This window comes from Streptomyces sp. NPDC127114, assembly GCF_042677525.1.
GTDB lineage: Bacteria > Actinomycetota > Actinomycetes > Streptomycetales > Streptomycetaceae > Streptomyces.
This window is the reverse complement of record NZ_JBHXTJ010000003.1, coordinates 225,900-280,936: the sequence shown is the minus strand read 5'-3', so window position 1 is coordinate 280,936 and position 55,037 is coordinate 225,900. Positions and strand designations below refer to the sequence as shown.

General features: G+C 69.5%; 57 protein-coding genes, 1 tRNA gene and 1 pseudogene (1 of these 59 only partly in view). 37 read left to right on the top strand and 22 right to left on the bottom strand.

The genetic code is table 11. The annotated features are described in order from the left end of the window. From ACFVGS_RS05145 to ACFVGS_RS05130, 4 genes are all read right to left on the bottom strand, one after another. Positions 1-923, bottom strand: partial view of a DEAD/DEAH box helicase gene (locus ACFVGS_RS05145; RefSeq protein ID WP_385690497.1) — the 5' portion only. It extends 487 nt beyond the left edge of the window; only the first 923 of its 1,410 coding nucleotides appear in the window; its start codon is at positions 921-923; the stop codon falls past the left edge of the window. 289 nt (positions 924-1,212) lie between these two features. Next, entirely contained in the window at positions 1,213-1,416 is a 204-nt protein-coding gene (locus tag ACFVGS_RS05140) for a cold-shock protein (RefSeq protein WP_384411592.1), read from the bottom strand. A 337-nt stretch (positions 1,417-1,753) separates the two neighbouring features. Then, entirely contained in the window at positions 1,754-2,416 is a 663-nt protein-coding gene (locus ACFVGS_RS05135; protein WP_384411594.1) for a response regulator, read from the bottom strand. Beyond that, positions 2,413-3,540 (bottom strand): sensor histidine kinase, encoded by a 1,128-nt coding sequence (locus ACFVGS_RS05130; RefSeq protein ID WP_385690492.1) that lies wholly within the window; start codon positions 3,538-3,540, stop codon positions 2,413-2,415. The genes ACFVGS_RS05135 and ACFVGS_RS05130 overlap by 4 nt, the downstream gene beginning before the upstream one ends. Positions 3,541-3,767: 227 nt before the next feature. On the opposite strand from ACFVGS_RS05130, the gene ACFVGS_RS05125 reads away from it, so the two are divergent. From ACFVGS_RS05125 to ACFVGS_RS05100, 6 genes are all read left to right on the top strand, one after another. After that, positions 3,768-3,986, top strand: coding sequence for a hypothetical protein (locus ACFVGS_RS05125; RefSeq protein WP_384411598.1), 219 nt, complete (start codon positions 3,768-3,770; stop codon positions 3,984-3,986). 29 nt (positions 3,987-4,015) lie between these two features. Continuing rightward, a complete protein-coding gene (locus tag ACFVGS_RS05120; protein WP_385690489.1) occupies positions 4,016-6,193 on the top strand; it encodes an MMPL family transporter in 2,178 nt (725 codons plus the stop codon). Between the two features lie 231 nt (positions 6,194-6,424). After that, positions 6,425-6,802 carry an SseB family protein gene (locus ACFVGS_RS05115; RefSeq protein ID WP_385690486.1) on the top strand — a complete coding sequence of 126 codons (378 nt, stop codon included), beginning with the start codon at positions 6,425-6,427 and terminating at the stop codon, positions 6,800-6,802. Next, positions 6,762-7,310, top strand: a complete 549-nt coding sequence (locus ACFVGS_RS05110) for a hypothetical protein (RefSeq protein ID WP_385690483.1) — start codon at positions 6,762-6,764, stop codon at positions 7,308-7,310. The genes ACFVGS_RS05115 and ACFVGS_RS05110 overlap by 41 nt, the downstream gene beginning before the upstream one ends. Next, positions 7,307-11,839 (top strand): DUF6531 domain-containing protein, encoded by a 4,533-nt coding sequence (locus tag ACFVGS_RS05105; RefSeq protein WP_385690480.1) that lies wholly within the window; start codon positions 7,307-7,309, stop codon positions 11,837-11,839. The genes ACFVGS_RS05110 and ACFVGS_RS05105 overlap by 4 nt, the downstream gene beginning before the upstream one ends. Further along, positions 11,836-12,270: a hypothetical protein gene (locus tag ACFVGS_RS05100; RefSeq protein WP_384411608.1), complete on the top strand. Its 435-nt coding sequence runs from the start codon at positions 11,836-11,838 to the stop codon at positions 12,268-12,270. Before ACFVGS_RS05105 ends, ACFVGS_RS05100 begins: the two co-directional genes overlap by 4 nt. 119 nt (positions 12,271-12,389) lie before the next feature. Here ACFVGS_RS05100 and ACFVGS_RS05095 read toward each other — a convergent pair whose 3' ends face one another. Genes ACFVGS_RS05095 through ACFVGS_RS05080 form a run of 4 tightly spaced genes read right to left on the bottom strand, consistent with a single transcriptional unit; the run spans position 12,390 to position 17,209 of the window. Further along, on the bottom strand, positions 12,390-12,767 hold the full coding sequence (locus tag ACFVGS_RS05095; protein ID WP_384411610.1) for a nuclear transport factor 2 family protein: 378 nt from the start codon (positions 12,765-12,767) through the stop codon (positions 12,390-12,392). Further along, positions 12,758-14,824, bottom strand: coding sequence for an ATP-grasp domain-containing protein (locus tag ACFVGS_RS05090; protein WP_385690477.1), 2,067 nt, complete (start codon positions 14,822-14,824; stop codon positions 12,758-12,760). Before ACFVGS_RS05090 ends, ACFVGS_RS05095 begins: the two co-directional genes overlap by 10 nt. Then, a complete protein-coding gene (locus ACFVGS_RS05085; RefSeq protein WP_385690474.1) occupies positions 14,821-15,918 on the bottom strand; it encodes a homoserine O-acetyltransferase in 1,098 nt (365 codons plus the stop codon). The genes ACFVGS_RS05090 and ACFVGS_RS05085 overlap by 4 nt, the downstream gene beginning before the upstream one ends. A 28-nt stretch (positions 15,919-15,946) precedes the next feature. Beyond that, positions 15,947-17,209 (bottom strand): ATP-grasp domain-containing protein, encoded by a 1,263-nt coding sequence (locus ACFVGS_RS05080; RefSeq protein WP_385690471.1) that lies wholly within the window; start codon positions 17,207-17,209, stop codon positions 15,947-15,949. A gap of 373 nt (positions 17,210-17,582) precedes the next feature. On the opposite strand from ACFVGS_RS05080, the gene ACFVGS_RS05075 reads away from it, so the two are divergent. The 12 genes from ACFVGS_RS05075 to asnB all read left to right on the top strand — a co-directional run bounded on the left by ACFVGS_RS05075 (position 17,583) and on the right by asnB (position 28,390). Beyond that, entirely contained in the window at positions 17,583-17,711 is a 129-nt protein-coding gene (locus ACFVGS_RS05075; protein WP_384411617.1) for a hypothetical protein, read from the top strand. A gap of 97 nt (positions 17,712-17,808) precedes the next feature. Beyond that, positions 17,809-18,543, top strand: a complete 735-nt coding sequence (locus ACFVGS_RS05070; RefSeq protein WP_385690468.1) for a hypothetical protein — start codon at positions 17,809-17,811, stop codon at positions 18,541-18,543. Positions 18,544-18,590: 47 nt separating this feature from the next. Beyond that, positions 18,591-19,898 carry a serine hydrolase domain-containing protein gene (locus ACFVGS_RS05065; RefSeq protein ID WP_385690465.1) on the top strand — a complete coding sequence of 436 codons (1,308 nt, stop codon included), beginning with the start codon at positions 18,591-18,593 and terminating at the stop codon, positions 19,896-19,898. 9 nt (positions 19,899-19,907) lie between these two features. Continuing rightward, on the top strand, positions 19,908-20,888 hold the full coding sequence (locus tag ACFVGS_RS05060) for a hypothetical protein (RefSeq protein ID WP_384411622.1): 981 nt from the start codon (positions 19,908-19,910) through the stop codon (positions 20,886-20,888). After that, entirely contained in the window at positions 20,882-22,045 is a 1,164-nt protein-coding gene (locus ACFVGS_RS05055) for a cytochrome P450 (RefSeq protein ID WP_385690462.1), read from the top strand. The genes ACFVGS_RS05060 and ACFVGS_RS05055 overlap by 7 nt, the downstream gene beginning before the upstream one ends. Further along, a complete protein-coding gene (locus ACFVGS_RS05050) occupies positions 22,042-22,929 on the top strand; it encodes an aldo/keto reductase (RefSeq protein ID WP_385690460.1) in 888 nt (295 codons plus the stop codon). The genes ACFVGS_RS05055 and ACFVGS_RS05050 overlap by 4 nt, the downstream gene beginning before the upstream one ends. Beyond that, positions 22,929-23,384, top strand: a complete 456-nt coding sequence (locus ACFVGS_RS05045) for a phospholipase (RefSeq protein WP_384411628.1) — start codon at positions 22,929-22,931, stop codon at positions 23,382-23,384. The genes ACFVGS_RS05050 and ACFVGS_RS05045 overlap by 1 nt, the downstream gene beginning before the upstream one ends. Further along, positions 23,377-24,051, top strand: a complete 675-nt coding sequence (locus ACFVGS_RS05040; protein WP_385690457.1) for an NADPH-dependent F420 reductase — start codon at positions 23,377-23,379, stop codon at positions 24,049-24,051. Before ACFVGS_RS05045 ends, ACFVGS_RS05040 begins: the two co-directional genes overlap by 8 nt. Further along, a complete protein-coding gene (locus ACFVGS_RS05035) occupies positions 24,045-25,010 on the top strand; it encodes a Gfo/Idh/MocA family protein (RefSeq protein WP_385690454.1) in 966 nt (321 codons plus the stop codon). Before ACFVGS_RS05040 ends, ACFVGS_RS05035 begins: the two co-directional genes overlap by 7 nt. Before the next feature lie 2 nt (positions 25,011-25,012). After that, complete coding sequence (locus ACFVGS_RS05030; RefSeq protein WP_384411633.1) at positions 25,013-26,293, top strand: MFS transporter; 1,281 nt, start codon at positions 25,013-25,015, stop codon at positions 26,291-26,293. Further along, positions 26,271-26,534 (top strand): acyl carrier protein, encoded by a 264-nt coding sequence (locus tag ACFVGS_RS05025; protein ID WP_384411635.1) that lies wholly within the window; start codon positions 26,271-26,273, stop codon positions 26,532-26,534. The genes ACFVGS_RS05030 and ACFVGS_RS05025 overlap by 23 nt, the downstream gene beginning before the upstream one ends. 14 nt (positions 26,535-26,548) lie before the next feature. Beyond that, complete coding sequence (asnB, locus tag ACFVGS_RS05020) at positions 26,549-28,390, top strand: asparagine synthase (glutamine-hydrolyzing) (protein ID WP_384411636.1); 1,842 nt, start codon at positions 26,549-26,551, stop codon at positions 28,388-28,390. On the opposite strand, the gene ACFVGS_RS05015 is transcribed toward asnB, so the two are convergent. Continuing rightward, the gene (locus ACFVGS_RS05015; protein ID WP_384411638.1) at positions 28,374-29,372 is read right to left on the bottom strand and encodes a helix-turn-helix transcriptional regulator; all 999 of its coding nucleotides are present in this window, start codon (positions 29,370-29,372) and stop codon (positions 28,374-28,376) included. The genes asnB and ACFVGS_RS05015 overlap by 17 nt on opposite strands. Between ACFVGS_RS05015 and ACFVGS_RS05010 the strand changes: the two genes are divergently transcribed. The 3 genes from ACFVGS_RS05010 (at position 29,371) to ACFVGS_RS05000 (ending at position 31,885) form a co-directional block, all read left to right on the top strand. Beyond that, on the top strand, positions 29,371-29,643 hold the full coding sequence (locus tag ACFVGS_RS05010) for a hypothetical protein (protein WP_384411640.1): 273 nt from the start codon (positions 29,371-29,373) through the stop codon (positions 29,641-29,643). The genes ACFVGS_RS05015 and ACFVGS_RS05010 overlap by 2 nt on opposite strands. A gap of 206 nt (positions 29,644-29,849) precedes the next feature. Further along, entirely contained in the window at positions 29,850-30,938 is a 1,089-nt protein-coding gene (locus ACFVGS_RS05005) for a hypothetical protein (RefSeq protein ID WP_384411642.1), read from the top strand. Positions 30,939-31,027: 89 nt separating this feature from the next. After that, positions 31,028-31,885 carry a methyltransferase domain-containing protein gene (locus ACFVGS_RS05000; protein ID WP_385690448.1) on the top strand — a complete coding sequence of 286 codons (858 nt, stop codon included), beginning with the start codon at positions 31,028-31,030 and terminating at the stop codon, positions 31,883-31,885. A 293-nt stretch (positions 31,886-32,178) separates the two neighbouring features. Here the strand turns inward: ACFVGS_RS05000 and ACFVGS_RS04995 are convergent. The 5 genes and pseudogenes from ACFVGS_RS04995 to ACFVGS_RS04975 all read right to left on the bottom strand — a co-directional run. After that, a pseudogene (locus ACFVGS_RS04995) lies at positions 32,179-32,409 on the bottom strand (hypothetical protein); the annotation flags it as partial. A gap of 550 nt (positions 32,410-32,959) precedes the next feature. Next, entirely contained in the window at positions 32,960-33,181 is a 222-nt protein-coding gene (locus ACFVGS_RS04990; protein WP_385690445.1) for a hypothetical protein, read from the bottom strand. A 151-nt stretch (positions 33,182-33,332) separates the two neighbouring features. Continuing rightward, complete coding sequence (locus ACFVGS_RS04985; protein WP_385690443.1) at positions 33,333-33,896, bottom strand: DUF5994 family protein; 564 nt, start codon at positions 33,894-33,896, stop codon at positions 33,333-33,335. A 142-nt stretch (positions 33,897-34,038) separates the two neighbouring features. Continuing rightward, positions 34,039-35,250: a PP2C family protein-serine/threonine phosphatase gene (locus ACFVGS_RS04980; protein WP_385690440.1), complete on the bottom strand. Its 1,212-nt coding sequence runs from the start codon at positions 35,248-35,250 to the stop codon at positions 34,039-34,041. Positions 35,251-35,390: 140 nt separating this feature from the next. Continuing rightward, positions 35,391-35,663, bottom strand: a complete 273-nt coding sequence (locus tag ACFVGS_RS04975; protein ID WP_385690437.1) for a hypothetical protein — start codon at positions 35,661-35,663, stop codon at positions 35,391-35,393. A 226-nt stretch (positions 35,664-35,889) separates the two neighbouring features. Between ACFVGS_RS04975 and ACFVGS_RS04970 the strand changes: the two genes are divergently transcribed. Further along, positions 35,890-36,426: a DUF5994 family protein gene (locus ACFVGS_RS04970; protein WP_385690434.1), complete on the top strand. Its 537-nt coding sequence runs from the start codon at positions 35,890-35,892 to the stop codon at positions 36,424-36,426. Positions 36,427-36,655: 229 nt separating this feature from the next. Here the strand turns inward: ACFVGS_RS04970 and ACFVGS_RS04965 are convergent, their stop codons facing one another. The 4 genes from ACFVGS_RS04965 to ACFVGS_RS04950 all read right to left on the bottom strand — a co-directional run bounded on the left by ACFVGS_RS04965 (position 36,656) and on the right by ACFVGS_RS04950 (position 40,776). Further along, complete coding sequence (locus tag ACFVGS_RS04965; protein WP_385690431.1) at positions 36,656-37,273, bottom strand: HEPN domain-containing protein; 618 nt, start codon at positions 37,271-37,273, stop codon at positions 36,656-36,658. A 10-nt stretch (positions 37,274-37,283) separates the two neighbouring features. Further along, the gene (locus ACFVGS_RS04960; RefSeq protein ID WP_385690428.1) at positions 37,284-38,495 is read right to left on the bottom strand and encodes a DUF262 domain-containing protein; all 1,212 of its coding nucleotides are present in this window, start codon (positions 38,493-38,495) and stop codon (positions 37,284-37,286) included. Between the two features lie 630 nt (positions 38,496-39,125). Further along, positions 39,126-39,938, bottom strand: coding sequence for a protein phosphatase 2C domain-containing protein (locus ACFVGS_RS04955; RefSeq protein WP_385690425.1), 813 nt, complete (start codon positions 39,936-39,938; stop codon positions 39,126-39,128). A 1-nt stretch (position 39,939) separates the two neighbouring features. Beyond that, positions 39,940-40,776, bottom strand: coding sequence for a sigma-70 family RNA polymerase sigma factor (locus ACFVGS_RS04950; RefSeq protein WP_385690422.1), 837 nt, complete (start codon positions 40,774-40,776; stop codon positions 39,940-39,942). Positions 40,777-40,942: 166 nt separating this feature from the next. Between ACFVGS_RS04950 and ACFVGS_RS04945 the strand changes: the two genes are divergently transcribed. The 12 genes from ACFVGS_RS04945 to ACFVGS_RS04890 all read left to right on the top strand — a co-directional run bounded on the left by ACFVGS_RS04945 (position 40,943) and on the right by ACFVGS_RS04890 (position 47,901). Beyond that, a complete protein-coding gene (locus ACFVGS_RS04945; RefSeq protein WP_385690420.1) occupies positions 40,943-41,275 on the top strand; it encodes a hypothetical protein in 333 nt (110 codons plus the stop codon). A gap of 2 nt (positions 41,276-41,277) precedes the next feature. Then, the gene (locus ACFVGS_RS04940; RefSeq protein WP_385690417.1) at positions 41,278-42,624 is read left to right on the top strand and encodes an FtsK/SpoIIIE domain-containing protein; all 1,347 of its coding nucleotides are present in this window, start codon (positions 41,278-41,280) and stop codon (positions 42,622-42,624) included. Positions 42,625-42,707: 83 nt separating this feature from the next. Continuing rightward, positions 42,708-42,899, top strand: coding sequence for a hypothetical protein (locus ACFVGS_RS04935; RefSeq protein ID WP_385690414.1), 192 nt, complete (start codon positions 42,708-42,710; stop codon positions 42,897-42,899). A gap of 18 nt (positions 42,900-42,917) precedes the next feature. After that, positions 42,918-43,595 carry a DUF2637 domain-containing protein gene (locus tag ACFVGS_RS04930; protein ID WP_385690411.1) on the top strand — a complete coding sequence of 226 codons (678 nt, stop codon included), beginning with the start codon at positions 42,918-42,920 and terminating at the stop codon, positions 43,593-43,595. Positions 43,596-43,613: 18 nt separating this feature from the next. Beyond that, positions 43,614-43,799, top strand: a complete 186-nt coding sequence (locus tag ACFVGS_RS04925) for a mobile element transfer protein (RefSeq protein WP_385690408.1) — start codon at positions 43,614-43,616, stop codon at positions 43,797-43,799. 14 nt (positions 43,800-43,813) lie between these two features. Then, on the top strand, positions 43,814-44,134 hold the full coding sequence (locus ACFVGS_RS04920) for a SpdD protein (protein ID WP_385690405.1): 321 nt from the start codon (positions 43,814-43,816) through the stop codon (positions 44,132-44,134). Positions 44,135-44,139: 5 nt separating this feature from the next. Continuing rightward, a complete protein-coding gene (locus ACFVGS_RS04915; protein WP_385690630.1) occupies positions 44,140-44,688 on the top strand; it encodes a GGDEF domain-containing protein in 549 nt (182 codons plus the stop codon). Positions 44,689-44,783: 95 nt separating this feature from the next. Then, on the top strand, positions 44,784-44,963 hold the full coding sequence (locus tag ACFVGS_RS04910; protein WP_385690402.1) for a hypothetical protein: 180 nt from the start codon (positions 44,784-44,786) through the stop codon (positions 44,961-44,963). Positions 44,964-44,968: 5 nt separating this feature from the next. Then, positions 44,969-45,139: a hypothetical protein gene (locus tag ACFVGS_RS04905; RefSeq protein ID WP_385690400.1), complete on the top strand. Its 171-nt coding sequence runs from the start codon at positions 44,969-44,971 to the stop codon at positions 45,137-45,139. After that, a complete protein-coding gene (repSA, locus tag ACFVGS_RS04900; protein ID WP_385690397.1) occupies positions 45,136-46,527 on the top strand; it encodes a replication initiator protein RepSA in 1,392 nt (463 codons plus the stop codon). Before ACFVGS_RS04905 ends, repSA begins: the two co-directional genes overlap by 4 nt. Next, positions 46,520-46,738 (top strand): excisionase family DNA-binding protein, encoded by a 219-nt coding sequence (locus ACFVGS_RS04895; protein ID WP_385690394.1) that lies wholly within the window; start codon positions 46,520-46,522, stop codon positions 46,736-46,738. Before repSA ends, ACFVGS_RS04895 begins: the two co-directional genes overlap by 8 nt. Beyond that, entirely contained in the window at positions 46,738-47,901 is a 1,164-nt protein-coding gene (locus ACFVGS_RS04890) for a tyrosine-type recombinase/integrase (RefSeq protein ID WP_385690391.1), read from the top strand. Before ACFVGS_RS04895 ends, ACFVGS_RS04890 begins: the two co-directional genes overlap by 1 nt. 51 nt (positions 47,902-47,952) lie before the next feature. On the opposite strand, the gene ACFVGS_RS04885 is transcribed toward ACFVGS_RS04890, so the two are convergent. After that, positions 47,953-48,026: transfer RNA gene (locus ACFVGS_RS04885), tRNA-Gly, on the bottom strand. A gap of 415 nt (positions 48,027-48,441) precedes the next feature. Here ACFVGS_RS04885 and dcd point away from each other — a divergent pair. Further along, the gene (dcd, locus tag ACFVGS_RS04880; RefSeq protein WP_384411648.1) at positions 48,442-49,017 is read left to right on the top strand and encodes a dCTP deaminase; all 576 of its coding nucleotides are present in this window, start codon (positions 48,442-48,444) and stop codon (positions 49,015-49,017) included. Positions 49,018-49,029: 12 nt separating this feature from the next. Next, positions 49,030-49,527 carry a phosphoribosyltransferase gene (locus tag ACFVGS_RS04875; protein ID WP_352187362.1) on the top strand — a complete coding sequence of 166 codons (498 nt, stop codon included), beginning with the start codon at positions 49,030-49,032 and terminating at the stop codon, positions 49,525-49,527. A gap of 129 nt (positions 49,528-49,656) precedes the next feature. Here ACFVGS_RS04875 and ACFVGS_RS04870 read toward each other — a convergent pair whose 3' ends face one another. Continuing rightward, positions 49,657-50,526, bottom strand: coding sequence for a Yip1 family protein (locus tag ACFVGS_RS04870; RefSeq protein ID WP_385690387.1), 870 nt, complete (start codon positions 50,524-50,526; stop codon positions 49,657-49,659). 267 nt (positions 50,527-50,793) lie between these two features. Between ACFVGS_RS04870 and ACFVGS_RS04865 the strand changes: the two genes are divergently transcribed. Further along, a complete protein-coding gene (locus ACFVGS_RS04865; protein ID WP_385690384.1) occupies positions 50,794-51,792 on the top strand; it encodes a hypothetical protein in 999 nt (332 codons plus the stop codon). 99 nt (positions 51,793-51,891) lie between these two features. On the opposite strand, the gene ACFVGS_RS04860 is transcribed toward ACFVGS_RS04865, so the two are convergent. Next, positions 51,892-54,156, bottom strand: coding sequence for a (Fe-S)-binding protein (locus ACFVGS_RS04860; protein ID WP_385690381.1), 2,265 nt, complete (start codon positions 54,154-54,156; stop codon positions 51,892-51,894). Positions 54,157-54,297: 141 nt separating this feature from the next. Then, positions 54,298-54,903: a sugar transferase gene (locus ACFVGS_RS04855; protein WP_384422466.1), complete on the bottom strand. Its 606-nt coding sequence runs from the start codon at positions 54,901-54,903 to the stop codon at positions 54,298-54,300. Positions 54,904-55,037: the final 134 nt, after the last annotated feature.

The following is a 55,037-nucleotide window of genomic DNA, read 5'->3' as shown; positions in this document are numbered from 1 at the left end:
AGCGCGGCGGCTCGCACCCCGCGGGCCAGCAGGTCCCCGGTCAGCCGGTCGACGGCGTGCTTGGTGTCGAGGAACATGATCACGCGGCCCGTGCGGGCGGCGATCTCGGCGGTCGTGGCCTGTTTGTCGTCGGCGCGGACGTGCAGGACGTGGTGCTCCATCGTGGTGCCGGCCCCGGCGGCGGGGTCGACGGAGTGCACGACGGGATGCGACAGGTAGCGGGCGACGAGCCGGTCGACGCTGCGGTCCAGAGTGGCGGAGAAGAGCAGCCGCTGGCCGTCGGCGGGCACCTGGTCGAGGAGTTCGGTGATCTGGGGAGCGAAGCCCATGTCGGCCATCTGGTCCGCCTCGTCCAGGACGGTGACGGAGATGCGGTCCAGCAGGCAGTCGCCCCGTACGACGAGGTCCGTGAGCCGGCCCGGGGTGGCGACGACGATCTCGGAGCCCTTCCGCAGGGCGTAGGCCTGCCGACTGAGAGGCATTCCGCCGACGACCGTGGCCAGCCTCGACCCGACGGCACGGGCGTACGGCGTGAGCGCGTCGGTCACCTGCTGCGCCAGCTCGCGGGTGGGGACGAGGACGAGGCCGACGGGCCGCCTGGGCGCGGCCCGCGTTCCCGCCGTACGGGCCACCAGGGCGAGGCCGAAGGCCAGCGTCTTGCCGGAACCGGTGCGGCCGCGCCCCAGGACGTCCCGGCCCGCGAGCGCGCTCGGCAGGGTCGCGGCCTGGATGGGGAACGGGACGGTGACGCCTTCGGCGGCGAGCGTGGCGAGCAGCCGTTCCGGCAGGTCGAGGTCGGCGAACGCCCCGACCGACGCCGGTGCGGGGGTGTCCGTGGAGGGGACGGCCCTCTCATGCCGGCCGGAGGCGGAGTCCCCCTCGTCGGGGGCGGAACGACGGCCGGTCGGGTGTGCGCTGTTCATGCGGAACCTCCTCGGTGAGAGGCGCATCAAGGAATGTCCGCGGCGAAGGAACGGAACCAGATATTTCCCGACGGCTTCGAATGGGGCATGAAAGCAGAACCGCCGGAAAGGGCCTCGGAAGGCGTGCTCGGCGGAGGAGGCGGCGCGATGCGGAGATGAGGCGTCCGGGCCGCGGCCGCGGCGGGTCGGGGAGCGGTCGGATCCGCTCGGCGGGATTTCGGTGGCGCGAACGCGGCCGGGGCCCGCACCCCGAAGGATGCGGGCCCCAGCTGCGGTGTGTACGCCTGGATCAGGCGGCGACGATGTTCTCGGCCGTCGGGCCCTTCTGGCCCTGCGCGATGTCGAAGCTGACCTTCTGGCCTTCCTGCAGCTCGCGGAAGCCCTGGGCGGCGATGTTCGAGAAGTGCGCGAAGACGTCGGGGCCGCCGCCGTCCTGCTGGATGAAGCCGAAGCCCTTTTCCGCGTTGAACCACTTCACGGTACCGGTGCTCATGTCGTATCTCCTTCGAGGGATCATCGGCGTCCGCACTGCGCGGAAACCATGTCGCCGTGATGATTGCCCCGCCGGAGAATCCGGAGACGAAAAAAAGCACTCCCGCCGCCCTGAGGGCCGCCGGGGGCACTTGAAGTTTCGGGAACCACAACTGCAACTGAAATCGACAGTAGCACGACACCGTTCCGAAAGGCGGCGGAATATCTCCGCTCCTTTTGAGCGGCAGTAATTCTCGCCGCGTCGTCTGCCGAATTCTCATCCCGCGCGAGTAGATATCGGCTGCGCCCGCGGGCGTGGCGCCACGATCGGGGCCGAAGGGTGGCCGCGGCCCCGGGGGTCAGGAGGTGCGCGGGACGACCAGGCCGGATTCGTAGGCGAGGACCACGAGTTGGGCTCGGTCGCGGGCGTGGAGCTTGGTCATCGCCCGGTTGACGTGGGTCTTCACCGTCATCGGGCTGATCACCATGTGGTCGGCGATCTCGTCGTTGGACAGGCCCCGCGCCACGAGGGCGACGGCCTCGCGTTCGCGGCCGGTCAGCTCTTCGAGCCCCGCCTCGGTACCGGTGTCGAGCGGCCGGGACACGTACCTGTCGATCAGCTTGCGGGTGATCGAGGGCGCGAGCAGGGCGTCGCCGCGCGCGGCCACGCGGACGGCGTGCAGGAAGTCGTCCGGGACGATGTCCTTGACGAGGAATCCGGCGGCGCCGGCGCGCAGCGCGTCGAAGACGTACTCGTCCATGCCGTAGTTGGTCAGGATGACGACGTGCACCCCGGCCAGGGCCGGGTCGGCGGCGATGCGCCGGGTCGCCTCGATGCCGTCGACGACCGGCATCTGGATGTCGACGAGCGCGATGTCGGGCAGGTGCTTCCTGGCGAGCGCCAGGCCCTCCTCGCCGTCGGCGGCCTCGGCCACCACCTCGATGTCGTCCTCGAGGTCGAGAAGTGCGCGGAATCCGCTGCGGATGAGCGGCTGGTCGTCGACCAGCAGGACTCGGATCACGACGTTCGCTCCACGGGGAGTTCGGCCCGGACGGTGAAGCCGCCTTCGCCGCGCGGTGCGGCCAGCAGGACGCCGCCGAGGGCGGTGACGCGTTCGCGCATGCCGAGCAGCCCGACGCCGGGCACGGGAGTGGTTTCCGGCGTGGCCCGGCCGTCGTCGTCGATGCGCAGGGCGAGGGCGTCGGGCCGGTAGTCGATCCGGACCGACGCCGTGGTGGCGGCGGCGTGCCGGACGATGTTGGTCAGCGACTCCTGAACGATCCGGTACGCGGTCCGGCCCACCGCGGCCGGCACGTCGTGCTTCTCGCCCTCGATCGTCAGCGTCGCCTCCAGACCGGTCCTGCCGGCCCGTTCCACCAGTTCCGGTACGTCGGCGAGCCCGCGCGGCGGGGCCGTGTCGTCGTCGCGCAGGGCCTCCAGCGTGGCGCGCAGCTCCCGGCTCGCCTCCCGCCCGGCCTCCTGGATCGCCAGCAGCGCCTCCGGCACCCGCTCGCCGCGTCTGCGGGCCACGTGGACGGCGACCTCGGACTGCACCTTGATGACGGAGATCTGGTGGGTGAGCGAGTCGTGCAGTTCGCGGGCGATGTGCAGCCGTTCCTCGTCGGCGCGGCGCCGCGCGGTCTCCTCCCGGGTGCGCTCGGCCTCCTCCGCCCGCTGCTCCGCCTGCCGCACCGCCTCCCCCGCAGCGAACGCGGCGATGAGCCAGGCGATCTCCAGGGTGCCGCGGGCCTGCACCGACACCTCGCCCACGGGCCCGTCGCGCAGGGCCAGTGCCGTGAGCTGGAGGGCCGCCAGCAGGGTCACGGACGCCGTCACCGTCACCGCGCGGAACCCGGCCCGCACCGCCCCGTACACCGCGACCAGGTACGCGACGGTGAGCACGTCGAACCCGGCCGCCTGGTAGCCCACCGCGCACAGCCCGGTGACGGCCAGGACGGCGACCGGAGCCCTGCGGCGCGCGGCCAGCGCCAGGCCGCCGACCGCCAGCAGCGCGTAGCCGAGCGGGGCGGGCCCCGTGCCGAGGTGCTCCCCGGACCAGCCGTCGCCCAGCATCAGCGCCGCCACGCCCACGGCGATCACCACGTCCCCGACCCAGGCCGGTACAGCGAACCGTCGTATGCCCATGCCCGCACCCTAGCCAGACGGCGCCGCGGGCGAATCCGGCTCGTGGACGACCGACCTCCTACCGCGTCCGCGGTACCCGCGCGGCTCCTGCCGCGTCCGCGGTAGCGGCGTACGGCACCGGCGGCAGCGCGAAGTGCGTCCGTACGCGGGACGACCGGAGGCAGGTCCCGCGGACAGGATCGGGCCACATCCAGGAGCAGGAGCCGTACGAGGAGAAGGAGCACCTCATGTCCGTCCGTCACGTGCTTGCCGCACCCGCGGCCGCGCACGCCTCGGTCCAGTCGCTCGCCGTCGATGCCTACGGCCTGACCACCGGGCGGCTCGTGGGCACCACGGGCGCGGTGGTGGCGCCGGCCGGCGTGGTCCTCGGCGGGCCGGCCCCGGCCCGGTCCCGCCGCGCCGGCCGGCCGGCAGGCCGTTCCCTCGACGTGCGCGCGTCCGCGTGAAGGCGGGACAGGGAGGTGAGGAGCCGATGATGGCGACCGGAACCGCGTCCAACGGCGGGACTCTGGCGAGACTGGGCCGCTTCTGTTTCCGGCGCCGCCGCCTGGTCCTCCTGGGCTGGATCATCGGTGTGATCGCCGTGGCGTTCGCCGGATTCGGCTACGGCGCCGCCCCCGACAACGACTTCTCCGGAGGAGACTCGCAGTCGGCCAGGGCGCAGCAGCTGATGGAGAAGCACTTCCCCGAGGAGCAGGGGGACAGGCTGACCCTCGCGATCAGGGCCGACGAGGGGATCGACGATCCTGCGGCCAGGCGGAGGATCGAGAAGGTCCTCGCCGCTCTCGCCGACTCACCCGTGACCGGGCCGGTGACGTCGCCGTACCAGGACGAGAGCCTGGTGACGAAGGACCGTCGCATCGCCCGTGCGGCCATCCCGCTGAGCGACAAGGGGGTGGAGAAGAGCGAGGTGAAGCCGTTGGTGGACCTGGTCAAGGACGCCTCCGGCGACCACGTCACGCTCGCGCTGGGCGGGTACATGGCGGAGAAGGCCGAGACGCCCCCGCAGGGCCCGGCCGAGAGCGTGGGCCTCCTGGCGGCAGCCGTGATCCTGTTCATCGCGTTCGGATCACTGGTGGCGATGGGCCTGCCGATCGCGACCGCCCTCCTGGCCATCGTGGGCGGTCTCGCCCTGATGAAGGTGGTGGGGCACCTGGTCCCCGCGCCGAACTTCGCCCTGACGTTCGGAGCGATGATCGGGCTCGGCGTCGGCATCGACTACGCGCTGTTCATCGTGACCCGCTACAAGGACGGCCTCGGGGACGGTGACGACCCCGAGAGCGCCACGGTCAAGGCGATCGCCACCGCGGGTCACGCGGTGCTCTTCGCCGGCACGACCGTGGTGATCGCGCTGATGGGCCTGCTCGTCATGGGTCAACGGCTGATGACCGGACTGGCCGTCGCCACGTCGATCACGGTGCTCGTCACGATGATCGCCGCCCTGACGCTGCTGCCCGCGCTCCTGGGCTTCACCGGACACCGGATCGACTCGCTGCGCCTGCCTCGCCGCGCGTCCCGCCGGGACCGTTCCACCGGTGCGCCGTCACAGAAGCGCCGTACGCTCGCCGAACGCTGGGCCGGTGCGGTGCAGCGCAGGCCGCTGGCCGCCGCGCTCCTGGCCGGCGGGGCCCTGCTGCTGCTCGCCGTTCCCACGCTGTCGATGCGGCTGAGCCAGCCCGATGCCAGCGTCCAGCCCCGCGACCGGAGCAGCTACGTCTCGTACGAGATCCTCTCCGAGGGCTTCGGCCCGGGCTACGGCGCACCCCTGGTCTTCGCCGCCGGTATCGACTCCGAGGACGCCGATCTCGCTCCGGTCGTCGCAGCGGTCGGCAGGACCGAGGGCATCGCCCATGCGACGCCGCCCCGGGTCAGTGAGGACGGGAAGGCCGTCACCTTCCTCGCCTTCCCCACGACCGGCTACCAGGACGAGGCGACCACGGACCTGGTGCACAGGCTCCGCGACGACGTGCTGCCCGGGACACCCGGCGGCGAACGGGTCCTCGTCGGCGGACCGAACGCCGGCACCATCGACACCGCCGAGGAGTCCGGCTCCCGCCTGCCCCTGATGATCGTCGTCGTCGTCGCGATGTCCATGGTGCTGCTGATCGCGCTGGTCCGGTCGGTCACGATCGCCCTGCAGGCCGCCGTGATGAACCTGCTGTCGATCGGCGCGGCCTACGGTGTGCTGGTGGCGGTCGTGCAGTGGGGCTGGCTCGGCACGGCCCTCGGGTTCCCCGCCGCCATGCCCGTCACGACCTGGGTGCCGATGATGATGTTCCCGGTCCTGTTCGGCCTGTCGATGGACTACCAGGTCTTCCTGATCTCGCGGGTCCGCGAGGAGTACGAGCGGACCGGCGACACCCGCACGGCCGTCGCGACAGGACTCGCGCGGACCGCCAAGGTGATCACGGCCGCGGCGGCCATCATGATCGCCGTCTTCACCACCTCCCTGCTCGGCCCCGACGTCGCCGTCAAGCAGGGCGGTCTGGGCATGGCCGTCGCCGTGCTCATCGACGCGACCATCGTCCGGATGGTCTTCGTCCCGGCGGTGATGGAACTGTGCGGCAAGGCCAACTGGTGGCTCCCCGGCCGCCGAACCCCGAAGCCGCCCTCGCCCGCACCGACCGCGCCCAGGCAAGAGGCCAACGTCTGAGGGACGAGAACCCGAGAGGACTGGACGACGCCGAAGGCCCAGGTCGCTGACCTGGGCCTTCGTTCGGCGCTCGGGGTGGGCTCTTCGCATGCCGACCGGTTGTCGAACCGTGTGCCGGCATGCGGAGGTTTGCACTGCCAACGACGCCAACTACGAGCAAAACAAAGATAAGTAGCACGTCTGTGCGATAGGTTCTCCTGAGTGATAGCGCGAGCAAACTGAGGGGGAGACATGTCGCTGCGTGACCTGCTGCGTGACGAAACACTCGCGACGATGTCTCGCGCCGAGCGTCTGGAAGCGATGCTCTCTGCGCGTCTGTACTTCCAACGCCCCGACGAGCCCGGCTTCTTTGTCCGTGAAACGGAGGAGGGTCCGGTCGTGCCGGTCTTCACCTCTTGTGCAGCACTCGGGTTGTTCGCCGGGCCCTGCGGGTGGGCGTCCACGACAGTCGCGGATCTGGTCGAGCTGCTGCCTGAGGGGGTGCGCGCGTTGGTGGATCCACTGGGGCCACGGACGTACGTACTGGACGCGAAGGTGCTTGAGACCACGGTTGAACAGGGGGAACACGATGGCGGAGGACGCGGGACACCCGGGCTTGAGCCCCGGTGAGGGCTACAAGATCGAGATAGCCTCGGTGCGCAAGGTGCTGACCCCACTGGAGGAGTCAGTGGAGGCCGCGCACCAGATCAAACGCGAGTGGAACGCGCTGTCCGCGCAGATCGCGAACTCGGCCGACTTCGACATCTACTCACCGACCCAGAAGATGCTCTCGGCATGGGGATTCGGTATGGGGCGGGTGGCTGAGCACACGGACACGGTGGTGGAGACACTCCGACAGGTCCTCGCCGCCTACGTGCTGGCCGACTTGTTGCGTATCAAGGACTTCTCGCCGACCGCGGCCAACATCGCCAAGCTGCCGTTCGGCGAAGAAGGCATGAAGGCGTGGCAGGAGGGGTCCAGGCCGAAATTCGATCCGCCACCTCAGATCTATCAGGAGCCGTGGCTGGACGACGGTGACACCGGCAGTTATCAGGATGTGCCCCAGCGGCCCCGCCTGCGGGTCGACGGGGGCTGGGAGGTCGACGGTGGGTCGAAGGGGAAGGGTCCGGTCATATGACGAGCCGCGATGCGATGGAGGGCGGCGGGGCCGAGCGCATACCTCCCCACGCCAAGCCCAGCGACGTCATTTACGGCAATGCGGAAGACGTCGATGAGCTCGCCCTCAAGCTCCTCGCCTATGCGGGTGCGTTCAAGGACGGAATGGACAAGCTGGTCGACCTGTCCTTGATGGATTGGACCGGGGCCGGCGCGGAGGGCTTCAAGGACGCGACCAGCAAGCTACCCCAGGAACTGGAGTCCGCACAGAAGTACTTCGAGAGCTCCGGGAAGGCGCTGGATTCCTACGCCTACAAACTGCGCTCGGTCCACACGCGCGTCAGGCCGATCATCGACGACGCGGACGAGGCACGGGCAGCCTCCAAGAACTACTGGAAGCGGGTCACGGACTACAACGCCGCCCTGGATCGCAAAGACGATCCGCTGCCGGAGCGACCTCCGGACAACGACCCGGGCCTTGCCGCTCTTCAGGACTGCTACGACCGCTTGGACAAGCTGGAGAGCGAGTTGCAGGCCGTCATCGACGCGGCCAAGCGGCAACTCGAGACAGCGGCGGAGAAGGCTCCTGACAAGCCCCCGCCCCGCAAGGGATGGGACAAGTTCGAGAAGGGACTAGGCGACTTCTTCGGCGGTGCGGGCGACACCCTGCGCGGCTGGTACGACGGGATCGACGATCTCGTCAACGACGGACCCGACGGCGTCGGCCTGCACCTGGCCGGCATGGTGGACGGGGCCACCTACGCTGCCCAGCACCCGCAGGAGTTCGCCAAAGCCGTCGTCAACTGGGACGAATGGCAGCGAAACCCGGCCCGGGCGGCCGGTCAGCTCACTCCCGAGCTCCTCCTCGCCCTTGCCAGCGGCGGCACCGGTGCGGTGAGGCGCGGGGCTTCTGTGGCCAAGAACGCGGCGCAGCGACTGCGCGGGCGGGTGGACGGTCTGCGCCGGGACGGCAGTGCCCGCGCGCGGACGGACAGTGATCCGGGCAGGAACACCACGCCCAACGAGGAGCGTCCCGAGGCCGGCGATCCGATCGACGTTGCGACCGGCGAAATGGTGATGTCCGCCGTCGACGTCACCCTGCCTGCTGCCCTGCCGGTGGTCCTGAAGCGGCACTACGTTTCGGGGCACCCGTGCGGAGGGTGGTTCGGCCCCACCTGGGCGGGAACGCTTGACCAGCGTCTGGAGATCGACGGTGCGGGCGTCGTCTTCATCACGGACGACGGCATGCTGCTGACGTATCCGGTCCCGACGCCGGGTGCGGCGACGCTCCCCACTTCCGGTCCCCGTTGGCCACTGCACTGGGATGGCAACCCCGACAGCGCCATCCGCATCGTCATCCCGGACCGTAATCGCACGCTCCACTTCACCCCGCTCCCCGTGAGCGGCCGTGAGCTGGCCCTGACAGCGATCACCGACCGGACAGGCGACGGCGACCGTATCGACATCTCCTACGACGCCCAGGGCGCGCCGAGGGAGATCGCACACTCCGGCGGCTACCGCATCGCCGTCGACACAGACCCCCGACTGCTGCGGGTCACCGCGCTGCGCCTCCTGCACGGTGCGCAGCGCGAGCACAGCACCACTCTGGTCTCCTATGCCTACGATGCCGCCGGAAACCTGGCCGAGGTCTTCAACTCGACCGGAAAGCCGCTGCGCTATCGGTACGACGCGGAACACCGTATGACGTCCTGGACGGACCGCAACGGCACGTCGTACGGCTATGTCTACGACGCGCAGGGGCGTGTTCTGCGCGGCATCGGCCCGGACGGCATCCTGTCGGGCCGGATGCACTACGACACCGCCACACGCACCTCCCGCTACACCGACTCGCTGGGCCATACCAGCGTGTACGTCTGCAACGAGGCGTACAAGATCATCGCCTACACCGATCCGCTGGGAAACACCACCCGCACGGAATGGGACGAGAGCAACCGGCATCCCGTCGCGGTCACCGACCCACTGGGCCGTACCACGCGCTACCGCTACGACGACCACGGTCGGCTGATCGCGGTCGAGCGGCCCGACGGTACGTTGGCCGAGACCGTCTACGACGACCGCGGCCTGCCGTTGGAGACGCGCGAGCCGGGCGGCGCGGTGTGGCTCCACACCTATGACGACCGCGGCTCCCATACGTCCACCACCGACCCCAGCGGCGCCGTCACGCACTACGGCTACAACAGCTCGGGCCACCTCACCTCCGTCACGGACCCGCTGGGGCACACCACCCGCATCGTCACGGACGCGGCGGGCCTTCCGGCCGAGACGACGGACCCGATGGGCCGCACCGTCAGGATGCGCCGTGGCCCGCACGGCCAGGTCACCGCCGTCACCGATGCCCTGGGCCGGACCACGCGCCACGGCTGGACGATCGAGGGCATGCCGGCCTGGCGCGAGGGGCCGGACGGGGGCCGCGAGGAATGGCAGTGGGACACCGAGGGAAATCTCGTCCTCCACACCGACGAGGCCGGCCACACCACCACCTACACGTACACCTACTACGACCAGCCCGCCACGAGGACCGACCCCGACGGCGCGCACTACGCCTTCGCCTACGACACCGAGCTGCGCCTGACAAGGGTCACCAATCCCCAGGGCAAGCATTGGCAGTACGCCTACGATGCGGCAGGCCACCTGGTTGCGGAAACCGACTTCGACGGCGCTACGCGCACGTACGAACGCGACCCGGCCGGGCGCCTCACGGCGCAGACGAACGCACTGGGTCAGACGCTGCGCTTCACTCTCGACTCGGCTGGGCGCATGATCGCCCAGCACGACGAGTCCACCGGTGACGTCACGACCTATGCCTACGATCCGAGCGGCGCCCTGCTTCACGCGGCCAATGCGGACGCGGTACTGAGACGGGAACGCGACGCGGCCGGGCGCGTCATTTCGGAGACGGTCAACGGCCGGATCAGCGCCTACGGGTATGACGCCATGGGCCGCCGTACCCGGCGTACCACCCCCTCCGGTGCGCGGTCGGAATGGACATACGACCCCGCGGGCCGACCGACCGGACTGAGGAGAGGCGATGCGACCCTTGCCTTCGCCTACGACGCTGCGGGCCGCGAGACCGAGCGGCGCATCGGCGCCGACACCACCCTCACGCAGGCCTGGGACAGCGGTGACCGCCTCACGAATCAGACCCTTGCCACCCGCGACGAAACCGAAGCGGCCCGGATCCTCCAGCAGCGGATTTACGCGTACCGCCCCGACGGCTACCTGACCGAGATCCGTGAACTCACCACTGGAACAAGGCGTTTCAGCCTCGATCCCATGGGCCGGGTGACGGGCGTCCAGGCACACGGTTGGAGCGAGAAGTACGCGTACGACCGGACAGGCAACCAGACCCACGCCGACGCTCCGCACCACCCCGCGGCGGGAGACCGGAGCTATGAGGGTGCCGTCATCCGCCGGGCCGGCCGTACCGCGTACGAGCACGACGCCGCTGGCCGGCTGATCCGCAAGACCCGCAAGCTCCTCAACGGCCAGACCCGCACCTGGACGTACACGTGGAGCGCGGAGAATCGCCTCACCAAAGCCACCACACCCGACGGCGGGGAATGGACCTACGCCTACGATCCGTTGGGCCGCCGCATCTCCAAGACAGCTCCGGACGGAACCGCTCTCACCTTCACATGGGACGGCACCTGCCTGGCTGAGCAGGTCGACCTGGACGGCACGGCGACCACATGGGACTACGCGCCGGGCACCCACCGACCGATATCCCAGTCCACACGCCGGGCGACCGAGGGCGAACCCGAGGGCGGCCACTCGCTCCTCGGCCTCGCCGATACCTCCCTACAGTCCGAGGTCGACGCCCGCTTTCTCGCGATCGTGACCGACCTGGTCGGAACGCCCGTCGAACTGGTCACGTCCGACGGCACTCTTGCCAGGCAGCCTCGCACCACTCTCTGGGGCACCCCCCTTCCCGCAGCGGAAGGAGAGGTGGACTGCCCGCTTCGGTTCCCCGGCCAGTACGCGGACGGGGAAACCGGCCTCCACTACAACTACTTCCGGCACTACGACCCGGAAACTGCCCGCTACACCACACCGGACCCACTCGGGCTGGTTCCGGCGCCCAACGCGACGACGTACGTTCGCAACCCGCAAAGCTGGGCCGACCATCTGGGGCTTGCGGGCGAGCCGGAATGGGCCAATCCCGAAGACATCAACTTCTCCCAGCGCACTGTGTCCCCGAACGACTACGTCGAGAAGATGCGCTCTGGGGAGTGGGACTGGCGGCGCCCCGGTACGGCGTTGAAGGTCATGGAAGTGGACGGTCAGCTGGTCTCGTACGACAACCGAAGGCTCGATGCGGCACGCGAAGTGGGGAGGCCGGTCATCATCGAGCGTGTCGACCCGAATGCGGTTCACCCCGATTCGACGACCGGACGGACCTGGGCGGAGCAATTCAGAAGGCGCATGAATTCAGCGCGGAACAGAAATGAACTGGGCGAGCCAGTTCCCCCGACCGGACTCCAGGAAAGGCCCCAACACGTGCGCAACGGGAAGTGTAAGAATAAGAAATGACCACGATCGAACGCCTGTGGGAAGAGTTCGAGCTTCCCGTCAAGGACGCACTCCACTACGCCGACGGGCACTCCTATGATGTCGCCCTCGATCCGACCGTGCCGAGTGGTTTCTCGGTGCTCTCCCCGTTCGAGCTCGATGAGCTGCTGGAAGGCGATCCTTCCTGGGTGTCTGCGGTCGACGGGCTTGCTGCGGTGGACCTGGGAGAGAAGGGGCTCCTGTGGGGCGGAGAGGGTTCGTACGGTTCGGAAGGATTCATCGCACGTCTGACTGCCGACCGTGCGCTGATCTGGGCGATGTTCTTCGCCGAATCCAATCCGTTTGATCGAATTCGGCTGTCCGGCAACATCGCTACTTTCAGCTCGACCGCAGGGTTCGAGATCGCAGTCGACATCGACGATCCGCGAACTCCGGCTCCTCCGGAACGGTGACGTCGAAGGCCCAGGTCGCTGACCTGGGCCTTCGTTCACGAGTGGGTGACGGGAGTCGGACACGCCGGGGCAGGCGCGCCCGCGGTCGGCATCACGGCACGGCAGGGGGCGGACAGGAGTCAGATCGCCGCGCGATAGAAGTAGGTGCGCCGCGCGCTGATGAGGCCGTCGTCGATGCGGTAGTGGTCGGAGAACCGTTCGTCGAGGCGCTCACCCGCCCGGCTCAGGCCCTGGAAGCTTCCCCAGCACGCCAGCGAGTCGTCACCGGCCATGACTTCCTCGACGCGGTGCGACCCGGACTCGATGATCCGCTCCTCGCGGTAGAACCGCTCGATGTCGGCGAGCCCGACGAGGGCCGGATAACCAGGCCGGTGGTAGACGCAGTCCGCGGCGAAGACGCGGCCGAGTTCGTTCCAGCGGCGGCCGTCGATGATGGCGAAGAGCCGACGGGTGAAGTCGTGGGACCAGTGCGGGGTCCCGGCGGTCGTCACGTCCACGAGACCACCGTCTCGTCGTCGATGAACCCCAGGATTCCGGACAGGGTGGTGCGGCGCGCCGCCGGATCGGTCTCGGGCTCCACGGCGTGCACATAGGCACCGTTGAAGAAGTAGACGTCACCCGGTGCGATGTCGAGCCGCAGGGTGTCGATCCCCTCCAGATGCTCCAGGGGGTACGGCGATCCGGTGTACTCCAGGCCCAGTCGCTCGCGCACGGCGTCGTCGGGGCGGGTGTTCCAGACCACGAGGCGCCCCGCGGAGCCGTTCTCCAGGCACAGGTTCATCGCGCCGATGGGGCGGCCCTTGATCCGCTGGATCTCGAAGTCCGCCTGCCGGGGCTCGCCGCACTGGGCCTCGTCCTCGTGCGGAGCGAGGGCGAACCGGCCGGAGGCGTGCCAGGTACGCAGCAGTGCGGTGCCGGCCTCGCGGCCGTCGTGGCTCGCCGAGCGGAACCGTACGCCTTCGGCCGCGAGGGCGTCGGCGATACCGGTGCGGATCGACGTCAGCGTGTCGTGGGGCGTGCCGAGGATCTCGTCGAGTCCGGGCTGGGCGGCACTCGCCTCGTCGAGGTAGTCGCTGGTGGTCTTGTGGTAGTGGTACGCACCCACGTAGTGGCCGGGCGCGTCCGCGCCTCGGGTGCGGCGCGCGGGGCTGTTCCAGAAGCGTTCCGTGACGCGGGCGCACTCCTCGGCGGGGATCACGCCGCGGAACACCACGCCGAGGACTCGGCCGCGCAGCACGTCGACCACTGCCTCAGGGGTGAACCGCGGGTACTCGCGGAAGGCGAAGTCCATCGTGTTCGTCGTGCCTCTCTCGGTCGTGCGGTCGGTGCCGTCGATGCGTCGCCCGGGGGGCGCGGTGGTGATCCGGACGGTGTCCAGGACCTCCGCGCAGCGGCGCTCGGCAGCGGTCACGTCCTCGCCGGCCGCGAGCACGTGGCAGGCGACCTTGTCGCGGCTGACACCGTCCACCACGGCGGCCACGTCGTCACCGATCCCGAGGCCGATGCTCAGCCGCAGATCCGGGTCGTCGGCGGGTACCTCCGTCAGCCCCGAGACGGCGGTCACCCGGCCCGGCTCGGGCACGATGTACCTCATCGCGGCCCCCCTGGTGCCGAGGTCCGTCAGGTCCGGCACCGGCTCCAGGCCCAGGGGCACGGCGATGGACATGCGGGGCACGTCGATGCCGAACGCCATGGCCATGAGTTCGTGGATCCGTCCGCCGCCGATGCGGTTGTGAGACTCGATGACGCGAGGGCCCCGCGGCGTCAGGCGCACCTCGGTGTGCGTAGGACCCTCGGTGAGGCCGACCGCCTCGATCAGCCGGTTCACGGTCCGGTGGATGGCCTCGGCCGCGTCCGGCGCGACGGCGGCCGGCATGGAGCTGCCGAGCTCGTAGTACGTCGGGTGCAGCAAGGTGTGGGTGATGGTGATGACCTGGTGACGCCCGTCGGCGCAGAACCCTTCGACGCTGAACTCCGGACCGTCCAGGTACTCCTCGGCCAGTGCCTCCTCGCGCCCCGTGGCGGTCAGTCGCCGCCAGGCCTCCTTGGCGTCCTCGGTGTCGTCCACGCGGAAGACGCCGATGCTGCCCGCCGAGTCGGTCGGCTTGACGAAGACGGGGCCGCCGACGCTGTGGCGGAAGTCGTCCAGGTCGGCCGCGCTGTACACCGTCGTGTGGCGCACGGTGTCGAGCTCCGTGCCGGCGAGGTGCCGGCGCATGGCGGCCTTGTCCTTCAACAGCCGTACGGAGGCGACGGAGTTGCCGCCGAGGCCGAGCAGTTCGTTGATCCGCGCGGCCGGGACGAGACCGTTCTCGCTGAGCGAGAACACCCGCCGGAGGGGTGCCTGCCGGTGCCGCTCGACGATGAGCCGTTCCACCGTGTCGTACTCGTTCTTGAAGTCGACCTCGAGGATCTCGGCACAGTAGTCCTCGGCGCCCGAGGGCACGCCGCCCGGGTGGTGGATCAGCACCACGTCGAGGCCGAGGTCGTGCGCGGCCTGGAGGGGTTCGACGAGGCCGCCGATGACTGCGATGCGTCCGACGCTGCCGCTCATGATTCGTGTCCTGTCCTGGGCGAGCTGTGGAGGGGTTCCATGTCGAGGAACTCGGCCATGTGCCTGGCCAGCTCCGGCTGGTCGAGCACGGCCGCGTCATGTCCGAGGTCGCTGCCGGTCTCGTGGTGGTGGGTCGCCTCGACTCCCCGTGCGGCGAGTCCGGCGGCGATGTGCGCGCTGTGATCACGGCTGAAGCGCCGGTCGCCGCGCAGGCTGACCAGCAGGACCCGTGGCGGACGGAGCGTCGTCGTCAGCGCGGTGGGCCGGGAGAACGCGTCGAAGCGGTCCACCGCGCCGAGCAGCGTGAGGTACGCGTTCGCGTCGAACCGCCGGACGAACTTCCCGCCCTGGTGGTCCAGGTAGGAGCCGAGGGCCTGGGGCCCTTGGCGGGTTCCCGTGGCCGCGGGCCCGAAACGGCGTTCCAGTTCCGCCTCGGACAGATACGTCAGATGACCGATCATGCGCGCGGTGGCCAGGCCGGCACGTGGGCCGCCGCCCGGCGGGTAGGCGCCGCCCCGGTGGTCCGGGTCGCTGAGGATGGCGTGGCGGGCGACCGCGTTCCAGGCGCGGTTGTCCGCGGAGGGCCGGGCGGTGCCTGCGACGACGACGAACCGCTCGGCGTCGCCGGGGTGGTCGAGCAGCCACTGGAGTGCCTGACAGCCACCCATGGACGGACCGACGACCGCGTGCAGCCGGTCGATGCCGAGGGCCGCGAGGAGTCTGCGGTGCACCGCGACCATGTCGGCGATCTCCACGTCCGGAAAACGCGCACCCCACGGCGAGTCGTCGGCAGCGAGGGATGCGGCTCCCGTGGTGCCCGAGCAGCCGCCCAGCACGTTGGCGCAGATGACGAAATAGCGCCGGGTGTCGATGGGACGGCCGGGGCCGACCATCACGTCCCACCAGCCCGGGGCGTCGTGCGGTCCGCTCGCGGCCACATGGGCGTCGCAGGTCAGCGGGTGGCAGATGAAGATCGCGTTGGAGCCGTCGTAGGTGCCGTAGGTCTCGTAGGCGACGTCGACGGGTGCGAGGTACGTGCCGGACCGCAGCATCAGGGGCGCGGTCTGGTCGGCGACTCTCACGAGCCGGGGCATCGGTGGTTCCCTTCCTGGGGCGCGACGGTCACAGGGCTTCGACGGGATCGATGTGAAGATCGCGTTCGACGCGCTTGACGCGCCGGCGGTCGAGCTCCACGCGGTCGCGGTCACGATCGGCGAGCACGACCCGGCCGAGCACCGAGAACACGTCCGACGTCTGCCGCACCAGGCCGCCCGGCGGCACCGTGACGGTCGAGCGCACGGCCGTGGGCAGGTCCGCGAGACCGCTCAGCGACTCCGGGTTGCGGATCACACCGGTCCGACGGGCCGTCACGAAGACCGACATCACCTGCTGCAGCAGGCGATAGCCCGAGGCGGGCCGGTGCCGTCCGAGGAAGAAGTCGACGAGGCGGTCGAGTTGGCTGCTGCCGGTGGCCATGCCGGACAGGAAGGTCATCTGCCCGCCGGCGATACGGGGGTTGAGCTCGATGAGCACGGGCCCCTCCGGGCGCAGCATGATCTCCGCGTGCATCGGGCCGAACCGCACTCCCAGGGCGTCCAGCACCTCGCGCGCGTAGGGCAGAAGCTGCCGGCACGCCGGGTCGTCCGGGGCGACGAACTCGACCGTGTCGTAGATGCCGACGACGGACCCGGAGGAGTGCTTGGTGTAGCGGGTGACGCCGCAGATCTCGTGGACACCGCCGACCGAGAAGGTGTCGACGCTGTATTCCGTTCCCTGGACGCACTCCTGGACGAGGACCGCCTGCTCGACGTTGCCCAGCGCGTTGCGCCGACCGGCCATCGACTCGAAGGCCGTGCGCAGTTCGTCGCCCGGGCGCACCCTGCGGACGGCATCGCTGCCCGCGCTGCGCGCCGGTTTCACGATCAGCCACGGGGCGTCGGCGAGCTCGTTGTCCCGTAGCCATTGCTCCACCTCGGCGAAGTCCGCGGTGTGGACCTGGCGCAGCGAGGCGAGGCCGGCCCGGGCGAGTTCGCGTTGTGCGGCCGCCTTGTCCCGGCGGGACGCGGACAGCGCGGGGGAGTTGGCGTACTCGGGAAAGTTGCGCGCGCATAGCGCGTCGGCGAGTTCGCTCCCGGTTTCGAGGCCCGTGACCACCCCGACGGCGCCCAGCCGGCCCAGCTGTCCGCCGAGTTCGGCGACGTCGCCGGTGTGCCGGACGTGGTGGTCGAAGTCCCGTGGCTGCCAGGTGTGAACCAGCGGGTCGGGCGGCTGGTCCGCCGTGGTGACGGCGACGCAGGACCAGCCGTGTTCACGGAGCGCGGGGGCGATCTGCGCCCCCGCCCCGTAGGGGTCCACCACGGCGAGGACGGGTGCGGACGTGGTCATCGAGGTTCCGATCTGTCTTCTGCCCTGCGGGGACGTACGCCGGGTCCGCAGAACACCCCGAAAGGCTCGCGGCGCAGTGAGCTTCGCTCGACCGTCCTCGGGGCTACAAGAGTCGGAGGTGTTCATGATGTGGCATTGCAGGAGGCTGAGCGGGCGAATGTCCGGTTACGCCTGATCCGCCCCTTCAGGATCCTGCAATGCCACATCCTGGCCCATTGGCTTCGTTGTCATGCCGTCACTCGCTGGGCAATTCTTTTCTCAGCCGGCAGGCAAGCGCCTCGGAGCGAATGGGGGAAATCCTCGGAAGGCTCCGGCTTGCTTTTGCCGATTCATATGGAGAGGGGAGTTCGCTCCCCCTGTGAAAGGAATGCTCATGGAGTCTCAGGACCTGAAGAACATCGAGACCGTCGAGAACAACGAGTCCGTGCTCGAGGACATCGAGATGCTGTCCTGGCCGCGTCAGCTGGCCGTTGTCCCGGCCGACGTCCTCGACCTGGTCTAAGGCGCGAACGAGCGGCGGGCCGGAGCCGATCGGCTCCTGGCCCGCCACGCTCTCCTGAACCACGACATGCTTCGGCACCCGCAGGAAGAAATCTCCCATGAAGATCACCATTCGCACGCCGCACCTCACCGTGGTGGATGACTTTCTCGGTGAGGCCGAATTCGCATCGCTGGCGTCCTCGCTGCAGTTCCTGCCGTACCGGCCCATGCATTCCAAGGGGTGGGTCAAGGCGTACGGGATGTCAACGGCTTCGATCCTGCAGAGCGAGCTCGCCACCCGGGGCCGGGTGGACTCCACTCCGCCGGGGATGAGCCAGGTGGGAAAGCTCGTCGAACGCATCGCCGGCCCCGACGAAGCGCTGCGGGACAGCTACCCGCAGGGGATCACCGGGCAGAGCTCCACGGTCACCGGCCGCACCGTGCTGTCGGGAGTGGGGGCGAGTCTGAACTGGCACAACGACGCCGAGAGCCTGCTGGGTGCCTATGTCTTCTACGGGCACCCGCGATGGGGTTCCTCGTGGGGCGGCGAGCTGCTCGTCCTGGCCGAGGACGAGGCCGAGGACGAGGCCGACGGCCAGAACGGAGCCCGGAGCTCCGGTGGCCGGCCCCAGGAGGTCAGCGGCGACCTGGGCCCCGACTTCATGCTGGACACGAACGCCGAGCAGCACAGGAACGACATCGGCCACGGCATCTTCGTCTCCGCCCGCCCCAACCGGCTGGTCCTGCTCACCTCCCACGTCCATCACCGCGTCGCGCCGGTGACGCCCAGTGCGGGGGACCAGCCCAGGACGGCTGTCGTCGGCTTCTTCGTCGCGGACGCGGAGTCCTCCTGAGAAGCTCCCCCGCTTCGTCTCAACTCACAGCTCGGATGCGTGACTCAGTGACATCACAGGCGATCATTCAGGACGCGCTCGATCAGGCGATCACGGAGGCGGGCACCAGCGGGAACATCGTGGTGCTTCTCGTCGACAAGGGTCGCGAGACCCTGGTCGAGCGGGGAACGGGACATTCCCACGGGTCACCGTCGGAGCAGTATTACCAGCTGGGTTCGATCTCGAAGTTCGTCACCGCGGTGGCGTGCCTCGTCCTGGACGAGCGGGGCGAGCTGAGTCTGGACGAGCCGATGCGGTTCGCCGGACACCTGATCCCCCGGTATCTGGGGCGGAAGGTCGACCTCACGCCCCGCCAGGTTCTCCATCACGTCACGGGTCTCAACGTCCACAGCATTCCCGGATATCCGCGTGGTGAGAAGGTTCCCGGCACGGCCGGGATCATCGCTGGCGAGGGCCGGTCGCCGGCGCTCGCCTTCACCGGGATACCGACGGGCCGCGTCTCCTACAGCAGTGGTGCCTTCATGCTTCTTCAGGCGGAGCTGGAGCAGAGGCACGACCTCGGGGAACTCCTCCCGGAGGCGATCCGCGGGATCTCTCCGGGCGTGGCCGTGCTCGCCGACTCCTTCGAAGGGCCGGAGAACCCGCTCCTGGCACAGGGGTTCATCAATGCGGCGATACCCGTCCCGCACGGCTCCCTTCACTACCCCGAGACCTGTGCCGGCGGGCTGTGGGCGCGCCCCAGGGACCTGATGACCCTGCTCGTCGACATCGCGGGCCACCTGCGCGGCGACGGAGGCGGCGGCGCGGTGGGCGCCCGGATCCGCGGCGAGCTGCTCTCCCGCCGTCTCCATCCGAAGATGGCGATGTCCGCCCTGGTCGACGAGGACAGGGAAGGAAGAACGTACTACCACCACCAAGGGGCCGCCGCCGGATTCACCACCGAATTCGCCGGATACCCCGAGGAGGACGTGCACGTCGTCGCCATGGCCTCGGCCGCGGTCACTCCGCCGGAGCTGCGCAAGGTGGTCAGGCAGGCTCTCGCCGCCTCGTCGGTGGGCACCCCGGTGGCATCCACGCAGAGTCTGCTTCCCGCGGACAGCGCGACGTCGGCGGACGACCACGGCGAGGTCACCGGCAACTACGCCGGTGACTCCCTGACGGCCGAGGTGACGGCGGACGCCGCCACGGTGCGCACGCAGAACGGGTTCGCGCTCGAACTGCGAAGGACGGCCGCCCGTGTCTACGCGGTGCCCGGAGAGCAGTACCCCCGATTGGTGATCGACGGAGACCGGATGCGGTTCAGCGACGGAGCCCGCCTGTACAGGCTCGGTCGCTCCTCGACATCCAGATCATAGGAAAGACCGGTGACTTCGGTGCCAGAACTCCTTGTGCTGACCAGAATCCAGGGCGGCTGGGACCTCTTCATGACCAGGACCAACTACGTCGAAGCGGCACGGACGTTGAGGAGGAACCCGGAACAGCTCGCGGAGCTCTGGGACGAACGCCGCCGTGCGGTGGAGGCGCACTCGCTCTCCGACGAGATGCGGGGGCTGTACGAGGCCCAGATCGAGCGGAGCCGTGCCGCCATGGCGCGACTCGCTCCCCCTCTGCTGCAGAGGTTCGAGGGCAACGCCGTGCCGCTGATCGAGCATGCCTGGCTGCGGAGCCTTCCCCTGCGGGGCAGCGCGGTCGAGGCGGCCCGGGCGGTGTTGGAGGAGCTTTCGCTCCCGGCCGAGGAAGCGCTGTCGACGGTCACCAGCCCTCCCGGCGGCGGGCCGTCCGCCCGAGTCGCCAGGACGACCACCGGCTATCGCATCCTGGCCACGGACGACGGCACCACCTCGTCCCTCGCCGCGCTCCTCCACGAGCTGGGGCACTACCTCTACGAGACCGACCCGGGGCCGGGCCCGATCGAAGGCCTGGTGCACTACGTCGAGTCCGAAACCGCCGGACTGGCTCTCGGGCGGGTGGGGTTCGACAGGTACCTCGCCGGACTCCCCGAGCCCGGCGAGCTGCGACGGCTCTGGGCCTCCTACTGCGACACCGAGGCATGGCTGAACCACTTCTACTTCCTGACGGAGGCCTCCGAGCTGGGCCTCTGCGAGCCGCCTGCGAGCACCGTGGACATGCTCTACCTCCGGGACAGCTACAGCTCCTCGGTCGGATACCAGTTCGTGTACGCCGTGGCATCGAGCCTCATGGCCGACGACCCCGCTCTCCTCGTCGCCCAGCTCGCCCCCGCGAACGGCCCCGGCTTGACCGGTGAGCGGTTCTCGCTGCCGCCCTATCTGGAATTCGACCCCGCACACCGCCGTACAGGAGAGGAGACGACCTCCACATGCTGACCGATCACGTGCGACACGACCCCCAGGACGAGGTCGCGGCGCGCTTCTACAGCAAGATCGACCGGAGCCGGGCCGTCCAGCAGACCGGCGAAGGGCCCTGGCTCGTCCTCGGTCACCCGGAGGCCGTACAGCTTCTGCGGGACCGCACCGTGAGCAGCATGACCAGGAACCCGGGCCTGGGCGTCTGGGACCAGGTCTCCTCGCGTTTCTTCATGTTCAAGGACGGCCGGCAGCACCTGCGCCTGCGACGCATGGTCGGCGACTGCTTCACCCCCGCCCGGCTGGCGGAGCTGAAGTCCGTCATCCACCAGGCGACCTGTGAGCGCCTGGACCGGCTGAGCGAGCTCGCCGAGGCCGGGGAACGGCAGACCGACATCATGACGACGGTGGCCTACCCGGTCGCGGCGGACGCCATCTGCCATCTGCTGGGTGTGTCCCCGGTCGAGGGTGCCTTCCTCGGTGAATGGGCCGTCTCGCTGTCCCGGCACACCACGGACGAGCAGTTCAATCGCAGCGCCGAACAGATCCTCGCCTTCTTCCGGGAACAGCTGACCGCCTACCGCGAGACCCCCCGGATGTCCGGGCTGCTGCCGATCATGGCGGAGCGCGCCCATGCCGCGGGCATGGAGGACGACGAGCTCCTCGCCACGTGCATCCTGCTGGTCGTCGCGGGCTTCGAGACGAGCGCGAACTTCTTCGGGAACATGCTGCTGTCGCTGCTGTGGCGACGCGAACGGTTCGAGCGGCTGCTGGCCGACGAGGCCCTGGTCGCGCCCGCGATCGAAGAGCTGCTGCGGCTGCACACCCCGGCGCACGTGGTGATGCGCAGAACGACCGAAGCCACGGTCGTGGGAGACACGGTCATACCGGCCGACGCCCAGGTCGCCGTACTCCTGGGGCTGTGCAACCGGGATCCGCGGGTCTTCGACGATCCGGACGCCTACCGGCTCGACCGCGCCTCCAACCCCCATCTCAGCTTCTCCCAGGGCCCGCACTACTGCGTGGGCGCGTCACTGGCCCGAGTCGAGCTGGAAGCGATGCTGCGCGCGGTGCTCGACCGTCTCCCCCTGCTGTCCCTCCTCGCGGAGCAGCCCCTGCGCTGGTCCGGCCGCTTCCTGGGCAGGGGCCTCGACCAGCTGCGGGTCCTCGCGTCATGAGTGCGCAGACCGATGCCGTCGTCGGGAACCCGCCTGCGGTGGAGCCCGCCCTGGCGTGGGGACCCCTGCGCCTGGGTCTGGGCGGCAACCGCCTGGCCGGACCCGACTCCTTCGGCCCGCCGCGGGACGAGACCGAGAGCCGCAGGGTCGTCGGACTCGCCTGTGACAGCGGGGTGGCCCTCATCGACACCGCCGACTGCTACGGCCCCTACTGGTCCGAACGCATCATCGGCGACGTGCTGAGCCGGCGTGACACCCGGCCGATCGTGGCCACCAAGGTCGGTGTGGTGCGCGACGCGTCCGGCGGCTGGGCGGTCGAGGCAGACCCGCAGAGCCTGACCCGGGCCGCCGAAGGCAGCCTGCGCAGGCTGAAGCTCGAAGCGGTCGACGTGCTGCAGCTGCATCACCCCTCCACCAGGATTCCCCTGGAGGACCAGGTCGGTGCCTTGCAGGACATACGGCGCCGAGGCCTGGCCCGTCATGTCGGACTGTGCAACGTGACGCTCGAGCAGCTTCGGCGTGCCGAGCGCGAGGGGCCGATCGTCAGCGTGCAGAACCACCTGCACGCCCGGCGCATCACGCCGGACGACCTGCGCCTCGTGGCGTACTGCAAGGACCGGGGGATCACCGTGATGGCCTACCAGCCGTTCGCCGAGGGTGCCCTGCTGACCGAGCCGGGGGTGGTCCGAGCCGCCGAGCGGAAGGGCGTCCCCGCCGCCCAGGTGGCGCTCGGTGTGCTGCTCGACCTCGGGGAGCACGTGCTGCCGATTCCCGGCGCGGGGTCGGCCCGCCACATGCGGGCCAACGTCGACGCCGTCGTGAACCACCTCGGCCTGGCCGATCGCGTCTCCCGTCCGACACCGACCGATGCGGAGCACCTGTGATGCGACTGCCCGAACGCCCGGGGCCGCGGCCGGTCACCAGTGCCACCGTGCCGCACCAGCAGCTCACCCAGAACTCCCCGTACCACGTACAGCGACGGCTCCTGCACCGGTGCGGGGAGCTCGCCGGAGTCGAGGTGTCCGCCACCAGGGTGTCCGTCCCGGGCGCCGTCGGCCTCCAGCTCACGACGGCAGGGGAAGACGGCCGAACGCTCGAGTTCGCGCATGCCCACCCTTCGTACGACGGCTCGTGGCACGTCTGTCTGCCCGCGGACGAGGCGGCCTCGGTCGTCGAGGCCGGGTGGGGTGAGTACCACCCGCTCGCCGGTGACCGGCTTCCCCGGGGCACCGTCCTGCTGTTCGCACCGCGGGACGGCGAAGAATCCGAGGTCTGCTTCGGCGTCCTGAAGAGCGCGCACGACTTCGCTTCCCGCACGCTTGGAGGGTCCGATGACTGACGGCGGCTTCGGTTCCGTGTGCGTGCTGGGCGCCGGCCGTTTCGGCACGGCTCTCGCCCTGCGGCTGATGGACCACGGGGTCGGTACCCGGGTCGCGACCCGCCGTGCCGATGCCGGGACGCCCGGCCGCCTGGGCCCCCTGCTGGAACGGCGGGCTGTGCGGCCGACGCTCGAAGCGCTCGACGGAGCGGACCTCGTGATCCTCGCGCTTCCCTTCCCCGCCGCGGTGAACCTGGCGGAGAGGTTCCCCGGGTTCGCCGAGGGCCGGATCGTCGTCGACGCGACGAACCCGCTGACCGAAGAGGGCGATGGCATCGTCCTGCCTCCTGACACCAGCGGAGCCGTCGAGATCGCGCGGCGCATCCCGTACGCGCCGCTGGTCAAGGCCTTCAGCACCTGCACGACGGAGGACCTCACCTCGCGCGGCACGGAGGCGGTCAACCTGGTGGCGGGAGACGACGAGCGGGCGAAGCGGACCGTCATGCGCCTGTCCCGGCACATCGGTCTCGCCGCTCTCGACGCCGGTGTACTGGCCCACTGCGGTGTCCTGGAGGGCATGGCACTGCTGCGCGAGGAGATCCGCCGTCGCAACCCGGACGCCGCGGCCTCCCACCGCTTGACGCACGCTCTGCCCGACTCCGGGACGAGGGTGGAATCGCCATGGTGAACTGGGGATTCATCGGCGCCGGCCATGTCGCCCGGGTCGCCATGGCACCGGCTGTGCACAGGTCCCGGCTGAGTACCCTGCGGATCGCGGCAGCCCGGGAGCTGCGGAGGGCCGAGGCCCTCGCACCCCGGAAGCAGACCACCGACTACGAGGACGTGCTGGCGGACGACGCCGTGGACGTCGTGTACATCAGCCTGAGCAACGAGAGCCATCTGCGGTGGTGCGTCAAGGCGCTCGAGGCGGGAAAACACGTGCTGTGCGAGAAGCCGCTCGGTCTGTCGACCGCGGAGGTGGACCGGATCGCAGAAGCCGCCGACCGCGCGGGCCGTATCGTCTCGGAGGCCATGTGGTACCGGTGGCACCCGCGGATGCGTGCCGCGGAACGGATCGCCCGGTCCTTCGGCCACGGAGCGCATGTCGACGCGACGTTCGCCGTGCACCGGACGGATCACGGCAACTACCGGTGGGACCCGGCGCGGGGCGGCGGCGTGCTCTACGACCTGGGGGGCTACGTGCTGAGCGCGGTGCTGGCCGTGAACGGCTGGCAGGCGCCCCGGGTCGTGTCGAGCACCATGGACACCGGCCCGAGCGGCGTCGACACCAGCACCACGGCGTCACTGGCATGGGACAACGGCGCGACGGCCACGATCCACGTGTCGTTCACGGCGGAACAGCCGCGTGAGGTCCTCGACCTGCGCGGAGACGGAGAGCGGCTCTCGCTGCCCGACTGGCCGTTCACCGCGATGGCGCAGGACACCGTGCACCTGGTCCACCGCGACGCATCCGGCCGGAAGACGGTGACGACGTACTCCGACATCGGTTCCTACGGGCTGATGGTGGACGACTTCAGCCGCGTGGTGAGCGGCGAGCGCGGCTGGGTCATGCCGCTCACCGAGTCCCGCGCGGTCGCCGCGCTGTCCGAAGCCGTGGCCCACGAAGCCTCATCCAAGGAGAACTGACCATGGCCCCCACACACAGCAGGCGGTCCTTCCGGGGTCTGTGGGCAGCCACCGCCACGTCGAACCTCTCGGACGGAATCAGCCTCGCCGCAGCGCCCCTGCTCGCGGCCACCGTGACCCACGACCCGGCGCTCATCGCCGGCATCACCGTGGCGCAGCGGGCCCCCTGGCTGGTCCTGGCCTTCCTGTCCGGCGCCCTCGCGGACCGGCTGGACAGAAAGCGCGTCGCGCAGGCGGCGAACTGGATCCGCACCGCGGGATTCGTGGCGCTCTCGCTGGCGGTCCTCGGTGACGCCGTCTCCATGCCGCTGCTCTACGTGGTCTTCTTCGCCATCGGGACGGCCGAGACGCTCTACGACAGTTCGTCGTCCGCGTGGCTGCCGACCCTGGTCGCCCCGGACGACCTGGGCCGGGCCAACGGGCGCCTGCAGACCACGTTCGTCATCTGCAACGAGTTCGTCGGGCCACCGCTGGGCGGACTCCTCTTCGCCTCCGCGGCCGTGGCCCCGTTCGTGCTCGGAGCCGCCGGCTACGTGGCCGCCGTCGGCCTGCTGGCGCTGATCCCCACGGCGGTCCGGCACCGGCAGAAGCCGTCCGCGGAACCTCTGACGGCGAAGACCATCGCGGCGGACATCGCCGTCGGCGCGCGATGGTACTGGTCCTCGCCCACCCTGCGGTCGATGAGCGTCGTCGCGGCGATGGGCAACGCCGTCAACGCCGCCACGTACGGCATCCTCGTGCTGCTCGCCACGGACGTGCTGGGTGTCACCTCGGGCTGGTACGGCGTCCTGCTCGCGGCCGGTGCCGTCGGCGCGGTCATCGGTGGCCTGGTGGCCGGCAAGGTCGGCGAGTGGATGCCGATCGGCACGCTGATCCTGGTGACGAACCTGGTGTCCGCGGGATCCACCGTCGGCATGGGGCTGGCGATCAGCCCGGAGGCCACCGTCGCCTTCATGGCGCTGGACGGCTTCGCCGTCCTGATCCAGAGCATCCACGTCGTCACCCTGCGGCAGCAGATCGTGCCGAACGAGCTGATGGGCCGCGTCACCTCGGTCTTCCGGTCCGTCGCGATCGGCGCCTTCACCGTCGGCGGCATCGCCGGCGGCCTGGTGGCGAAGTTCTTCGGAATCCCTGCCGCCTTCTACGCCGGCGGTGTCGCCATGGCGGCCACCGCCTTCGCGGTCCTGCCCGTGCTGAACAACAAGCGCCTCGCCCAGGTGAGGACAGAGGCGGTCGCTCATTCACTGAAGGAGGAAGAAAATGAAACAGTTCACTCTCGATGATCTGGTGGGCGTCCTGCGGGAATGCGCCGACCCGGACGGCTGGGCCGAAATCGAGCTGGGCGGAGACATAGCGGACGAGAGTTTCGAGGACCTCGGTTACGACTCGCTGTCCCTTTTCAACACGCTGACGCAGATCGAGAACGAATGGGGAGTCGAGCTCTCCTTCGACATCGTCTACAAGGCCGCGACCCCCGGCACCCTGGTGAAGGTCGTCAACGAAGCGCTTCCGAAAAGCGCGTAAGAGGGGGCAGGGACATGTGCGGAATCGCCGGGTGGGTGGACTTCGGGCACGACGTGTCGGCGCGGCACGACGAGATCCGGGGCATGACCGACACGCTGGCCTGCCGCGGCCCGGACGCGGAGGGGATGTGGACGGACCGCCACGTCGCCCTGGGGCATCGCCGGCTCGCCGTCATCGACCTCGACGGCGGCCGGCAGCCGATGACGGACGAGCACGCCGGCCGTGAGCGCGTGACGCTCACGTTCTGCGGAGAGGTCTACAACTTCTCCGAGCTGCGTACCGAGCTGATCGGCCACGGTCACACGTTTCGCACGCGCAGCGACACCGAAGTGGTGCTCCACGCCTATCTCCAATGGGGTCCTTCCTTTGCCGAACGCCTGAACGGGATGTTCGCGCTGGCGATCTGGGACGGCCGGAACGAGGAACTGACCCTCGTACGCGACCGCATGGGCGTCAAGCCCCTGTATTACTTCCCCACCCGGGACGGTGTGCTCTTCGGGTCCGAACCGAAAGCCGTTCTTGCCCACCCGACCGTGTCCGCCCGCGTGAACGCCGATGGACTGCGCGAAGTCCTCGACATGGTGAAGACACCGGAGGCGGCCGTCTACTCCGGCATGTACGAGGTCCGTCCCGGGCACCTCGTGCGGGTGAGCCGAAAGGGGCTGACCAGGCATCGCTACTGGGCGCTGGAAGCCCGCGAGCACACCGACGACCTCGGCACGACCATCCGGACGGTCCGGGAGCTCCTGGAAGACACCGTCCAGCGCCAGATGGTGGCGGACGTCCCCCTGTCCTCCCTGCTCTCCGGCGGCCTGGACTCCTCCGCCATCACGGCTCTGGCAGCCCGGACGCTGGAGTCGGGCCGGCTGCGGTCCTTCTCCGTCGACTTCTCCGAGGCCGCCGCCCGGTTCCAGCCCGACGCGGTCCGTGGGGCGGCCGATGCCCCCTACGCGCGCGAGCTGGCCCGGCACGTCGACGCCGAGCACACCGAAATCGTCCTGGACAGCGCCGAGCTGCTCAGCCCCGCCGTGCGCGCGGCCGTCCTGAGGGCCACGGACCTGCCGCCGGCCTACTGGGGTGACATGTGGCCGTCGCTCTACCTGTTGTTCAAGGCGGTGAAGCAGCACACCACGGTGGCCCTGTCAGGGGAGTCGGCGGACGAACTCTTCGGCGGATACCGGTGGTTCCACAATCCGGGCGCGGTCCGGGCGGACACGTTCCCCTGGCTCACCTCGGGATCGGCTCGCTACTTCGGCGGGCTCCGGCTGCTCGACCAGGGACTGGTGGAGAAGCTCGACATTCCCGGATACCGCCGGGACCGCTACCACGAGGCCCTCGGCGAAGTGCCCGTGCTTCCCGGCGAGGCGCCCGAGGAACGCCGGATGAGGGAGATGAGCCATCTCAACCTCACGCGCTTCGTCCAGACGCTGCTGGACCGCAAGGACAGGATGAGCATGGCGGTCGGACTGGAGGTCCGGGTCCCCTTCTGTGACCACCGACTGGTGGAGTACGTGTTCAACACCCCTTGGGCGATGAAGGCGTTCGACGGCCGGGAGAAGAGCCTGCTCCGCGCAGCCACGGCCGATCTGCTGCCCGCGTCCGTCCTGGAACGCGTCAAGACCCCGTACCCGACCACCCAGGATCCGGCGTACGAGAGCGGTCTGCGTGCCGAGATGGCCGAGATCCTCCGCGACAGCAACGCCCCTGTCCGGGCCCTGCTCGACGTGGAGAAGGTGCGGGCGGCCCTGGACCGACCGCAGGGAACGACCAGCAGGGCCTACGACCGGGGCAGTCTCGAGATGGCGATCTGGCTGAACAGGTGGCTCGGCTCCTACGACGTCACTCTGGATCTGTGACGTCGGACTCGCCGAGGAGGTCCGAGGTGGCCAGCAGATAGCCGAGCTGCGCCCGGTTCGTGCTTCCCAGCTGCTCGGCGATCTTCGCGATGTGCGACCGGCAGGTCCGGACGCTCATGCCCAGGCGCCGGGCGATGGCCTCGTCGACGTGACCGGAGATCAGCAGCTGGCAGATGGTCCGGCGGATACTCGGGATCACGCTGGGCTCCTCCCGGCTCCGACTGCTGGGAGTGAGAGGGGTCGCGCGCTGCCAGGCGCGCTCGTAGACGTCCACGAGAAAGGCGATGAGTGCCTGGTTGCGGACTTCGAGAGCGCTCTGCCGGTCGCTGCGGGCCGGGATGAACGCCACTTCACGGTCGAAGATGATCAGCCGCTCGAAGAGCTCGTCCAGCGTGCGGACCTGGGCCTGGTCGCCGGCGTCGGCGATCTTGTGGATGTAGTCCATGGTCGCCGGGTTGTAGCGCACGGTGTGCTGGTACAGCGTCCGCAGCCGGACCCCGCGGGCGAGCAGGTCCCGGCTCCGCTGCAGAGCCTCGGAGAGGACCGTCGAGGAGCGACTGCCGCCCGGCTGGGCCGTGAGCAGCTCGGTGGTGCACCTCTTGGTGGCGTCGTCGATGGCGGCGTTGATGGCCGGCAGGCCCTGGAGCATCACCAGGTCCGTGGTGGGGCGCTGCTGGGCGTTGTAGAGGGCCTCGATCGGGTCCAGGGCCTGCTGCAGTCCCTGAGCGACCGCCTGGCGCTGCTGGATCTCCTCCTCGATGGGACGCACGAGCATGGCGAGGGCGGTGGACGGGCGGATGGGCGTCAGCGACCGGTCACTGCCGGGGACGGGCTGGAGAAGCTGCAGCCGCAGGAGACAGGCGGGTGCGGAAGACTGATCGGCGTGGCCGGTACGGACCGCGTTCGCGTAGTACTCGACGCCACGCTCGCAGAGCGCGTCGCCGGTATGGCAGCCTGCGCCCGATTCGCACGCTTCGGTCATGTTCAGCCTCCTGCAATGTCACATCATGAGCACCTTCAACTCTTGTACGGCCGAAGCTGCCCGGGAGAAGCTCTCATCGATCGCGGGTAAGGCACCCGCGAATGAGGGGGAAATGATGAAGCTTCGCCACAAGGTTACCGGGCTGACAATCGCGCTCATTGCTTTGGTTGCGGCCCTCGCCCCGACCGGAACCGCCGATTCCGATTTGACGGCCACGCAAACTCCCGTCGCCGCCAGTTTCTCCAACGCCGCCGACCCCGGGTGGGATTAGTCACTCCGCCGGAGGGCGCCGCGGACCGGACGCGGCAATCAACGAACCGGAAAACCATGCGACACCTGCCGCCACCGTACGAACCGCCGCAAAGCCCTGGTGACCTCACACGTCGCCTCGAAGCACTCCTCGCGGCGGACGTGCCGGCCGTCTGCCCCGTATACGTCGGTCTCACCGCCCCGGTGCCCTGCTCACCGAAGCACGCGATGGCGACCTACGCCATTGCCGAGCATTTGGCACGGCGCGATGTCGAGGCGCTTCCCGCATTCAGCGGGATTCCGCCCCGTCGACTGCGCGTCCTCACCGCGGCCAGTTGGGGTCGCGCGGACGCGGTGGGGTCGGAGATCGACCATCTTCCGGCGGATCTGACGACCGAACTCTGGTGGCGGATAACCCAACTCTGCGCGCATTCCGAGGAATTGACACCTCTTGAACGCGACACGGCCGGTACGTTGATGCTGCGCCTGGGCTACCCCGAGCAGGCGGCACGGCTGCTGGGAATCACCGACGTACGGGCGGGCATGCCGGCCTTCCCTCCGGACGTCCGGCCGGAGCACGTGCTCGCCCGGGCGGTCGTCTCCATGCAGTTGCATCCCAGGCCGGCTCTCGTGGTGACACAGGCCCTTCGAGCGGTGGCGGATCCCCGCCTGTCCGTGCTGACCCGCCTGACACTGGCGGGCTTCGCGATGCCGCTCGAAGCGAGCCGCGAGGCCGGATCCGAGGCGCTGTACCAGACCGTACGTCTGGCCGAACAAGCGCTGACGCGACTGGTCGACGTGGACCCGGAGCACCGGTGGGTCGAGCGGAAGGCCCTCCAGTCGCTCTCCGACGCCGCCGTCCTGAGAGGGGAACCCGAAGCCGCGTCCGCCTACCTGGACCGGGCCGCGTGGGGGCTCATGGGCATGCGACCCCACGGCGGCCTGCACCAACTGGCATGGGACGAAGAGGTACTGGCCTTCCTCGAGTCCCAGGGGCGAGCCTGCCGAAGCAAGGGCGACGCCGAGGGCGCGGTGGCCGCCACCTCCCGCATGCCGGGCATCGATCCGTACGACGCGCATGCCTGGGCCGCCCACGGCCACACGCTCCTGGCCTCCGGCCGCCTGGACGAGTCGCTGCGCGCCTACGAGGAGATGCTCTGTCTGGGAGGGCATCCGGTGGCCGCGGCCGCGTTCCACCTCGGCTGGATCCACGAGAGCCGCGGCGAGAGACGGCGCGCCCAGGACTCGTACGCGTACTCGTACTCGATCGACCCCACGGTTCCCGCCGTCAAGGAGAGGCTTTCTGCCTTTCGCTGACGCCCGAAGAGGCGCACCCGCGGACGGCTCCGGTCGAGACCGGCCGGGACCACCACGCCCCACCGAACACCAACCGAGGAGAACATCCGATGTTCGAGGCCCACCACCACGCACGCATGCTCGCCGACGCCACGCGGCTGACCGCGTTCCACGACGCCATGGCGGAGGTGATCGGCGACGGGGACCGGGTCCTCGACGCCGGAGCGGGTACGGGAATCCTCGCGGCCATGGCCTCGCAGCTGACCGCCGGGACGGTCGTCGCGGTCGAGTACCTCCAGGACACCGCTTCCTTCGCGCAGCAGGCCCTGCGGGACTCGCACCTCGACCGCGTGGAAGTGGTCCAGGGCAACGCGGTCCAGGTCGACATCGGCACGCCTCCCGACGTCGTCGTCTCGGAGACGATCGGTTCCCTCGGACCCGAGGAGAACATCGTGGGCCTGACCCGTGCGCTGCGGCAGCGCTACCCCGACATCCGGGCCTTCATCCCCTCACGGCTGCGTGTGCTGGCCGAGCCGGTCGTCTCGCCGGAGGCGGACGCCCTTCGCGCGAGTGTCATGGGAGCGTTCACGCGGGAACAGCCGGGCGGGCTGTCGTTCGCGACCGTGCTGCCGGCGGCGGAGCATGCCCTGGGCGGCCAGATCATCACCGCGCGACTGACCGAAGCGACCTCGGCGGGACCCGCCCAGCCACTGGTCGAATACGACCTGGGCACCACACCGGACGCCGACTTCAACCGGACGCTGTCCCTGGGCGACTCCCCGGCCAACGCCGTGCACCTCTACTTCGAGGCACCCCTGTCCCCGGGCGTGACCCTCAGCAGCCACCGCACCGCGGCGTTCACGCACTGGGGCCACTCGTACCTCGTCCGCCCACCGCACGCCTCCACGGTCACGATCACCTACCGCAACGCCGACCGCCGCTTCACCTGCCACTGGGACCACAACTGAGGGCGCCGGACCCCATGGCGACGGTCCCTGCCGCTGGACAACGACGAAGGCCCAGGTCGCTGACCTGGGCCTCCGCGGAAGAGCGGATGCCGGAAATCGAACCGGCGCTAGAGCTTGGGAATCACCGACGCCCATCCTGATCATGATGTCTGACCTGCGAAAACAGCCACTGAGGCAGTCCATCCCAGGGTGCGTTGCTACCGGTATCGACCGCTGTTCACCGCTCGGGACGGCACGGCTGGGGCACGGTCAGTTTCCTCGGAGGCGCGGCGCTCCCTGGCCGTGCACGGCGATCAATCGTCCGGTGGGCCTTCCGTTTCCTGGAGTCTTTCGGCGATGTCATCGGCCCACTCCTGAGCCCATCGGCGCAACTCCAGGGTCTGGTGCTCGCCGAGGCCGTACGCGGCGAACTCGATGTCATCGATCCAGTCCGCGCCGGCGAGCCGGGCCTGGAGTTCGGAGAGGTCGAAGGCGTCGCGGGCGTGGCGGCGGCCGAGTTCTTCGAGCTCGGCGTGACTCCATCGCCATCGCCCGGTGTTCGTGCGCCTGGACGGTGCGACGGTAGGACCGGGTCGACCGGACCGCCGCTGAGCTTCCCGTCCGACCGGGGAGGTGTCCCTCGTGTCGCCTTTTCCTGGACCTGATCCCGTCGCGATCGCCTGCTCTTCATCGGTCTCGTGCTGGTCGTGGCAGACCTCATCCACGTCGCCACGCGCACGCGTCCGCTCACCGCCGCCTCGTCCGGTGACGGATCCGAGTCCGTCGCACCCGCACGGAGCTGGCCGGCGCACGCCGTGGAGGGAGACGGATACGGATACGCCTCGTGGCCCGATGCCGAAGCCAGCGTCACGCGTGGGAGCTAGGCCGCCTCGCGTCGAGCCGCACTCGTGCCAGGGGCGGACGCTTGCGCATCCTCGTCGAGCGGGAAGGTTTCGACCTCCCCGAAGTCGGGCGCCTGGAAGGGATGTGTGGTGGGGCGCGGTGATGCAGCAGAGGTGCAGGGGGACGCCTCCGCTGGAGCGGAGTTGCGGTTTCATGAACGGATCTGGTGTGCCGTGACCGGGTGCGGCGGTCCTACAGCTTGCTCATCTTGGCGTACGGACTCACGATCCGCTCTTGCGTCGAGCCGAAATCCACGACCGCCGCGATCCCGTCCTCGATGCCGATGACCCGGCCGAGGCCGTGCACGTCGTGTGTGACCTGGTCGCCCACGGCGAACTGCTGGGGAGGCAGCGCGACCGGGGCCTTGAAGGGGCTGGTGGGCAGAAAGCGCTTCGGTGCACTTGGCTTCGTCATTGCTGCCAGTATGCGCCCACGCGTATCCGCTACGGCCGTTCACATCCGCAGCGCGCAGTAGCTGAGAAGGGTCTCGCCGAGCGGCCTCTGTTGTTGACGGCTGTTCACCGCCCCTCAGGGCACGGGAGCGGAGGGTGGGGCGCAGCAGGTGTCATCTCCGCATGCCCTGGGGCGGCAGGTAGATCATGCGTGCCCCGACGACGGGTCGGGGGTGGAGACGGGGCTGCCGGGAGGCGCCGCCGTCGGTCTCCCAGGCGTCCTCACCGGCCCCTGCCTCCCGCAGGAGACGACCGGTCTCGTGCTCCTCGGACATCAGGGTGCCGGTGGTGTGGACGTTGCCCGGGGCGGACGCGGCGGCCATCAGGCGCGCTGCGGAGGAGGGTTCGGTCTCCGGGGGAATCACGAGCAGGTCGCAGCGGCCGAGGCCGTACGAGAGCAGGATCAACGTGTCGGGGGCCTGGTCGGTGAACCAGCCCACGTGCACGGCGTAGCCGCCGACGGGGACCTTGCGCAGAGCGACAGGCCAGGGGGCCGGGTTCGCGGTGATGCGGGTGACGCGTCCGAAGCGGTCCCGCAAAGCCTCCACCAGGGGAAGCAGCTCGGTGGCGAGATCGCGTGAGTACGGCCACCAGGCGCCGTCCAGCAGGCCGGCCATGGCGGCGTTCGGGGTCAGGGCCAGGCGGGCCTGGCGCGTGGGAGCAGTGGTGCTGGTCATGAGACCGGGACCCGTCCCCGGGGCGCCTGCGGGCGCCCCGGCCTAGTGAGCGCCGGGAACGACGTCCGCGTGACAGCGGGTGTACGAAGTGCTCCCGGTACCTCCAACGTACTCCGCGCCGGAGCGGGACGCGCCGAGTCCGTCATCCGCGTCCGCGCCATTCGACGAGGACGAGGGTGGCGTCGTCGGTGGTGGCCCCGCCGCGGGCCCGTCTGAGCGTGTGGGACAGGTCGCGTGCCACGGCCCGTACGCCCCGGTCGGCCTGGTCCAGCCGGTGGACCCAGTCGATCAGCTGGTCCTCGCCGAACTCCTCCTGCCCGCTCTCGTGTTCCTCGATCAGGCCGTCGGTGAAGCAGAGGATCCGGTCCCCGGGTTCGAGCGCCACCTCACTGACCTGCGGCTGGTCTCCGCCGAAGCCGACGGGGAGGGTGGTGGGGCTGTCGAGGCGGCGTACGACGCGGTGCTCGCGGATCAGCATGGGGGCGGGGTGTCCGGCGTTGACCCACTGGAGGCGGCCGGTGCCGGTGTCGAGCCGCAGCATCTGGGCGGTGACGAAGTGGTCGGGGGCGAACTGCTCGGCGACGGCCCGGTCCATGAAGAGGTAGATCTCGGAGAGTTCGACGCTGGTGCGGCGGGCGTGCCGGTACGCGCCGATGGCGACCGTCGCCATGGTCGCCGCGTCCAGGCCGTGGCCCATGGCGTCGATCATGGCGAGGTGGAGGACGTCGCCGTTCAGGGCGTAGTCGAAGCTGTCTCCGGCCACGTCGTAGGCGGGTTCCAGGACTCCGGCGACCGCGACGCGGGGCATCGTCATGGCCAGCGGCGGAAGGAGCGACCACTGGATCTCGGCGGCGACGCTCATCGGTTCGCCGCGGCGGGTGCGGAAGAAGAGGTCGGTGTAGCCGTTCTTGGCCCGCATCGTGTCGGCGGCCAGGGCCGCGAGCCTGCGCAGGATGCGGCGGGCGTCGTCGTCGGCCGCGTCCAGCGTGACGGCCAGGACGCCGGCCTGGTCGCCGCCGTCCAGCAGCGGGACGTGGACCCGCACCCCGTCGGCCAGCGCCACCTCGACCGGGCGCGAGGTGAGGAAGCACCGGCCGGCCGCCGAACCGTCGATGGGCAGGGGATCGCCGTCCGCCAGTCCGTCCCCGGCCAGGGGGACCAGATTCTGCTGCCCGTAGTCTTGGAGCAGGATCCGCACCTCGCGGCCCCCGATTCGGGCGATCGCTTCGGCGAGGGCCGATCCGACCCGGTCGGGCGGCAACGCGTGGGCGTGGTCCAGGAGCCCGCCCAGCAGCATCTCCCCGAAGCTCTCCGAGCGGTCGGGGTCCCCGTCCTCGTGCGGTCCGACGGTCATCCGGGGGCCTCCAGGCGGGCGGCGGGGCAACGCCCTGGTCCGGTGCCGACGGGCCGATCCGCCGGCATCGCGATGCGGCTTCCAGGATGCTCCGCGGCAACCGGGGCCGCCACGTGCGCCCGACGGCTCCGGCCGCCTGGTCAGGGTTCCTGGGAGTGGGGCCCCGTGCCGCTCGGGGGCCTGCTGGTGGCCAGCCAGGACCGGGCCGGTTCGGCGGTGTGGGCGGTGTCGACGGTGAGGTGGAGGCGGGTGCCCCCGCCCGGGGTGGGATAGCTGCGCTGCTCGTCACCGGCGAAGCAGCGGCGCAGGACCTCGGCCACCATCCGGGCGGCGTCCGGGGTGGCGGCGACGATGCGGACTTCGGCGTACCCCGGCGGCGGCAGGGCTTCGGCTTCCGGCTCGTTGCGGTCCAAGGCGGCACCGTCCTCTCCCATCGAAGCTGGGTCGGTCAGGTCTCCGTACGTCCACGGTACGTCCGAAGGTCCGGCACCGATCGGTTCCCCGGCGGGGAGCGGCGCGTCCCCGGGGCCTCCCGGAGTACGGTGAAAGAACGGGGCCGTCGCCCCGCCTGCCGGCCCGGCGTCCGCCGTGGCACCGGTCGGGCGGCAGCGGCACCACCCGTGGACGGGCGGACCGATCATGACCGACGCAGGCTTCTCCCCCCACCACGTCCCCACGCCGCCGCGCCTCCTGCCGGACGAGGTCCACCGGGCCGTCGGACCGGGCACCGCGCTGCTCCGGCTGGAGACGACAGGGTCCCGGCAGAGCCTCCTCGACGGCGCGTGGTGGCCGCGCTCGCGCGACGTCGAGCGGGAGATCCCGCCGCTGATCACCGCCCTGACCGAGCACCTCGGGCCCATCACCCGGGTCGGTCTGGACGCCTCCGCCTGGAACGGCATCCCCACTCGCCTGACCGTCGACGACCGGGTCGTGCACCTCGACTCCTTCCCCGTCGGCGACGACACCGTCCTGATCACCCGTGGCGACAACGACCACTTCTCCCTCATGGTCGTCCCGCCCTCCACCACGCCCGACGCGGCCCGTACGGCTATGGCCCGCGCCGTCCACGCCGACAACGTCACCCAGGCCGCCGAGATCCTCCTCGCCGAACTCCCCCACCCCGCGGCCCCGTCGACCGGTACCGCTCTGGACAACGGAGAAGGCCCAGGTCGCTGACCTGGGCCTTCTCTCAAGAGCGGATGACGGGAATCGAACCCGCGCTATAAGCTTGGGAATCACCGATCTTTCGACAGCGCACAGGCCGCTGACCAGCGCTTACGGGCTCCAGAGCGAGCCCTGAGGCTCCCAGCGGCACCCGTCGTTGACCCTCGTTCCCCGCCCTGTCTGGCACGTGAATGGCACGACCGTTCTGAAGCCCTGCTACGTGCTGGCACCGGACTGCGGGCTATGCCGTGTTCATCTGCTCGTCTAGCTCGCGGAATCCAGCCAATACCCGGTCAACGGCATCCTTCTCCTTCTGGGGATCGGGTCGCACTTGCACCTTCGCACCCTTGTGGGCGGCATCTCCGCGCGCTGTGGCCCACGTGTCGACGCTGCTCAGCCATTCTGTATTGAGCGCATCCTGGTCAATGCCGATTGGCAGTAGCATGCGCAGAAGATTCTTTTCCTTGATGCCATGATTCTGATTTCGCACGTAGCGATGCAAATCGCTGCGAGCGCCTTCTACTCGCTCCTTGAGTGTCGGGAACTTCTTTCTCTTCGCTGCTGCCTCGCCCAGTGATTCCGGAATCGAGTGCGCGCTCTCTTTGTACGCTACGGCGGCCAGTAGAGTGATCGAAACCTCGCCCTGTGCCTGCCACCTGGACATGGCTTCGTCTATCAGGCCGATTACTCGATCCTCGATGAAGGACTCGAACTCTGCGTGAGCCAATACCCTGAACGCTCGTGTGTGCTCGTACGTGAGATCGTCGTAAAGGCCGGTTGGCTCGAACTGGGCAGGGAGGAAGCTGTGACGGAGCTCAGCAATTCTCTTTTCGAGTTCCTGGAAGCGCGGAGATGCCACGTATCCCCCCTTACGGCACGAGACGGTTATCGTGCAACTGGGGGATGGGAAGGTCGAGGCGCACGGCTTCACTGAGCGCCTCGCCCCAGTGTGAGAGTCGCCGGTAAGTGGCGACGGGAGTCTTGGTTGTGGTCTGAATGGACTCGACGAAGCGTTGATCTTTTTCGCACAGCCTCTTGAAGGCTGCCTCAACCCGTGGTGCTTCCGCTTCGGCTGCTTCTCGGACGGACGCGTCCGAGAAGTAGTACGTCATGACGTCGAATACGGCGCGATTGAAGCGCCCTTCGTACTTTCCGCTCGCCCATCGATAGAAGGCGTTCTCGCCAAAGATGGAGAAGGTAGTCTCGATCGCTCGGTTGCAGTCTTCGCCGACCTCGCGAATACGGGTCTCCTCTTTCGGCCACTGGGCGTTGAGGACATTGACGGTGTCATCCAGGAACTTCTTCAAGTTGCCCGTGTACTCGTCCAGAGTGAACCGGAAGCCGAAGTATCGAAGCAGTATTTCCACGTCCCGCATCCGGAAATCTGGCTTGTCGATGCGCAATGCAGCCCTCAGCCACTCGCTCTCTGACGAGAAATCGTCCAAGAAATCAGTGAATGCGCCAGGGTGGAGCGCCTGTCGCAGCTCCTGGGGGGACAGTTTGACGCTGCCTGTATTCAAGCGAAGGAAGACGAGGTTCAGGAAATCCTCGTTCGGCCAACGCCGTACGACTACTGTGCGAATCGTCTCATTGAGGAGGGAATTCAAGTCATCGACGTAGTCGTCATCCTTTTCCATCTTCTTTAGTGTGGCAAGCCTCAAATCGTGCCGTACCTCAAGTCCAGTGAGGGAGAACCCCTTGAAGCTCTCCTCCTCATCGGAAACTGCAAACGACGATCCGGCCGCGAACTGGCGCAACGCCAACAGCCGCTGCTTGCCGTCGAGGACGATGAACTTGCCGCGCCTGTTCTTGTCTTCAGCGAGGACAATCTGGGGGATTGGAAGCCCAAGGATGAGCGATTCGATGAATCGACTCTTTCGCGGCTTGTTCCAGGCGTCCCGCCGCTGGAAGCGAGGGTTGAGTTGAATGTTACCTCGTCGCAACTGGCTGAGGATCGTCTCTGCTGTCCAGTCGGTGTCGGTGACAACCGCGCGTGTCACTTCCTCTGAAGTGACTGCCTCCGTGGCGTCTTCATCTTCTCCGTCAGAGTCGTCCCACTCGGGCTCTTCGTAGTCGGCCACGTCGTTCAACCTCTCCACTGCGGGCACACGGAAGCGCGGCGGCACAGGCGACCGCCTTTCGTTATTCGTTGAAGATCCTAGGGTCGTGGTGCGTGGCCTGAGGCCACTTCCAGAACTCCGCTACGCGGAGCTGACTCTCGTTGACTCCGTCCGCCGATCGCTAACTTGCCTTATCACCTACCCCTAACTCCCATCCCGTCTGCCGTCGGCCCACACGCATGTGGAGCGGGCGCGGTGCCGGGCGTCCAGGTGGAGCGCGCCACTGTACGAACGACCTGGACGCCCGGTGCCGTGTCTGCTCGGCTTGTCCTGGGCCGACGGCAGACGGGATGGGAGTTCCCCACCGCCACACCCCACCGGCCGGCACCCGCGTACGGGCCCTCTCCATCCCGGAGCCGGAGCGCCCCCGCCGGAGGCATGTCGGTGAGGGAGATGGAACCGCGGCGCCAGTTGGGGGCTCGGCTCATGCCCTTGGGCCTATCCCACTCGCAGGGGCGGGCGTCGGCGCAGCGCGCGCGGAGCGGGCCGCAGGCAGGAGCGTCGCGCGGAGCGGAGCCGGGAAGCCCGCCCGGCGGAGCGGTAGCGCAGCCGGGTGCTTGATGAGGTAGAGAAACCTGTAACAGCTCGCCGCTAGAAGCGGGCGAAGGCCACCGTGGCATCGTCGTGCCCCTTGGAACGGGGCCAACGCGTCCGGTCTGGATCGCTGCGCTCGGCTTCGCGGATTCGGCCGATGAATACTGCTGGCCCGTAGTGCTCCAAGATGTCGAGGCACTCTGCCCAGTCGCCGAACCCGAAGGTGTCGACGTACCGGGTGGAACCGTCGGTGAGCAGTGCCGCTCGCTTCAGGCGGTTGATCGGCATGCTGCCGGTCAGTGCCTCGGCTGCGGCTTCCGGCTCGGCTGCTGCGACCCAGAATCCGCCCGACCGGTTGCGCAGTGCCCGCTCCTCCTCGACCAGCGCGGTGTGCACCGCTCGTTCCTCCGGTGACCCCGGCTCGGCCACACGCAAGGCGGCTCGCTTCTCGCTCGCCACCGCCTCCAGCCTCTGGTCGGAGACGACCACAGTCTCTCGCCCGTCATTGAGGACCACGGCGCCGTCTCCCAGCACCAGCCATTCGGCTCGCGCGTCGCGGATCCGCAGCATCGCGACCATGGCCGACGGCGAGAACGGGCTGTGCACCTCGCAGGTGTCCCGGTGGAGGTCCGCCGTTCGTTCGATAGCGGTCGCCAGGCAGTCCGGCAAGTCGCGTCGGCTTTCGGCGGCTTCGGCATGCAGTGAATTGCCCAGCCGCTGGACGTACCACTCCACGCCATGGATACACCCCGTGGGCAGCCCCTTTGGCATGCCAGCGCCGTCCAGCACCACGACGCACTCGGCGCTGCCGATGACGAAGTCCTCGTTGGGCCCGCCGGGTCTGGGGACGCTGGTCAAGGCGAGATCCACGTCAGCGCGCCTCGTGTAGAAGCGGCCCGCTGATTGCGCGGCTCTCGGTGATCGCCTTGGTCCCCGGCTCGTAGTTGCAGCCGATGACCATGGAGAACTCGGCCGTTCCGGCCTCCTGGTACAGGTCAGCCAGGCGCTCGGTGAGGAAGTGCGCGACTCCCAAGGAGCCGACCGCGTGCACACCGGCGATCAACAGGAACGTGCCCTGACCGTCGGGCCTCGGGAGCCGGCCCAGGTACGCGACATCCGACGGCGCGGGGCTGTCGGGGTGGTCGCTCGGGGAGGTGTACGTCTCGCCGCTGTCCCTCTCGATCAGCGCCCACCGACCGTCCGGCAGAGTCTCGAACGAGAGTCGGGGGTCGGCCTGGAGGGCGGCTGCGGTCACTGGGGAGGTCTTCGGACCGCACACCACGATGAGATCGTCGCGGTTCAGGTCAACCTCGCCCGTGGTCGGGATGTACCCCAGGTCCCCCTCGAGTTGGAGTTGATGCGCCAGCGCCAGGAGCTTCTGCCCTGTGGAACTGTCTTCGAGTGCCACGTACTCCCGCTCACCCGGGCGCATGGGTACGAGGACCTGAACGGCCCCGGTCCCGATGAACACGCGCTCCGGCGGCGGGCCGGCGTCTCGGAGTTGGGCGACGCGGGCGCGACTCACGCCCATCATCTTCGCCACGTCGGCCATTGAGTGCCCGTGGTCACGCAGCCACGCGATGCTCTCCTTGCGCATCCGCGAGGTCTCGACAACGGCGGCCTGCAGGTCCGTCATCAGTTCCACGGCGGCTTTCACGCGCAGCGCGTGATCTTGCATGGCGGCGACGCGCCGCACTTCCTCAATCACAGCGCACACCTCGCGGAACCGGTCGGGAATCTGACGTCATGGAACCCATGCTAAGGGGGGCTTGACACTCGCCACCAGTCGCGTGCATCTTGGGTGCTAAGCCCCCCTTAACGCAGCGGGGTCAAGACGCTCGGGCTGTTAAGCCCCCCTTACCGGGAGAGTGGACATGCCGTCCTTCAAGATCGACCTTTCGACCGCCATGGTGTTCGTCGCGACCGCGCCGGCGCCCAAGCTCGTGAGCAAGCAGACCGGAGAGCGTGCGATGGACCGGGAGACCGGTGCGGGCCTGTCCACGGTGGGCCTGCTGATCTCGGACGAGGGTGAGGGCAACCTCTACCAGGTGACCGTCCCGGAGACCGGCCTCCCGGAGAACCTGGCGCCGGGTACCCCGGTGTCGGTGATCGGGCTGAAGGCGCGGGACTGGGAGAACACGTTCAACGGCCAGACCCGGCACGGCATCTCGTTCCGCGCGGTCGCGGTCACGCCGCTGGGGGCCTGACCATGACGGACCTGTCGACGTTATGGGAGGTCGGCCTCCCGCTGGTCGGGGCCGGTGGGCTCGGGGTCGCGAATGTTCGCGCTCCCCGGGTGTACTGGTCGCTGGTCGGACTGCCGATCACGCAGGTGCGGTTCACGATGACCTACCGGTCCACGATGGACGTGTGCGGGCTGACGGTGCAGCCGTCCCGCCTGCGGGCGTTCATGGTCCGCACCGTCGCCCGTCGTAGTGACGTCCAGCCGGTGCCGCCGAAAGTCCGGCGAGTGCGGGGTTCCTCGACGGGGATGCGGGTCACGCTCCGCCTCCCCGCCGGCCTGGAACCCGCCGACGTGGTCGCGGCCTCCGAACGGCTGCGGCACGCCTGGGGCGTCCACTCCGTCAACGTGATCGAGACCAAGCCGGGCTTCGTCGAGTTGCGCATGACCGGCTACGACGTCCTGCGACGAGTGCGGATGCCTCGCCGGGTTCCTTCCGGCCTGCTGACGGTTCCGGTCGCGCTTCGGGAGGACGGGACCGCGTTCGTCCGCGACTACCTGAAGGTCCCGCACGCGCTGACGCTCGGCGCGAACCAGTCAGGCAAGTCCATGTATCAGCGCAACCTCGTCGCCGGGCTCGCCCGGCTCGATGTCGCCTTGGTCGGGATCGACTGCAAGCGCGGTGTCGAACAGCGCGGATACGCACCCCGCCTCTCCGCCCTCGCCATCACCCCCGAGGAAGCCTCCGGGCTGCTGGATGCCCTGGTGCGGGAGATGGAAGACCGCTTCGACCTGCTCAGCGAGCACGGCGCCGGCGACATCTGGGACCTGCCCGAAAAGATCCGGCCGGTGCCGGTCGTGCTCCTAGTCGATGAGGTCGCGGAGCTGTTCCTCGTCGCGACCAAAAAGGACGAAGAGCGCCGGGACCGGATGGTCACGCAGATGATCCGCCTCGGCCAGATGGCCCGTGCGGCCGGCATCTTCCTGGAGGTCTGCGGGCAGCGGTTCGGTTCGGACCTCGGCAAGGGAGCGACCACCCTGCGGGCTCAGCTCACTGGCCGTGTCGTGCACCGGGTCAACGACAAGCAGACCGCCGACATGGGCCTTGGCGACATCGCCCCGGACGCGGTGGTGGCCGTGACGACGATCCCGCCCGACCGGCCCGGTGTCGCGGTGGCCGGCGACTCCTCCGGCGGCTGGTCCCGCATCCGAACCCCCGAACTCAGCGCCGCCAAAGCCGCGGCGATCTGCGCCGAGTACGCGCACCTCACCCCGGACGTTCCGGCCCTCGCCCCGTACCGGCCCGTCATCACCGCTCCGCCCGAGTCCGCCCCGCCGGTGCCGCTCGTGCAGCCGACTCCGGCGACGGACTGACACACCCTCTTGCTCCTCGGTCGGCGTGACCGCCTCACGCCAGGTCCTACCCGACCCATGCCCGAAACCGAAGGGAACCGCCCGTGACCACCACGAACAAGCCCCCGGCCCCGCGCCGCCGCACCGCCAAGCCCGCGCCCGTCCCGCCGTCCTGCGGCACCTGCGCCGGCACCGGGGAGACCACGACCGCCGTGCGGGTCGGGCGTAAGCGCCGGCAGATCGACGCCACCCAGACCGCGCTGTGCCCGGACTGCTTCGGCACCGGCACCACCTGACAGGAAGGAGGCGGCCTGGTGCCCCGCACCCTCCGCTTCGACGCGGTACTCGTCCAGGCCGTCATTGCCGGCGCTCTGTCCTTCGCCCACCTGCACGACCTGGCTGCGGCGGCCGGACAGGACGGCTGGAAGGCGTGGGCCTACCCGGTGAGCGTCGACCTGCTGTTGGTCGCTGCCTGGCGCCGGATGCGGGCCGATTCCGGGAACCGTGACGCGTGGCTGTGGTTCGCCATCGCCCTCGTCGCATCCCTCGGCGCAAACGTCGCCACCGCCGGAATGCTCGACATGAACAACGTCCCGGCCTGGCTGCGCATCGTCGTCGCCGGATGGCCCGCCCTCGCCTTCCTCGGCGGCACCCTCCTCGCCCACGCACACACCCCGGCGCCCAAGCCCGAACCCGCGTCGGCACCCATGGAACATCACGACCCCGAACAGGTGGCGGACCTGACCGTCGAACGGGCCCCGGAACCGGCGCCCGAGCTCCCGCCGGCCGAACCCGTACGGGAGGAAGCCGAGCCGGAGCTTGCTCCCGTGGCGCCTGCCGTGTCGGTGCCGCCCGCGCTCCTCGACCACGCCCGAAAGATCGCGGACGCCCACCAGTCCCAGACCGGCACTCCGATCGACGCGGCCACCCTCCGCGCCCGCCTCGGTGTCCCGTCCGCGCTGGCCGACTCGATCGCCCTCCAACTCGCCTGAGCTGAAAGGAGAAAGACCGTGCGCCCGAACCGCTTCTACAACCTCGCCCGCTTCGGCCCCGTCCGCGTCGGCAGCCACCACGACGGCCGTGGCCGCACCAAGCACACCGCCGTGTGCACCGCCCCCGGCTGCGACTACTCCGCCGACTACTTCACCCGCGCCGGCGCCGAACTCGCCGCCCGTACCCACCGCTGCAAGGCCTGAGAGGAGCAAGTCCCGTGTTCAAGCCCAAGTACCCCACCCCGGACACCTACACCCCGGCCCAGCCCACCGTCCTCGACCAGTCGACGGCCCTCGCCCCGACCGCCCCGGCCGCGGCCCCGGTTCCGGCTCCCGTGCCGGTCGCCCCGGCTCGCCCGGCGGTCCAGCTCACCCCCGGCAGCGCGCTCGCCTTCGCCGCCGGCGGCGGTGTCGTGGTCCTGGTCGTCGGCACCGTCCTCGTCTCCATGCTCCTGGCGGTCGCCATCACCGGCGTGTCCGTCGCCGTCGTCGCGGTCGTCCTGCGCCTGCTCATCCGCGACATGCAGAAGGGCCGGTGACCACCATGGACACCTACACGCTCGCCGCAGCTGGGTTACCGGCCCTCGGCTGGGCCCTGCACGGCAGCATGCTCCTGCGCCGCCTTGGTGTCGCCCGCCGCGACCCGCTGACCGGCCTGCACACCCGGGCCGGATTCACCGCCCGCGCCGAGCACCTTCTGACCCGCAACGCCAACGCGCTCGTGGTCCTGGTCGACCTGGACGACTTCAAGGCCATCAACGACACCCACGGCCACGCGGCCGGTGACGCCGTTCTCACCGCGACCGCCAGCCGTCTGGCGTTCTGGTGCGGTCGCCACGGCATCGCCGCCCGCCTCGGCGGAGACGAGTTCGCTGCCATCGTCACCGACCCCGCCGACACCGCCGGCCTGTCGGCCCTGCGCGCCGCCCTCGACCGGCCGGTCCCCTACCGCGGGCACACGCTGCCGGTCTCGGCCTCGGTCGGTCACTGCCACCGCGCGCACCTGCCGGTCCCGATCCTCACCGACGCTCTGTCCGCCGCCGACATGGCGATGTACGCGGCCAAGGGCCACGGCAGGCGCAACACCCGCTAAGCGGCCCCCGGGACGGCCTCGGTCGCCAAACTTCCGCCGCCCCGGGCGCCTGAACCCCATTCCCGATCCAACGGACCCGAAAGGGAGACCTCATCATGCCCGAGAACACCCAGGCCCCGCGCGTCTGCCGCGACTGCGACGGCTTCGCCACCGCCACCATCACCACCGGCCTGCGCGCCACCGACGGCACCCGCGACACCGTCCGCGTCCACTGCCGCACCTGCCGGGGCCTCGGACACAACACCCCGGCCGCCCTCGTCCGCGCCGGGAGGTGACCGTCGTGGCCCTCCTCGACTGGCGCTCGCCCGAGCACTTCGACCACTCCGGCGACAAGCCCTGCGTGCTCTGCACCAAGCCCACCCCGCTGCGCTCCGACCGAGGCAAGCCCGTCCACAAGGTCTGCGCCGAGCAGTGGATCGACAGCCACACCCCGAAGGAGAAGAAGGCGTGACGACCTCCGCCACCCTGGCGGCGGGCCTGGACCCGGCCACCCTGAGCGATCTGCTCCGGGTGGCCGGGTCCCCCGGATTCGACCGCCTAACCGAACAGATCCGCCGCACCGGCGGCTGCGCCGCCCCCATCCGGCTCTCCGGCGGCTCCAAGCTCCTCGACCCCGCCACCAAGACCGTGCTCCACGCGTACACCACCGACAACGAGCCGGGTGGGGTCCTGCGGGTCGCCTGCGGCAACCGCCGGGCCTCCCGCTGCCCGTCCTGCGCCTGGACCTACGCCGGCGACACCTACCACCTGATCCGCGCCGGACTCATCGGCGCCCCGGACAAGGGCACCCCCGAGACGATCCGCGACCACCCGCGTGTCTTCGCCACCCTCACCGCCCCGTCCTTCGGCCCCGTCCACAACCGCCCTGGCACCCGTCCCTGCCGCTGCGGTACCCAGCACGCCGAGGATGCCCCGGAGCTGGGCACGCCGCTCGACCCGGCCACGTACGACTACGCCAGTGCGGTGCTATGGAACAACCACGCCTCCGAGCTGTGGCGGTACTTCACGATCTACCTCCGCCGCGAGATCGCCGCCCGTGCCGGCCTCACCCAGAAAGCCGCCCGCGAACAGTCCCGCGTCTCTTTCGGCAAGGTCGCCGAGTACCAGAAGCGCGGTGCCGTCCACTTCCACGCGGTGATCCGCTTCGACGGATCGGACGGCCCCGACACTCCGCCTCCGGTCTGGGCCACCCTCGAGCTGCTGACTGACGCCATCCGGGCTGCTGCCGGCCGCGTCCGCGTCGTCGTCCCGGCCGCGCCGGCGCACGGTGTCGACCAGGACGTGACGCTCACCTGGGGGACACAGCTCGACGTCCAGCCCATCGGCGCCTTCGGTGACGGAGAGGAACTGACGGAACAGGCCGTCGCCGCCTACGTCGCCAAGTACGCCACCAAAGCCGCCGAGACCACCGGCACCGTGGACCACCCGGTCGGCAACAAGGAAGCCCTCGTCCTCCTCGGCGTCCCCGACCACCCTCGGCGCCTGATGGAAGCCTGCATGGACCTCGACTCGGCCTACCCCGATCGGCGCCTGCACGCGTGGGCTCACATGCTCGGCTTCCGCGGCCACTTCTCCACCAAGTCCCGCGCCTACTCCACCACCCTCGGCGCCTTACGCCAGGTCCGCGCCGACTACCGCGCCGCCCAGCAACGCGCCTCGCTCGGCCTCCCGGACCCTGACGAACACCCCGAAGCCACCGTGCTCGTCGTCGCCCACTGGGCTTACGCCGGCCACGGCCACACACCTGGCGAATCCTGGCTCGCCGCCAACATCCGACGCGACATCCAGCACAGCCGCGAGATTGCACGCGAAGAACTCATGGGGGAACGAGATGAGTGATCGATACCTGTCCGTCGTCCAGGTCGCCGAACTGCTCGGCACCACGGTCCGGTTCCCCCGGCGCCTGGTCGCCGAGCGGCGCATCCGGTACGTGAAGGTTGGGACGCACGTGCGCATCCCGGAGAGCGCCGTTGAGGAGTACATCGCGGCCAATACCGTGGAGCCGGTCCGGCCGCGTGCCCGGCGCTCGCGCTTCGGGAGGGCTGCCTGATGGCCAACAACCGTGGACGCCGGCGCCGGTTCGGGGCCATTCGCAAGCTGCCTTCGGGGCGGTTCCAGGCGCGGTATCCGGGTCCCGACGGGGTGATGCGTCCGGCGCCCCGGACCTTCGAGACGCGGGGCGACGCGGACGACTGGCTCGCCGAAATGCAGACCGAGATCAACAAGGGGGACTGGAGGGACCCGGACGCCGGGGCCGTGAGCTTCCGCGAGTACGCGCTTCGGTGGGTCGAGGAGCGCGACCTGGAGGAGACCACCGAAGAGCTGTACCGGCGGCTCCTCCGGCTGCACATCCTGCCCACCTTCGAGGACGTCGACCTGGACGAGATCACGCCGCCCCGCGTCCGTACCTGGCGTGCGGAACGGCTCAAGGCCACCGGTGCGACGACCGTCGCCAAGTCGTACCGGCTGCTGAAGGCGATCCTGGAGACCGCCACGGACGACGAGCTGATCCGTCGGAACCCGTGCCGCATCCCCGGAGCGGGCAAGGAGTCGCCGGCCGAACGCCCCACGGCCACCGTGGAACAGGTCGATGCCGTCGCCAAGGCCATGGGTCCGCGCTGGCGCCTCATGGTCTACATCGCTGCGTACGGTCCCGCCCGGCCCGAGGAACAAGCGGGACTCCGGCGCCCGGACGTCGACCTCGCCAACGTCGGTGTCTGGGTCCGCCGCGCCGAGCCCGAGCTCAACACCGGCCGCCGTGCGCCCGGCGATACCAAGTCCGAGGCGGGGAAGCGGTTCATCGTCCTGCCGGCGTTCATGGCGAAGGACCTCAAGACCCACATGTACCTGTACGCCGAGCAGAAGCCGGATGGGCTCCTCTTCGTCGGCGAGCGCGGTGCGCCTTTCCGGCGTACGACCTTCGGGCGGAAGTGGAAGAAGGCGCGGAAGGCGGCTGGGCTGCCCGAAGGGTTCACCTTTTATGACCTCCGGCACACCGGCCACACGATCTCGACCCAGTCCGGCGCGACGCTCAAGGACACGATGGTCCGCGCCGGCCAGTCCTCGGAGAAGGCGGCGATGATCTACCAGCACTCGACACTGGAGCGGCAGAGGGAAGTGGCGGCCGGGATCCACGCGCGCGTGGAGGCGCTCCGCGCCAAGGCAGCCGAGACGACCAACCCTTCTGGCACGGATCTGGCACGGGAGCCCTAGACAGGTCTGGACAACACAAAAGCCCCGGGTCGCTGACCTGGGGCTTTGCATTGGAGCGGATGACGGGAATCGAACCCGCGCTATAAGCTTGGGAAGCTCATGTTCTACCATTAAACTACATCCGCAGTGCCGCCGAAGATCGATGCGGCATCGTTGCACACTGTACCCCATCCGGCACGCGAGGCGAAGCGCCCCTCGGAGGGGAGTGTGGGTCGAGGGTGGTCGGAGTGCCCTCCCCAGGGTGCGGGTGTTGATCCCCTAATGTGGCTGTCTCGTCCACCACTTGTCGGGGAAGGGACTTGATGGGTTCGATGGAGCGCACCGTCGTCCGTTGTGCCGAGGGGCACGTGTTCAGTACTGCTTCGTTTCCGCTCGCGCAGCTCGGTGCCGGGCGGATCGGGCCCGCGCGGCTGATCCGGTGCCCGCGGTGTGCCCGGCTGCGGCACGCGGTGCCCGTGGAGCTTGAGCGGCGCTGACGAGGGAAAGGGCGTGGAGTCTCCCGATTGGGGGAGCTCCGCGCCCTCTGCGTATCGTGGGAGCGTGCTTCTCTCAGACAAGGACATCCGGGCCGAGATCGATGCCGGGCGGGTGCGCATCGACCCGTACGACGAATCCATGCTGCAGCCCTCGAGCATCGACGTGCGGCTTGACCGCTTCTTCCGGGTGTTCGAGAACCACCGCTACCCGCACATCGACCCCGCCGTCGAGCAGCTCGACCTGACGCGCGAGGTCGAGCCGGAGGGCGACGAGGCGTTCATCCTGCACCCGGGCGAGTTCGTGCTCGCCTCGACCTACGAGGTCATCACGCTGCCGGACGACATCGCCTCCCGCCTCGAGGGGAAGAGCTCCCTCGGGCGGCTCGGGCTTGTCACGCACTCCACCGCCGGGTTCATCGACCCCGGGTTCTCCGGGCACGTGACCCTCGAGCTGTCGAACCTCGCCACCCTGCCGATCAAGCTCTGGCCGGGGATGAAGATCGGCCAGCTGTGCATGTTCCGGCTCAGCTCGCCCGCCGAGCACCCGTACGGCAGCGATCGGTACGGCTCGCGGTACCAGGGGCAGCGGGGGCCGACCGCCTCCCGCTCGTACATGAACTTCCATCGGACCCAGGTGTGAGGCGGTAGCCGCATGAGTGACGTACGCGAGAACCTGACGTACGAGGGCTTCGGGCGCGCGATCCGCGAGCTCGCCCAGACCATCGCCGACGACGGCTACGAGCCCGACATCGTGCTCTCGATCGCCCGGGGCGGCGTGTTCGTGGCCGGCGGGCTCGCCTACGCCCTGGACTGCAAGAACATCCACCTCGTGAACGTGGAGTTCTACACCGGCGTCGGCACCACCCTGGAGATGCCGGTCATGCTGGCCCCGGTGCCGAACGCGATCGACTTCTCCGACAAGAAGGTCCTGATCGCCGACGACGTCGCCGACACCGGCAAGACCCTCAAGCTCGTCCACGACTTCTGCGTCGACCACGTCGCCGAGGTCCGCTCCGCCGTCATCTACGAGAAGTCGCACTCCCTCGTGAAGTGCGAGTACGTGTGGAAGAAGACGGACGAGTGGATCAACTTCCCCTGGTCGGTCGAGCCGCCCGTCGTGCGGCGCGAGGGTCAGGTCCTCGACGCCTGAGACCCGCCTCCGGGCATACGAAAAGCCCCCACCCTTGTGGTGGGGGCTTTTTCTGTCTCCGGTGTCCTGTGTCCGGTGGTTGCCGGTTGTGCCGGCTGTGCCGGTGGTACCGGCTGTACCGGTGGGTCGCTAGAGCGTGCCCAGCTTGATCAGGCTCAGCAGCGCCACCAGCTGGATCGCCGACGCGCCCAGCGCCTTCGGCCACGGCAGGTCGTGGGAGCGGCTCACCATCACCGTGAACAGTGCGCCGGCCGCCAGCCAGGTCGCCCAGCCGATCACCTGGACCAGGCCGTTCTCGCCGCCCAGGAAGAGGGCGAAGACGAGGCGTGGCGCGTCCGTGATCGACATGATCAGCATGGAGAGGCCCACCGTCGGCTGCCAGGAGCCGTCGCCGCCCAGCTGGCGGGCCAGGGTGTGCGTCACCGCGCCCAGGATCAGTCCGCCGACGACGAAGCCGAGGCCGGTCATCAGGACGTACGGGATCGCCGTGGTCAGCGTCGCGTTGATCGCCTCTTCGCGCGCCTGGTCGAAGCCGAAGATCGCCAGGAGTCCGTAGAGGAACGTGACGATCAGCGCCGGACCCCACACCGCGTGGTCCCGCATCCGCAGGAAGGTGTCCGCCGGGCGCAGCACGATGCCGCTCAGGAGGCTCTTCCACGGCAGCCTCGGGCCCGTCGGGACGACGGGGGCCGCGCCGGCCTGGTACGTCGCGCCCTGGCCGTACGGGTCGTCGTGGACGCTGAAGGCCTGGGTGTGGCCCGGGTTGTTCGCGGCGTAGTGCTGCTGCGGGTGCTGCTGCTGCGGCGCGTGCGGGTCGCCGAAGTACTCCGGCTCGCCGTACGGCGCCTGGCCGCCCTGGTGCTGCGCCCACTGCTGCTGCGGCGGGTACTGCTGCGGGTACGACGGCGGCGGCGCGTTGTACCCGTACGGCGCCTGCTGCTGCGGTTGTTGTTGCGGGGGGCCGCCGGCCCGGCCGCGTCCGTTCCTGAATCCAGCCACGTCATGAACGTACCCGGTCCCGCTGTGCGCTCGCGCCATCGACGGAGAGTGCGGCAGAGCTGTGACATCCCCTAGGGGGTCCCCGAAGGGACCTGAGGGGCCCTGAGGGGGCCCTCAGGAGGCCGGAGGAGGTCTGAGGAGGCCTGAGGGGGTTACACGGCCGCCGCACAGGCTTGTGACGTCTGTTACAAATCCGACGGAATGCGCACACATGGGGCTCCTACCTTGGATTTGTCGCCGAACAAGCCAGGCAAAAGGAACTTTCCCATGCGAATTGCCCGTCGGACCCTCCGTACCGCAGCTGTCGCCACCGGCACCATCGCCGCCCTCGCCCTCCCGGCCGCCGCCGCCTTCGCCGACGACAACCCGGCGCCGACCGACCAGGGGCAGACGCAGGGCCGGATCCAGGACCGGACGCAGGACGAGAACCACGGTCAGAACCAGAACCAGGGGCAGGACGACAACCACGGCCAGAACCAGAACCAGGGGCAGGACCAGGGTGATCGGCAGGACACCACCGAGCCCGTCGTCGGGCGGATCTTCGTCCAGTCGTACAAGCTCGCCGACGGCTCCGTCGCCAAGGTCTACATGACCACGCCGAACGACTACCAGGCCGAGATCTGGGCCGGCGGCACGCTGCTGGACACCCTCACGACCTCCGGGCAGCCCGCGTACGGCCAGAACAACGGCCTGCACATCGTCCTGAACCCCGACGGCACCGTCCGCTCCTGGATGGACAAGGTCCCGACCCCGACGCCGGACCCGAAGCCCACCCCGAAGCCGAAGCCCACGCCCAAGCCCGCCCCCAAGCCCGCGCCGCACCAGGCCGACGCCCGCGTCACGCTGCCCAACGGCGAGGTGGCCAAGCTCTACAAGAAGGGCCCGCGCGTCGAGCTCCGCTTCGGCTCCCTCACCCTCAAGAACCAGACCCTCAGCCACAAGGGCTGGACCTACAAGCTCGTCCCGCAGGGCAAGGGCGTCTACCGCTTCGTCGTCATCGACACCCCGAAGCAGGGCGGCAACAGCTGGGTGTACGACTTCCACGGCAAGCTCGTGCACACGTACACGGCTCAGAAGAAGAGCACCGTCGTCGTGCCGCGCGGCACCGTCCCCAAGGGTGCCGTGAAGGCCGGGGCCGAGGGCGTCGCGCCCGTCTCCGACGACAGCCACGAGGCCGCCCTCATCGGCGCGGGCGGCGGCATGGCCGCCCTCGGTGCCGCCGGTCTCGGCTTCGCCCTCTACCACCGCCGTGGTCAGCAGAACTGACCACGGGCCCACCACACGAAAAGGGCCGCCCCGCGATCACGCGGGGCGGCCCTTTTCGAACCTCCGGCCTTCCGGCCTTCCGTCACATACGGGCGGCGCTTACGCCGCCGGCTCCGGCTCCGGCTCGTCGGCCGTCTCCGGGGCCTCCGGCTCGACCGGGGTCTTCACCGAGTCCAGCAGCAGCTGCGCCACGTCCACGACCTGCAGGCTCTCCTTGGCCTGGCCGTCGTTCTTCTTGCCGTTGACCGAGTCGGTCAGCATGACGAGGCAGAACGGGCAGGCGGTGGAGACGATGTCCGGGTTCAGGGACAGGGCCTCGTCGACGCGCTCGGTGTTGATGCGCTTGCCGATCCGCTCCTCCATCCACATCCGGGCACCACCGGCGCCGCAGCAGAAGCCGCGCTCCTTGTGGCGGTGCATCTCCTGCTGACGCAGGCCCGGGACGGCCGACATGATCTCGCGCGGCGGCGTGTAGACCTTGTTGTGGCGGCCCAGGTAGCACGGGTCGTGGTAGGTGATGAGGCCGTCCACCGGGGTCACCGGGATCAGCTTGCCCTCGTCGATGAGGTGCTGGAGCAGCTGGGTGTGGTGGATGACCTCGTACTCGCCGCCGAGCTGCGGGTACTCGTTGGCGATGGTGTTGAAGCAGTGCGGGCAGGTCGAGACGATCTTCTTCGCCGACTTCGGCTTCTTGGTCGACTCGTCCTCGTCGTCCTCGCCGAACGCCATGTTCAGCATCGCGACGTTCTCCTGGCCGAGCTGCTGGAACAGCGGCTCGTTGCCCAGACGGCGCGGGGAGTCACCCGTGCACTTCTCCTCGCCGCCCATGATCGCGAACTTGACGCCCGCGATGTGGAGGAGCTCGGCGAAGGCCTTCGTCGTCTTCTTGGCGCGGTCCTCGAGGGCACCGGCGCAGCCGACCCAGTAGAGGTAGTCGACCTCGGTGAGGTCCTCGACGTCCTTGCCGACGATCGGGACCTCGAAGTCGACCTCCTTGGTCCACTCGACGCGCTGCTTCTTGGCCAGGCCCCAGGGGTTGCCCTTCTTCTCCAGGTTCTTCAGCATCGTGCCGGCCTCCGACGGGAAGGCGGACTCGATCATGACCTGGTAGCGGCGCATGTCGACGATGTGGTCGATGTGCTCGATGTCGACCGGGCACTGCTCGACGCAGGCGCCGCAGGTGGTGCAGGACCACAGGACGTCCGGGTCGATGACGCCGTTCTCCTCGGCGGTGCCGATCAGCGGGCGCTCGGCCTCGGCGAGGGCGGCGGCCGGGACGTCCTTCAGCTGCTCCTCGGTGGCCTTCTCGTCGCCCTCCATGGTCTTGCCGCCGCCGGCCAGCAGGTACGGGGCCTTGGCGTGCGCGTGGTCGCGCAGCGACATGATGAGGAGCTTCGGGGAGAGCGGCTTTCCGGTGTTCCAGGCGGGGCACTGCGACTGGCAGCGGCCGCACTCGGTGCAGGTGGAGAAGTCGAGGATGCCCTTCCAGGAGAACTGCTCGACCTGGGAGACGCCGTAGACGTCGTCCTCGCCCGGGTCCTCGAAGTCGATCGGCTTGCCGCCGGAGGTCATCGGCTGCAGCGGGCCGAGGGCGGTGGAGCCGTCGGCGTTGCGCTTGAACCAGATGTTCGGGAAGCCGAGGAAGCGGTGCCAGGCGACACCCATGTTGGTGTTGAGCGAGACCGTGATCATCCAGGTGAAGGACGTGACGATCTTCAGCGCCGCGAAGAAGTACGTGAGGTTCTGGATCGTGCTCAGGTCGGCGCCGTCGAGCAGCGCGATCAGCGGGTACGAGGCGAAGAAGCCCGGCTCCCAGCTCGTCAAGTGGTGCTGGACGCCCTCGAGCGCGCGCAGCGTCATGATGCAGACGCCGACGATGAGGATGACGGCCTCGACGAAGTAGGCCTGGCCCGTCTTGGAGCCCGCGAAGCGGGACTTGCGGCCGGCCTTGGTCGGCTTGCTGAGCTGGCGGATCACGATGAGCGTGACGATGCCGAGGACGGTCATCAGGCCGAGGAACTCGGTGAAGATCTCGTACGGCAGCCAGTCACCGATGATCGGGATCAGCCAGTCGGCCTGGAAGAGCTGGCCGAAGGCGTTCACGATCGTGAGCAGCAGCGAGAAGAAGCCGACCGCCACGAACCAGTGCGCCACGCCGACGACGCCCCAGCGGTTCATCCGGGTGTGGCCGAGGAACTCCTTGACCAGCGTGATGGTGCGCTGCTTGGGGTCTCCGGTGCGGGCACCCGCGGGCACGGGCTGGCCGAGCCGCACGAAGCGGTAGATCTGCGCGATGGCGCGGCCGAACAGCGCGACGGCCACCACCGTGATGACGATCGACACGATGATCGCGGCGAGTTGCATGACGGGCTCCTCGAGCGGGCCTCTGCTTCGGGCCTACTAAGCGGTAACTTATTGAGTCCGTGCCGAGATTACCGGTTCGCGGGCCCGCAATGTAGCGGAGCTCACGGTGATCTGTGTCGCTCAGGCAACCCTTGCCGTGACTCAGGCGGCCCGTGCCGCAGGAACCGGTGTCCGGCCTGCCGCGCGACGTTTACGGACTGCTGGAAGCGTACGCGCCAGGATCGCCAGATCCATGCCGAGCCAGTGATGGTCCACATAGTGGAGATCGAGCAGCTCACGCTCCTCCCATGGCAGCTCCGAGCGTCCGCTGATCTGCCAGAGGCCGGTGACTCCGGGTCGTACGGAGAGCCGGCGCCGCCCGTCACCGGTGGACTCCCGGTGGCCGGGCGCCAGCGGGCACGGTCCCACGAGTGACATCCGGCCCCGTACGACGTGCACCAGGAGGGGCAGGTTCGCGAGCGGGCTCTTCGTGCGGAAGGTCAGCATCGTGAAGGTCCGGCCGCCCCGGCCCGCGACCGGGCGGCGGCGCAGGATCCCGCGGGCGCTGCCATGGGTCAGGACGAGCGAGAGGGCGACGCCGGCGAGCAGCGGGGAGAGCAGGACCAGGAGCGCGAGCCCGCCCACCACGTCGAGGGCGCGCTTCACCGCGAAGGTGCGCCCCGCGGTGAAGGGGCGCCCCGCGGTGAAGGTGCGCCCCGCCGTGAAGAAGGGCTTCCCCTTCGCTCCCGTCATCCCCGTCCCCGTCATGCGCGAGCACCTTCCGGCGAGAATCATCGGATATGTCCGGACTCTCTCATGGAGGAGTCGCGGTCCCGGGAAGCGACGCGCCCTGGCGGGCGTCCGTTGAGTGCCCGGCCTGGCGAAGAGTTGAGTCGACTCCA

What these genes read in the sequence shown, in the direction of transcription:
- ACFVGS_RS05140 (WP_384411592.1), bottom strand. Translation starts at nt 1,416, where the DNA reads ATGAGCACCGGTACCGTGAAGTGGTTCAACGCGGAAAAGGGCTTCGGC.
- ACFVGS_RS05130 (WP_385690492.1), bottom strand. Translation starts at nt 3,540, where the DNA reads ATGGGCATACGACGGTTCGCTGTACCGGCCTGGGTCGGGGACGTGGTG.
- ACFVGS_RS05125 (WP_384411598.1), top strand. Translation starts at nt 3,768, where the DNA reads ATGTCCGTCCGTCACGTGCTTGCCGCACCCGCGGCCGCGCACGCCTCG.
- ACFVGS_RS05120 (WP_385690489.1), top strand. Translation starts at nt 4,016, where the DNA reads ATGGCGACCGGAACCGCGTCCAACGGCGGGACTCTGGCGAGACTGGGC.
- ACFVGS_RS05115 (WP_385690486.1), top strand. Translation starts at nt 6,425, where the DNA reads ATGTCGCTGCGTGACCTGCTGCGTGACGAAACACTCGCGACGATGTCT.
- ACFVGS_RS05110 (WP_385690483.1), top strand. Translation starts at nt 6,762, where the DNA reads ATGGCGGAGGACGCGGGACACCCGGGCTTGAGCCCCGGTGAGGGCTAC.
- ACFVGS_RS05105 (WP_385690480.1), top strand. Translation starts at nt 7,307, where the DNA reads ATGACGAGCCGCGATGCGATGGAGGGCGGCGGGGCCGAGCGCATACCT.
- ACFVGS_RS05100 (WP_384411608.1), top strand. Translation starts at nt 11,836, where the DNA reads ATGACCACGATCGAACGCCTGTGGGAAGAGTTCGAGCTTCCCGTCAAG.
- ACFVGS_RS05090 (WP_385690477.1), bottom strand. Translation starts at nt 14,824, where the DNA reads ATGAGCGGCAGCGTCGGACGCATCGCAGTCATCGGCGGCCTCGTCGAA.
- ACFVGS_RS05085 (WP_385690474.1), bottom strand. Translation starts at nt 15,918, where the DNA reads ATGCCCCGGCTCGTGAGAGTCGCCGACCAGACCGCGCCCCTGATGCTG.
- ACFVGS_RS05080 (WP_385690471.1), bottom strand. Translation starts at nt 17,209, where the DNA reads ATGACCACGTCCGCACCCGTCCTCGCCGTGGTGGACCCCTACGGGGCG.
- ACFVGS_RS05075 (WP_384411617.1), top strand. Translation starts at nt 17,583, where the DNA reads ATGGAGTCTCAGGACCTGAAGAACATCGAGACCGTCGAGAACAACGAG.
- ACFVGS_RS05070 (WP_385690468.1), top strand. Translation starts at nt 17,809, where the DNA reads ATGAAGATCACCATTCGCACGCCGCACCTCACCGTGGTGGATGACTTT.
- ACFVGS_RS05055 (WP_385690462.1), top strand. Translation starts at nt 20,882, where the DNA reads ATGCTGACCGATCACGTGCGACACGACCCCCAGGACGAGGTCGCGGCG.
- ACFVGS_RS05050 (WP_385690460.1), top strand. Translation starts at nt 22,042, where the DNA reads ATGAGTGCGCAGACCGATGCCGTCGTCGGGAACCCGCCTGCGGTGGAG.
- ACFVGS_RS05045 (WP_384411628.1), top strand. Translation starts at nt 22,929, where the DNA reads ATGCGACTGCCCGAACGCCCGGGGCCGCGGCCGGTCACCAGTGCCACC.
- ACFVGS_RS05040 (WP_385690457.1), top strand. Translation starts at nt 23,377, where the DNA reads ATGACTGACGGCGGCTTCGGTTCCGTGTGCGTGCTGGGCGCCGGCCGT.
- ACFVGS_RS05035 (WP_385690454.1), top strand. Translation starts at nt 24,045, where the DNA reads ATGGTGAACTGGGGATTCATCGGCGCCGGCCATGTCGCCCGGGTCGCC.
- ACFVGS_RS05030 (WP_384411633.1), top strand. Translation starts at nt 25,013, where the DNA reads ATGGCCCCCACACACAGCAGGCGGTCCTTCCGGGGTCTGTGGGCAGCC.
- ACFVGS_RS05025 (WP_384411635.1), top strand. Translation starts at nt 26,271, where the DNA reads ATGAAACAGTTCACTCTCGATGATCTGGTGGGCGTCCTGCGGGAATGC.
- asnB (WP_384411636.1), top strand. Translation starts at nt 26,549, where the DNA reads ATGTGCGGAATCGCCGGGTGGGTGGACTTCGGGCACGACGTGTCGGCG.
- ACFVGS_RS05010 (WP_384411640.1), top strand. Translation starts at nt 29,371, where the DNA reads ATGTTCAGCCTCCTGCAATGTCACATCATGAGCACCTTCAACTCTTGT.
- ACFVGS_RS05015 (WP_384411638.1), bottom strand. Translation starts at nt 29,372, where the DNA reads ATGACCGAAGCGTGCGAATCGGGCGCAGGCTGCCATACCGGCGACGCG.
- ACFVGS_RS05005 (WP_384411642.1), top strand. Translation starts at nt 29,850, where the DNA reads ATGGCGACCTACGCCATTGCCGAGCATTTGGCACGGCGCGATGTCGAG.
- ACFVGS_RS05000 (WP_385690448.1), top strand. Translation starts at nt 31,028, where the DNA reads ATGTTCGAGGCCCACCACCACGCACGCATGCTCGCCGACGCCACGCGG.
- ACFVGS_RS04990 (WP_385690445.1), bottom strand. Translation starts at nt 33,181, where the DNA reads ATGACGAAGCCAAGTGCACCGAAGCGCTTTCTGCCCACCAGCCCCTTC.
- ACFVGS_RS04985 (WP_385690443.1), bottom strand. Translation starts at nt 33,896, where the DNA reads ATGACCAGCACCACTGCTCCCACGCGCCAGGCCCGCCTGGCCCTGACC.
- ACFVGS_RS04980 (WP_385690440.1), bottom strand. Translation starts at nt 35,250, where the DNA reads ATGACCGTCGGACCGCACGAGGACGGGGACCCCGACCGCTCGGAGAGC.
- ACFVGS_RS04970 (WP_385690434.1), top strand. Translation starts at nt 35,890, where the DNA reads ATGACCGACGCAGGCTTCTCCCCCCACCACGTCCCCACGCCGCCGCGC.
- ACFVGS_RS04945 (WP_385690420.1), top strand. Translation starts at nt 40,943, where the DNA reads ATGCCGTCCTTCAAGATCGACCTTTCGACCGCCATGGTGTTCGTCGCG.
- ACFVGS_RS04940 (WP_385690417.1), top strand. Translation starts at nt 41,278, where the DNA reads ATGACGGACCTGTCGACGTTATGGGAGGTCGGCCTCCCGCTGGTCGGG.
- ACFVGS_RS04915 (WP_385690630.1), top strand. Translation starts at nt 44,140, where the DNA reads ATGGACACCTACACGCTCGCCGCAGCTGGGTTACCGGCCCTCGGCTGG.
- ACFVGS_RS04910 (WP_385690402.1), top strand. Translation starts at nt 44,784, where the DNA reads ATGCCCGAGAACACCCAGGCCCCGCGCGTCTGCCGCGACTGCGACGGC.
- ACFVGS_RS04895 (WP_385690394.1), top strand. Translation starts at nt 46,520, where the DNA reads ATGAGTGATCGATACCTGTCCGTCGTCCAGGTCGCCGAACTGCTCGGC.
- ACFVGS_RS04890 (WP_385690391.1), top strand. Translation starts at nt 46,738, where the DNA reads ATGGCCAACAACCGTGGACGCCGGCGCCGGTTCGGGGCCATTCGCAAG.
- ACFVGS_RS04875 (WP_352187362.1), top strand. Translation starts at nt 49,030, where the DNA reads ATGAGTGACGTACGCGAGAACCTGACGTACGAGGGCTTCGGGCGCGCG.
- ACFVGS_RS04865 (WP_385690384.1), top strand. Translation starts at nt 50,794, where the DNA reads ATGCGAATTGCCCGTCGGACCCTCCGTACCGCAGCTGTCGCCACCGGC.
- ACFVGS_RS04860 (WP_385690381.1), bottom strand. Translation starts at nt 54,156, where the DNA reads ATGCAACTCGCCGCGATCATCGTGTCGATCGTCATCACGGTGGTGGCC.
- ACFVGS_RS04855 (WP_384422466.1), bottom strand. Translation starts at nt 54,903, where the DNA reads ATGACGGGGACGGGGATGACGGGAGCGAAGGGGAAGCCCTTCTTCACG.